Raw genomic sequence first — 57,671 nt, forward strand, 5'->3', positions numbered from 1 at the left:
TCAATGGGCTGCCATCCACAAACTATTCGGCCATTTTGAGTTCGGCCGACTTAAGCAACCTGAAATATATTGGTCCGGTCAATCCTCCAGTGTTTGGAAGCTTAAGGAACGATTTTGATTGTGGCAATTGGAATATATCGATCAATATTAGCTATAAGTTTGGAAACTATTTCAGAAATCCTGGGCTTGGCTATGGCAACATATTTACAGGCAATATTTCTTATATGGATAGCCAGTATCTTTCCAGATGGAAGAACCCGGGCGATGAGGCCATTACCGATGTTCCATCCATGATATATCCCGCAAATGCAAATCGGGATATGGCTTATAACTATTCTGACATATTGATTGAACGAGGTGACCACATCCGCCTGCAGGACATTAACCTGAGCTATGATTTTGCTCTGCCAAAAGGTGGCAGTAAACTTTTCAGGAGCCTCCGAATCTTCACTTATGTGAACAACCTTGGTATACTGTGGAGCGTTAACAAACTTGGCCTTGATCCCGATTACCTCACCTCCGCATTCGCGAATCCAAGAACCTATGCATTTGGCATCCGTGCCGGATTATAATTTTAGAAAAATGAAAAAAAAGATATTAGAATACTCGAAGATCCTTTTGCTATGTGTCCTTTTCATGGGATGCAAGAAAGAGTTCCTGGAAAAAAAGCCAGCCTCAAACATTAGTGTTCCCTCGACAATTGAGGAGCTGCGGTTATTGCTGATCAATACAGTTGATATACGCAGAAGTCCCGCTCTGGGGGAGCTATCTGGTGATGACTATTATATGGAAAAAGCCGAATGGTCTGGACAGTTCCTACCTTATTTCTCAAACAGCTACGTCTGGTCGAGTGACATCTATCAGGGGGCTGCAAGTGTTTTGGACTGGAATACACCCTATACCCAGGTGCTTTATGCAAATGTGGTTTTGGACCGATTGAAAAAAGTGGAGCGAAATGGAGGAAATGCTGAAGCTTATGATGAACTGAAAGGAACCGCTCTATTTATGAGGGCATGGTCATTTTTTGACCTTGCCCAGGTTTTTGCTGTACCTTATGATGCCCAAACCGCTGCTACTGACCTTGGAATTCCCTTAAGAGAGACCGCAGATATTGACGCGCCAACTGTCCGAGCCTCGATAAAGGATACTTACGATAGGATTTTAGCCGATATTGGAGAAGCCGGCAGGCTAATAAGGATCGAAAAGTCACCCATAAATGGCTATATGCCATCAAAGGCATCTGTTTATGGCTTCCTCTCCAGGGTTTATCTTACTATGCGGGAATATCCGCGGGCAAGTCTGTATGCGGACAGCGCCCTGGGGATCAAGGCCACGTTGATCAATTATAATACCCTTAGCACTTCCGCCACCGTACCCCTGACCACGGATCACGCGGAAAGTATCTATCAGAGTACGTTGGTAACGGCCAACCCGCTAGTTTACGTTGTTACTTCTCAGGGCTACTCCATTGTGATACGTTGCTTTATGCAAGCTATCAGGCGAATGATCTTCGTAAAACCATTTACTTCTCGATAAACGGAAAGTACATCAACAAGAAGCGGGGATACTCGGGGGGCATTAACCTATCAAACGGACTGGCGACGGATGAGCTTTACCTCATCAGGTCAGAGTGTTTGGCAAGAGCTGGGCAGGATATCAGGGCAATTACTGACCTTAATACCCTCCTTTTTAATAGGTGGAAAACAGGGACTTTTGTGCCTATTAGTGGGCTGCAGGGAGCATTACTCTTGGACCGGATACTCCTCGAGCGGAGGAAAGAACTGGTATTTAGGGGACTAAGATGGAACGATCTGCGTAGGTTAAATAAAGAGGGGCATAATATTGTGCTAAGAAGAAACCTTGGTAATAGTGTCTTTGAACTACAACCCAATAGTCCGAAATACACTTTGCCTATCCCGCCAAATGTCATCGCCCTAACCGGAATCCAACAGAATGTACGATAAACCACTAATTTATAATGTTATGAAACTTGAACTAACAAAAAGATTTATCTTTACTGCCTTAATCCTATTTGTCCTTTTAGCTCCTGAAAGGGCTCTATCGCAGCAACAGGTTGTTTTTAAAGATATATTTAAGCCCTTGGTGTCATCGCTAAATACACCAGAAATCATCGGTGCGCTCGCCGGCTATACGTTTACAGATACCCTAGGCAATCAGGTAAGACTGTCCGACTTTCTGGGAAAATGGGTAATGGTCGATTTATGGTATTCTGGATGTGGGGGATGCATAACAGCAAATGAGGGAATGCGAACCGTTCATGATTCGCTTTCAAAGCAAGGTGTAGTCTTCCTGAGTATCTCGGTAGATAGGGAGCGGGAAAAGTGGATGGCTAGTATAACGCATGGTGCCCAGAAATCCTCATTAAATCCATGGGCCGGAATGTACGTGCCGGCTAAGGGAACGATTACCCTTTATACCTCCGGTAGCGGCCATGATAATGAATTTAGGAGAGCGTACGTCCCAAAGAATATTTATCCAAAACTGCTCCTTTTTGATGATAAGGGACTTCTTATATCAGAGAATCCTCCAAGGCCAGATGAAACGCCCATGGATCTTATAAAGTTTATCCGCCGACATAAGGATTAGCTAAAAGGCATGAGTTGCCTGCTATTGCCGGCAACTCATGCTTGGTATTACTGGGCAAAATCGCCTTTGGTAGACTGAACATACTCTCCATCTACAAGATCATAGGTACAGATCTTGTCACTATCGGTACAAGATACCGAACTGGGCGACCCTATGGTAGAGTAATTACCTGGAGTCTGGTCCAAGGTGGCATTCCATGTCTGCGGTGCGGGATTGTACCGTAATGCACCTAGCCTTCTTGCATCTGGCTTAAATGAGAAAGCCATAACCCCTGCTACCAAAATGGCAGCGATTCCAAATCTGTTCGCGCCCTTTAGCGCATTTTTTACTTTTGAGAAGATTTTCATAATTATAGTGTTTTTGCCGGATATGGTTTAGATCCGACAGGTTAATTGGCCGATAGCCCTTGGGACGTCGCCTCGACCTAAAATATGGTTTGTTGATTGCACAGTATGTCCGCTCCGTGCATAAAAAGTTATAAAATCTGTGCGTGTTCCTCCCTTCCGTTTGTTTGATATGAACGGATTTTCCGTTTCGTTTTTTTAGCTGAGATCTTCATTCCCAATACGGCGATGGCCATAAAAAAGGTGTTGAAAAGCAGGTGTATTCCATAACTCATCTGTCCCAGGATCCCTCCACAGCTGCAGGGAATCCTGCCAAATATCCCTGACATGGAGATCGTAATGTAAAAACTGAATGTAGAAAGCAGCGTAAGTGCACTTAAGAACGACAACTTTCTTAGCTGTGGAAAAAGCAGCATGATAGTAATACAAAACTCGATCACAGGAATAAGCCAGGTTAGCACAATAGCCGTATCATGGAGGAACACTTGGTTAAGCATCTCTTTGCGTGAAATGTTATAACTCATCAATTTGGAAATTGCTGCATAAGAAAAAAGGAACACAAGTAGCGCCGCACATATATCTGATAAACGCTCTCTGGTCCAGAGGTATTTCTTGATCATGGAATAAAGGTCAGTTGTCCCATGTGAAAATCTGGTAGACAAAGGTCACTTAATCAATGAATTGTAGCTGTCTTGTAATGACATTTGTCGCCAGAGCTCCGCCTATTTGACTGCCCGAATCCTGCTAAGTGTCCGCTCATCAACGCCCAGATAGGAGGCAATATCCCTAACGGTCGCTTTTTTTGCGATTTCAGGCTGCAGACTCAGTATCGTCCGATACCCCTCCGCGGCATTCAGGACGTTGCGGATGAGCAGCTGATCAATCAGGCGTGCCTGCTGTTCCCATTGGTAGGCGTGCACCATTTGCCCAGATTCACGAAAGAGTTTCAGGATACTCAGCGAGTGTTTCTCGGGGATCGATAGTACCTGCGTTTCTTCGAGAAAATCGATTTGGAGATTTCCTGCAAATGGTGTCTGCTGATGAGCGAAACAGGGGATAAAGTCCTGCTCGAACCAAAATGCAAGCGTATGCTCAGAAAGGTTTTCCGCTCCACTGGCATAAAGCCTTATCGCCCCCCTCAAGATCAAAGGGTAGCAGCCATGCGTAATCTGGCCAATGTCAATGCGCTGGTGCTTGTGGTAATGGCTGATCTTGACGATGATGCGCAGATAGGCCCTGATCCCCTGGGAAATTGGTGCATAGCGTTCTAGATGATCAATGTAGTTTTCTGTTTCCATATCTTTTTGATCCCAAAGAAAATAGATATTGGAAACCTGTCAAGTTGCATAAAAAGCAATATTCAGCAACCCCTTCGGACAGCAGCCTTCAGTAGGACTCCTCTGCGATGACCAGCATTTGGGAGAGTTTGTCTATAACTTTTAGGATGTCTTCGGGAGAATGTGAGTAGTAGGCATTTTTGAAACTCTTCTCCGAAATGGATCCACCTTCGAGCGTACTGAACCTCGAGGCAAAGTATTGGTGGACCTGTTTGGCTGTTCTGGTAAGAAGAATGCCCGTTTCAACCTGTAGGAAGACAAAGAATGCAAGCTGCTTTACAGAAAGTGAGACTGTAAAGCTTCCAAGAAAGGGGTCTTTGCCCATTTCTTGGAAAACGGGATCCTTAAGGAGTTCAATCAACCTGATCTCCGCGCGGATGTACTCAAGGAGCGAGGAGCTTAATTTTGGGCGATTCTCAAAAAACCGTTTCTCTCTGTTTAGGGAGGCCTGTTTGAAAATCTTTTCAAGGTAGCGAAGCAACCCATGCAGTTGGGATGGGTCTGTTGAGAGTTGAAGCTGCAGCTCAAGATGACGGCATAATAGGTTATGTACCGCTGTTGAGTTGAATTCGTGGCTAATCAGCAGACAGGCGATCTCCTCATAGCTTATTGCCGCAGGCTGATGGATGTTCTCAATGTCATCAAGCAAATTGACCCATTTGCGCCCGGTTCTTGGAGAAATCTTAAGCTGTTCATTCGTCAATAAGCCCTCAGCTAGTCCGCAAAGGCCTTTAAGAACCTCGTTGGTCACTGATCTATCTTCTATTGCGGAAATCCGCTTGATCAGCGTCATTTTCCAATCCCTGTTGACCCTCTCCGGATAATTAGCACTGCTATCGATAAAGTTTGGAAAAGTTATTAAAAGAAATGCGAGCAGTGAGGCGCAGTGTTCATGTATATGTTCCAGAAGGGTTATCCTAAGCGGCTGTAGCGTTTTAACCTCTTTTTCCCCTGCAAGCTTGATTGACAGGTCGTCCATCATGCCTGTCAATATGGTCTGATGAATGCTTAGGTAGCGTCCTAGTCCTGCTTTAGACCTAGCAGCAAATACATGCGAAAGGAATCTCATCCTCACATCAAACTGATTTGCCCTCAGTTCCTCAATCCTTGTACGTACATATCCGGTGGAAATGGTCGTTTTTGAAAGACATTCCAAAATTAGGGGTTCCAGGTAGTAGGTTTCATATTGCATGATCATTTTTTTAAACAATTTAGAGCTCGAACATGGCAGCCTAAAGTATTGTACACCAAAATGTTCCCAGGGATGATGAATGTTGTTTTATAGATGACCAGAGGCCATACCGCAAGTACTTCCGTCAACCCACCATTGGCATAAAAGGTTATTCTGTATCAATTTGAGCAGGGGTTGCTAATGGACGCAACCGTTGCGCAACTTGATGGACAGCTGCCATCGGTGCTAACTTTGCGTAACCCGAATAACGACTCTAATGCATGTAGAATGAATATTAAACTAAGAAAGATGATTGAACAAATAAGTAGGAAGATGGTCAAAGTCCTAAGCGGGCTTTATTTAATAAAGGCCAAGATATTTGAAACCATGATGATCGGGGAAACCTCAGAAGTGGATCTCAGATTTTCCAGAAAGGACAATGTTTTTGCCAGATTCCCCATGCATATTGAGCTTTTGAAGGGATCTCAAGTCAGATTGGAGCTGACCTTAGCCTCCAGGTGCGAAACTGATGTATCGCTCCATACAGGTTGGCGAGCCAGAGACCACAATTTCCTTACAGAACCGGGATCCGGACCTCACCGTTGTGAGCAGTCAAAAGTGAGGGGTAGGGATGGATAGGCCCGGATGCTGGGGCGAGCTTGGCGAACTATCCCTTAATACACCTTATAATGACCCAACGGAAAGTATCTTGAGAACATTGCGCTGAGGCAAACATGATAGATCCACCAAGATATATGATTTCCGGACAAATCCCTATCATCAGATCATCTCAAGCCTGGTCCGGTCAGGCAAATAAAAACCAAAAAGAAAGTACCCTTTGATATGACCCGTGATACGCTTATTGGAGTGATAGGGATATATACGGGCCTCCGCGCTAAACAACTTCAATCGAAACAGTTGATCCAATCATTAAATGATATTTCCATGACAAAGATAGATGCCATTATTGATATACTCTATAAAACATATTTCCTTTTAGAACACCATGTGGGGCCCTTCGATGGCAGTCGCCCATACCTTGAAGACGAGCAGTTGACCAGGCAGCAGGCGAAGGACTACCTTGGCATCAGTGAAAGTACCTATAAGAGAAAGGTTAAGGATGGCTCTCTAAAGCCATTAAAATTGCCGGGTGGGGACCGTTTTTACAAGAGCCAGCTGTACCAGGAATATAAGGAGAGCATACGTCGGGGCCGAATCTGAGTGGGTATGCTGCTAAAAAATCTGGTGCCTTTAGAAGCTCCAAGTCAATTCTGAGGCGATCCTGTGGTCCGTTGTTTCTCCTGAATCGGTCAAGATGTGGCAATCAGTTATTCCTGCCTGATAGCTGCCCAGCTTGGTAGGACTCAAATAAAAGTGCGGGTAACTTTTCCCTGAGGTGTTACCAACTGTTCTGGCCTGCATCGCATACTGCTATATCGTTAGCGCCTGAATGGCCTTGGCAGCAAATGCTTCTTGGACTTGGTATGGCCTGTTTGGCAGAGCTATCAATTCAACCAATCTTGTTGAGGCTCAAATCGAAGAGTTTTTATCCCTTATGGCTCATAAAAGGCCCAATGTAGTCCATTTGTGCATAAAGCATATTTTCATCCCTAATTTAAGGATATGGAAAGCAATATAACTGCTTTCCTGGTTAGTCAAGGTGTTCATTATGGGTGAGCTATATCGCTATTATTGAGCACTGATGCCTAGGATTCTTTGACATTTGGGGATGAAACATTATCCCGCGAGAGCGGGAAATTTTGCGAAGTTGAGATCGTATCAATACTACGAAAGCGCATTGGCAGGCGAGGGCCCGGTTTGTATAAACCGACGTGAGTAATCCCGGCAATATATAAATTGGGGCAGACGCTTGGCGTTATGCCCTTTTTTTTTGCCCTAATATAGGTAGTCATGATACCCACGATTACCGATCAATCCCCACCCTTATGGATGAACATAAATTAGACCTCGCTCAGCTCCGGGCAGAGATTCCCCTAGCTGGCTTTCTGGAGAAACTCGGTCATGTGCCCATCAGGCGTTCGGGCGGAGAGCTTTTCTATCTGTCCATGCTTAGGGACAATGATACCGCGCCCTCTTTCTGCGTGAACGAGAAAATGGATTTATGGTATGACCATGGGCTTGCAAAGGGAGGGAGTATCATTGATCTTGCACTACTGCTCTGGCCAGAGCTTGGTTTCAGGCAATCCATGGAAAGAATACTAGAGGTCTCGGGAAACCCAGTGCTGGAGACTAAAAGTGCAGGGGGGAGGCAAACCGAGATGTCCCTTAAGTTTCCCAGCTATCAGATCCTGGAGGACAGGCCCATTGGAACAAACCATTCCATCTCAGCCTACCTGCGAAGTCGCGGTATCCTCTCCCAGGCTGATCCCTTTATTAGAGAGTTATATTATTCGGTCAAGACAGCCACCGGAGAACAAAGGAAAATGTTTGCCGCTGGTTGGCAGAATGAGGCAGGGGGCTGGGAGGTGAGAAATGAGCACTTTAAGGGATGTCTTGGAAAAAAATCAATGAGCGCCATCCCGGGGAGCCCCGACCAACTGACCGTTTTTGAGGGGATGATGGACTTTCTGAGCTGGCGGCTGGAGCATCCTGGGAATGAGAGCAGTATACTGATTCTGAACTCGGTCGCCTTTTTAGCTCCAGCGATCCAGCGAGCGGCCCGATACAGAAGCGTCTCGGTCTTCTTTGACCATGACCCCTCGGGTAGAAAGGCGACAGCGGCCTTTTTGGCCCAGGTTTCCTATGCTAATGACCGTTCGGGTATCTATGAGGGGCATAATGATTATAATGAAAAGATCCAGCATCAGCTAGGGGATGCCCGGCAGCAGCGTAGCTCGGATGCCCCTTGCGAAAAAATAAAAAAGAGATAAGTTCTGCAATTCAGTAATCAAATGCCATGGGAAGAAAAAAGCAGCAGACAACCAGGCCAAACTGCATCAGGAGCTACCTGAGTGATGATGAGCTGGAAAGGGTTAGTCAGGTAGCCCTTCAGCTCAACATCAATATATCTATGCTGATCAAAAAGCGGCTACTCAACCCCAGTATACTACTTGTCGATCCCTCTGCGTTACTGATCAGTCTATCGGCAATCGCCATTGATATCTCAGGGATCAATCAGGCGATCCAATCGCTCCAAAAATCGCTTCTTTCCGATCAATGCACGTTCACGGATCCTCACGTTATGGAGGGTCTACAGAGGCTTTTTGAACAGTATCTCCATCAGCAGCAGGTCCTGGAAAGAACCTTGCGAAAACTGCTCATCAGTTTGGATGACAAAAACCTATAGCCATGTCCAGAATTGTTTTACGCCTGTTTACCACTGCAAGGGGATTCCCTGCAATCGCCTATAATATGAACAAGGTGCTATCTGGCAAGGCCCAGTTGTTGCACGTTGCCAACCTTGGCGTCCTGTATGCCTTTTCAGGTCCAAGCGCCGCAGATCTTACCCATTATTTTGGCGCGGTATCTTCGCTGAACCTGCGCAGCCGTTATGATCAGTTCCATGCAGTGCTCTCGACAAGGGGAAAGCGAGTGCCGCCCGAAGAGCTCCTGGGCTATGCACAGGAATGGCTGAAAGGGATGGGTTATCAGGATCAGCCGCTTTTGATATTCTTTCATGAGGATACCCAAAATCATCATTTGCATATCGTTTCCACTGATGTCAGGATTGATCGGTCAAAGATCGCTGATTCCTTTGACCGCATCCGGGGTATCCGGCTGCTCAACCAGATATGTGGGGTTGATGAGCAAAGGGAATTCTCGGCAGAGATCGCGCCCTTGCTTAGCTACCGCGTCACAAGTATCCATCAGCTCTCGCTGGTACTAAGGGAAAGGGGTTATCACTTTTATCAGGTTCGCGGGCAATATGTTATCCGAAAATATGGGATAACCTTTTTCCGCCTGGAGGCTGAAAAATTGCTCAATGGGCTTAAGGGCGCTTCCCTGGATCATGCCCGTATTGAGGAACTGCATGCAATGCTCCAAAGCGGCACCCTCATCCATAACCCCAGCCCCATTGCTGTTTATCAAAAGGTTGCAGGGAATAACAGAAAGCGGCTCATTGGTTACCGCTCGGCGCTATCCGAGTTTTTAGAAAGGACCAGGAATATATCCATCTGCTATTCGTTAAGGAATGGAGCACTCATAGGCTTTACGCTCATTGACCATCCTCATAAGCAGCTTATCGATGGAGCAGCGGTGATGCCGCTCAATGAGCTGATCCGCTCTCATCATCCATCGCCTGAGCTCAGCTCAGGCCCGTACCGCAGATAGTCTTCATTCACTTAAATCCTTTTTTGCTATGGTCATCGCATTTGGAAACACCAAGGGTGGGGTAGGCTCGAGCACTCTGGCGTTGTTGCTAGCCCAATACCTTTCCTCGGTGCCGGGACTGCACACCAGCCTCATTGATTTGAGGGAAAACAGGGGCCTGGAGGGACTCTCCTCCCGCTCTGGCCTGGTCGAGCATCAGCCGATATTTGATTTTTTTGCCTGTGATCTGTCCCGGTTAGATCCATTGATGCAAAGACTCGGTCAAAGCGCTAAAGGGGTGATGGTGCTGGATCTTCCCGCATTGTTGTATGATGAGAAACTTACAGCGCTGATTGCCAAGCTCAATCAGTTGATCATTCCCTTTAGTTATGAACGGGCGACGCTGGATGCGAGCATTTATTTTGCAGCCTTTTGCAGGCGCATCAATCCATCCCTTTCCATACTGTTTATTCCCAATCGCATCCACCACTCCGCTATTTATGAGTTCAGGGAGGAAGTGGATACCGTTCTTCGAAAAATGGGCGGAGTATCTCCGGCGATCCTGGAGCATATCGGCTTTCAGCGTATCGGCTCGCTTGATCTGCCCATTGAACTTTGCCAAAGGGTACTTCCGGTCCTTGAGCTCATTTATCACCAATACCTCAAGAATAATATGTCAAATAATTTCTCTTTATATCCCTAAAACAACCGTTATGATTTCCTGGACCAATTTTTTGCTCTACATGAGCCTGATCTACCTGATCTATTATTCGATCAACCTACTCTTTGACCTTTTGCTATCTAGCCCCTCCAATGGAGCTGGATTGGATGAGGATCCGGTCTTCTTGGTGCAGGATCTGCAGGAACCTATTGATGCCAGCATCATTGATCCTGCGGATGCAGATCTGCTGAGCGGCGGCTCAACTGGCGATCTGCTCCATTCCGGAGAGACCAGCTCGAGCGGAGGGGTAAGCCTGGCTGCACTGTTTTCTCTGGCATCTGAGGATGCCATCGTATTTACCAAGCAGATCGCTGCCTAGCTTTTCGCCCTATGAGACACCACCGCCTAAAAATCACCCTGCCCCTTATCATTTTCTCCCATGTGATGGCCCTGGCGCAGGTGCCCCCTGGTATAAATGAGCTTCATTCTATTACAGGGGAGATGCACCAGTACTATTTCCATTTTTCTGACCTGGCGCTCCTGATCGGTGCCATTGCCGGCATCCTGGGTGGGCTCAGGGTATACGGAAACTGGCAGGCTGGCCATCACCACATCGATGCGCAGGTCATGGGCTGGTTTTTTTCCTGTCTATTCCTGCTACTCAGTGGCGTATTTCTCCGCGGCCTATTTGGACTCTAATTCTATAATCTTCAACTTAAAAAAACCAACATCATGAAAAAATCAACAAGAATCATCGCTGCCGCATTATTGATGGGCAGCGCGAAGCTCGCCAATGCCCAAGTGAGTGGCGGTACAACTGGAATCAACGCGGCCGCATCCAGCCTGACCAGCTACATCGATCCGGTATCAACCCTAACCCTGGCCATCGGGGCAGTTGTGGGGATCATCGGCGGGGTAATGGTGTATATCAAATGGAATTCCGGCGACAGGGACATCAATAAGGAAGTGATGAGCTGGGGAGGATCCTGCCTCTTTTTGGTATTGGTATCGGTAGTGATCAAGGCCTTTTTTGGGGTATAGCTTTCGCGAGATGAAAAGATACCCGATCTATAAGGGGCTCCAAAAGCCCCTAAGCTTCAAGGGACTAAAGGGAAAGTTCATCGCCTGGGGAGTGATCTCGCTGGTCAGCGGACTGCTGATTGGCGGACTCCTGAGTACGCTGATCAATATCTACCTGGGTGGGGTGGCCTGCATTATACTGACAGCTGGATTTCTCGCCTTTACCCTTTTTCGACAGAAGGCGGGACTTCACTCCAAGTCCCGCGAGCGTTCACTTGTGATCTACCCCAATAGACTAAAGATCCGTTATGAAAAAGAACAAGACCTTTGAGCTGCCCTATATCGGTATCGCTCCGCGCGAGGGAATGGATTTTCTCTACGGGGAAAGGGGAGATTACTCCATTGTGATCCGGATGGAGAATCCAGCGCTCCGCTATTGCGCGGATCCATCGGCCTATACCGGTTTTCATCACCTGCTGCTGAACATCATCAAGATACTGGGCGAGGGGCATATCATACAAAAGCAGGATATCCTTGCCAGAAAGCGCTATCAGGCACCATATCATAGTGAGTACCTGCAGCAAAGCTACAATGACCATTTTCAGGGCAGGGCCTTTCTGCAGGTGCAGACCTTTTTAATCCTGACCAGGGTGATCAAAAAAGGGGCTTTCTATGTATATGATGCCAAGGCGGAGCTCGATTTTTCCCAGCGGGTGATCAAGGTGGTGGAACTGCTCAAGCAGGCCTCACTCTCCCCGCAGGTATTAACTGCCTCCCAGATCGAGTCGCACACCAAGCGCATACTATCGATGGACTTTTCCAAAAAGGGGATTGCCATGGAAAATATCAGGCCCCATGATACCCACCTTTCCATCGGGGACCGAGCGATCAGGAGCATCTCCCTTGTTGATATCGATTCCATTGACCTGCCCTCCTCGCTTGCCACCTTTCAGAGTAGGCATGACGGAAAGGCCTTTAGGGGCTTTGCTATGGATAACCTGTCATTTCTTTATGATGTTCCCCATGTGGATTGCATGGTGTATAACCAGGTGCTCGAGATTCCCCATCAATCCATTACCTTAAGTAAGCTTTCCCTAAAAAGAAAGCGCCATGCAGGCATACCGGATCCGGCCAATCAAATGTGTATGGAGGATATTGATCTTTTGCTCAGCGAGGTCGCCCGTGAGAACCAGCTCCTGGTCAATGCCCACTACAATATACTGCTCTCAGCAGACCAGGCCTCCCTTTCCACTGCCAGTGGATTTATCGAATCATCCCTCTTTCAGATCGGGATCATTGCCTCCAGGAATGCCTATAACCAGCTTGAGCTCTTTCGCAGCGCGCTGCCTGGAAATGGGGTTTCCCTAAAGTCCTATGACTGGTTTCTGCTGAGCTGCGAGGCGGCGATATGCCTGATGTTCAAGGAGCGAAACCAGCTTGACGAGCAGTCCGATTTCCTGATTCGATTCACTGACCGCCAGGGCATCCCGATCGGTATCGATCCATCGGATCTGCCCATGCGCAGTGGCAGGATCTCCAACCGCTCCAAGTTTGTGCTCGGGGGTTCCGGCTCCGGGAAGTCCTTTTTTATGAATGCGCTCATCGAGCAGTATCTGTTATATAATATGGACGTAGTCATCGTCGATACCGGGCATTCCTATAGCGGGCTTTGCGCCTATCTAGGCGGCACCTATCTGACCTATTCCGAGCAGGCTCCAATTACGATGAATCCCTTTCTGATCTCTCAGGAGGAATACAATATCGAAAAGCGGGATTTTCTAAAGACCCTTATCTCCCTTTTGCTAAAGGGGGTGGATGGAGAGATTTCCCAGGTGGAGGATACGGTGATCTCGAATGTGATCTCGGCCTATTACGCGACCCATTTTCTCGAGCAGAGCGCCTGCGATCCGCTGGGCTTTGATGGGTTTTACCACTTTTCCATCGGCGCCATTGCCCAGATCAAGCGCAGTGAGCAGGTCAGCTTTGATCTGGATGAGTACCGCTATGTGCTGCGAAAGTTTTGCCGTGGCGAGGAATTTGGGACCCTGCTGAACCAAAGCGCAGCGGCCTCACTCTTTACCCAGCGACTGATCATCTTTGAGATCGATGCGATCCGCGAGCACAAGGTGCTCTTTCCGATCGTCACGCTGATCATCATGGATGTCTTCCTGCAAAAGATGCGACATCGGGCTACCCAGCGAAAGGCCCTGATCTTGGAGGAGGCCTGGAAGGCGATTGCCTCCCCGCTGATGGCTGGTTATCTGGTCTACATGTACAAAACGGTTAGAAAGTTCTGGGGCGAGGCGATCGTAGTGACCCAGGAACTGGGCGATATTATTGGTAACGCGGTAGTCAAGGACAGCATCATCAGTAACTCCGATACGATCTGTCTGCTCGATCAGGGAAAGTTCAAGGAAAACTATGGCCAGGTCGCATCCCTGCTCTCCCTGACTGAGGTGGAGCAGCATAAGATCTTTACCATAAACCAGCTCGACAAGGGCCAGCACCGCTCTAGGTTTAAAGAGGTCTACATTCGCCGGGGACTTATCGGAGAGGTCTATGGGGTAGAGGTAAGCTTGAGGCAATACCTCACCTTTTCAACCGAAAAACCAGAAAAGAGGGCCCTGGAGCATTACATTGCACGCTTCAAAGATTATCGTAAGGGACTCGACAGCTTTATTGAGGATCTTTTCAGCTCAGGCGATACCCTAGAAGATTTCATCACAAAGGTCAATAAGACCATTAACTAAGGACATCATGAAAATACTACTGTTTTACCTGTTATTTTTATTGGCGGGCCAGCGTGCTGTTGGCCAGATCTATGTGGATCCGGCCACCTCCGCAGCGGTTGCCGCCCATGCAGGCGTCATCAATTCACAGCTGAATGCAACCACTGATAAGCTCACGCTGATTCAGCGTGCCCAGTTGGCCATTACCGGGGAACTTGTGGTGGTCAACAGCCTGCAGCAGGACATCTACCGGGGCTTGAGCGAGGTTTCCTCGGTCATGCGCTCGCTGCTCTCGGTCCAGGATATCTACTCGATCTCGGAGGATATCGTAAGCGATCTCAACAAGAGCCTGGCCATATCCCGAGATAATCCCGCATTGCTATTATTTGCCGAATCGGGGGCTAGGGAGTTCAAGGCCCGCGCCACCAGGCTGGCGGCAGAGGTCAGCAGCTTTGTGCTGCTTGGTGGCAAGAACAATTTGATGGATTCAGGTGAAAGGGCCAAACTCCTCAACAGGATCGTCAACGAGCTCAGCATCATCCGCGGGGTATCATACGGGATTTACCGGGCGATGTTCTGGGCCAGGCAGCGCGGGATCTGGAATTTGCTGAACCCCTATGCCAGCTTTATCAATACCGACAGGCGCATTGCCGATCAGATCCTTTCACAAACAAAGACCCTCAGGCCATGAAAGCACTACCTATTCTACTACTGCTAAGTACCTGGTCTGCAGTCAGCTTCGCCCAGCTCAATGTTGCGCTTTTACACCAGCTTATTGCCGATAGCAAGTCCGAGCACCAGCGGCAGATCTCTGCGCGAGACCATCAGGCCCTGACAAGCGCAAATGAGTCCATGAACAGCTCCTCGCTCTCCCGGCTAAAGAGCGAATATGCAAGGATCCAGTCCAGGTTTACCACTTTGGGCAGCGCGATCGATCTGCTGCAGATCTCATCAGAGAGCGGCCCCATACTCTCACACATTGCGGAAAGTCAAGCAGCCATTATCTCCTATTGCAGCTCAGATCCACTGCTCATCCCGTTGGCCGCTTCGGGACAGATAGACCTGGTGGACCGCTCCCAGCTCCTGCTGAGGTACATTTATGGGCTCGCCCTGAGCGCCGGGGACCTGGGACAGATGCGGCAGAGCGATCGAAAATTGCTCTTTTCCTTCGTCATCAGTGAGCTAAAGGAGATTCGTGGCGCAGCGCGTGGCCTGCAGTCATGCCTGCAGTTCGCCTTAAGATCCAAAAAAGGATCCTCGGGCATTTTCCCTTCCTTTCTGGAAAGGGACCGCGTGCTTATCGAGAACATCCTGCGCAATTCCAGAACACTCAAAAACTAAGGTCCTATGAAAAACTTGATCCTATTGCTGTTGCTGCTATCTAGCTGCATCCAGCTCCATGCGCAGCGGGTTGTGATCGACCGAAAACACCTGGCCATTGTCAATGAGAACGGGGCGGTCCGCCTGTCCTCAGAGATGGCCCATACTGCTCAGCTTAAAGGGATTGGTGAGCGCCTTGCAGATATTAAGCTCAATCTTGGCGCGGTGGCACTGAGCGAGGAGATGATCTACCGCTCGCTGAGCGAGGTGAATCAGGGGCTTCGCGATGCACTCATCGTGCGTGATATTGGCCAGATTGCTGCAGGCATATTTTCTCAAAGTGAGCAGATCCTGGCATTGGCCAGGGATCATCCCCAGCTGCTGCTATTTGCGGAGGAGTCCTGCCGTCAACTGAAGTCCAGGGGGATGAGGCTGGTGAGTGAGGTGGGTGAGCTCGCGCTCAAGGAGCAATATGGGCTCCTGTTAGATCAGCAAAAACGCGATGCATTGCTCAAAAAGATATCCCTGGAGCTCAAGGTCATCCGGGCACTGCTCTACAGCATCAGCAAGACCATGTACTGGGCAAAGGTCAACGGACTGCTCAAGAGCGCAAATCCCTATGGTGGATTCATCAATACCGATAGGCGCCTGGCCGAACAGATTTTATCAAACTACAAAACCTTAAAGAGATGAAAAAGATCATTTTATTACTGACGTTTTTCTTAGCCGTCAAGGGGCTATCTGCCCAGCGTACCATTACCGACCGGAACATCATCAACCAGCAGGAACGCATGGTGTTCAAGTCCTGGGACCCAGCTAAGTTTACCCCGACCCCTGGTTTTCTGGGACTAAATCCGGAATACTGGCTGACCTGGGCATTGCACCCAAACTATCCCAAGACCGATCTGCGCCCGCTCTCACCATTTGGTCCACAGACCCAGCGGATCTCGCTCGTGCTGGCCATGGGGCAGACCGATAATGCCTATAAGCGGCACAGCGATACCCTTGCCCAGACAGCCGCAATACGGGCCGCCGGTCACTTGGGGGCACTCAGTCCAGCCGATCCGCTCTGGCAACTTTATTATAGCGCGCAGCTCAGCGAGCTCATAAATGGATCACCGAGAAGTGCCCTGGACGGACTGGATGCTCAGCTCGGTGGATTTCTGGTTTCCTCAGGCCTGTATTCCTGGTATACCCAGGAGCGGGAAAGTCTTCTCGAACGGCTAGAGATTATCAGGAATGCAGATATGGAAAGGGGATCCAGGATCATGGGGTATCACCGGCTTCTCTCTGAGTACCGAAAGCTTAAGGCTACCTGGCAGCAGCGAAAGTCAGCTGCCAGCAAACAGGTTAGCCTCTCTGGCCTTAGCGAGCGAATGCACGGAAAATCTTCTGGGATAAGGCTCAAGGGTAGGAGCGATATAGAGATTGCGGACGAGATTTTAGCACATTCAAAACTTTAGGGATATGGAATACGCAAATATAATCAGTGCCAGCTTACTGCAGGTACAGCATACGCCCGTTAACGTGCCAGGCTCGTTTAAGGATACCTTTAACTTTCTGCAGGGTAACGGGGTCTATGATGACGGTATGATGCATTTCTTGAGGAACATGAAGTCTCAGATCTGGACCCATTACGATGCCTTTATTGCTGATGCGCAGGCCCTTGCCGCCATCTTTATGCTCATCTTCTTTGCCATCAAGAGCTACGAGATGATTTCAGGGGACAGAAAGTTGGAGGTCATGCCGCTGCTTCGCCCCTTTGGACTCTCGATGATCATCCTTTGGTGGCCCATCTTTACCAGGGTGGTCGCCTTTCCTACCGAAGTGGTGGAAAACAGGACATCAGAGATGTTTGATGAGAGCCAGAGCAACATCAATGAACTCCGGATGGAGCGGGCAAAGCTCATGGTCGATGTGGCCGATCAGCTCCTAAAGGTACAGGCCGAGACCGAGACGGCCAAGACCGAGGCCGATACCTGGTATGAAAATGCCTGGGAATCTGTGCAGAGCTCGGTCAAGGAGGGCTTTTCCCAGGTCTGGAACCCCATTGTAGAGATGAGGAACCGCCTGCAGATCTCCCTGCAGCTCTATGGCGCTGCGCTGCTGGAAACCCTTGCGATATGGATCTTAAGGATCAGTGTATATGTCATCTTTATCGTGCAGATCATCTTTTCCACGATACTGATCATCCTGGGGCCCTTTTCGGTCTCTGCGAGCATCCTGCCCATGTTCCGCAATTCATTTCCAGAATGGATTGCCAGGTTCATCTCTGTCAACCTGTATTCCGGGATCGCCTATCTGGTGATGTATATTGCCTCCCTTTTTCAGCACTATGCGCTGGAGGCGGAGATTACCCGTTATCAGGAACTGCTTGCCAGTGATGGGGAGAGTATGGAAAAGCTCAGCTGGTTTGCCGCCAATGGCGTGCTCTCCTTTGGGATAGTCATCATCACCTTCATTATCGGGGCGCTCACCATGTTCACCGTACCGAGCATCTCCACCTGGATCGTGAGCACCACCGGGGTCAGCAATGCAGCAAGCGTAATGGGCAGCAAGGCCTCGAGCATGGGTACAATGGCCGCGCATGCGGTGGGAGGGTAGGGATATGTTGATCAAGAATATTGAAGGCAAGATCCGTCTGGCCACCTTTGTCTCGATAAGCAGCCTGCTCATGGCGATGATCATTACCGGGCTGGTCAGTTACTTTGCCTACCGGCAGGTGAGTGAGGCCAGAAAGCAGATTTATGTACTCGATCAGAATGGCACGCCCATCCGGGCAGGCCAGACGGATCTGGCGCTCAACCGCGGCGCAGAGTACAGGGCCCACATCTCCAGGTTTCATCAACTGTTCTTTTCGCTCATTCCCGATGAGAAATATATCGAGGGCCAGATGCGCCAGGCGATGTACCTGATTGATGAGAGCGGTGCGCAGCAGTACAATAACCTCAAGGAGCGAAGTTTTTTTTCCTCCGTGCTATCCTCCTCTGCGGTATTGACCCTGCAGACCGATTCGATCCTGCTGGATGAAAAGCGAATGTACTTCCGCTATTACGGTACCCAGCGGATCGATCGTCGCAGCTCGGTGCTGACCCGTTCGCTCATCACTGAGGGACACCTGAGCGATCTGGCCGCCCGATCAGAGCAAAATCCACACGCGGTACTCATTACCGGCTGGAAGACCCTGGAAAACAGGGACAAGACTACTATTGCCAAGAACCCATTTTAACCCATCAGCCATGAAGAACAACCTGATATCCCAGGGGCTGGCCAGCCTGGCCTCTGAGAAAATAGATGTTATCAAGACCCGCTCTAGAAAGCTCATGCTCCGCCACCCAGTGAGGATCCTTACATTAATGCTCATCTCTATAGTGATTTCAGCGCTTTGCTGCTTTACCATATTAAGGCAGCCAAAGCTTCCCGCTCAGGATACTTCGCTCCAGATCCCCGTTTCTAAGGGAGAAGCTCAGGGCGCCATGGATATATTGGGCAGGTTAGGGGTAGTTATGTCCCTGCAGGCCGAGCTCAAGACCCTGAGCGGAAAGGACTCCCTGAGCGCCTCAGATAGCATCCATCTAGAAAACCTGTTGTCGCGGCTCAGACAACTCCAAAATCAAAGACCTTATGAAAAAGATAAACCTTAACCGTCCAAGATATGTACTGCCGATATTGTCCCTGCCCTTTATCCTGATCCTTTTTTATGTCTATACCCAAAGCGCTGGCAAATCGCCTGCGCCAGAGATCTCTGGGGACCAGATCAATCCGGATATCGCCAAGGTATCCACCGACATCAGCGAAAAGGGCCTGGTGGATAAACTAGAGGCCTATCGTGAGCGATACCGTCAGGGCGACGGCTATACCGCAATAGGGACCGTGCAGGAAGCGGACCAGGCGATCCAGAAAGGCTCATCGGGCTATAACCAGGCGGAAAAGCGGATGCTTGATTCCATCGAGTATGCGCTCAAGTCCGCAGGCTCCCCGGCCCGTTCTTTTAGCCAGCCGGCTCGCCAGCTCCAAACTCCTCAGCTGAGGGCCAGTCCAAGCCAGAAGATACTCGCGCGGGACCGGGCCCTTGCCTCCGCGCTCAATGCCATTGATCAGCAGCAGCGGGGAATTGAGCGGGAAAGACCAAGGCCCCCGCAGGCAGACCCCATGAGCCTCTTTCGAGCGCAGATGGCGCTGGTGGACAGTATGGGAAAGGCAAACGATCCGGATTACCAGTCCCGGATCAGAAAGAGCGAAAGGGAAAAGCCTGGCTTAAAGGTGACTGAGACCTCAATCCTGCCCGTCTACCCCCTTTCCCTAACCCATCATCCGGACAATACCATTTTCGCTGAACGGCTAACCCAGGCGCATATCCCAGCCATCATAGATGAGCCGCTTACGGCATTTTCCGGTTCCCGGATCCGCATTCGCGTACTCAGCGATCTACTGGTCGGCAGGATCCAAGTCAAAAAGAATACAGAGCTCTATGGCATCATCAGCGGTTTTTCTGCCCAAAGGGTATTCATCTCAGTCAGCTCGCTTGGATATCAGGGCGAACTGCTGCCAGTGAGATTGGAGGTATACGATCTTGACGGGATCAAGGGGATATATGTTCCGGCCTCTGCCTTTCGCGAACTGACCCGCGAGCTTGGCAGCAATAGCACACAGGGACTTTCTTTGGAAAGCTCAGGCGAGGAGAATAAACAGCTGATGAGCATTATGGGACGTATGTTCCAATCCACCAGTGCTGCGCTTAACCGGATGATGCGGCAGAATAAGGCCAAGATCAGCTATGCCACTCACGTGCTGCTGATCGATCCCGAACAGCTCCAAAAAAGACAAGCTAAACCCTAAAGACCATGAAGAATATCATATTTGTTATTGCGCTGATCTTAACCGGCGCCACTTGCCCTGCGCAAGAGACCACCAGTAGATTGATCACTGATCTGCCAAAGATCTTTCTCTCCCCGGGACTCTCCTTTCACCTGCAGTCCCCGGAGCCCATTTCCTATGTGGATATCTCGCCCGGATTTTTGAAAGGGGATCTGCCACTGGCCAATCTGCTGCGCCTAAGGCTGGATAAGGATTCCTGCAGTCAATTATCCCCTGGGCTCATTGGGAGTATTACCGCAGTGGGAGAGACCTTTATTGCCCAGTACCAGATATTCCTGCTTGATGATGCTGATCTATCCCGCGCCTGCGTGGAGATGGAGATTGGTGAGCAACATATGCGCCCAATCGAGAGGTCGGATATCTCGCTATCCTCCGCGCAGATCAGCTCGCATGCACGCTCGCTGCTCTCCCGCCGGGAATCCAGGCCGCTCCGCTCGGTCAGTAAGAACGGGATATCCCTTTCGCTCAACGGGATCTATACAGCAGCTGACCTGGTATTCTTGGACCTTAACATTACAAATCAGGGCAGCATCCCCTATGAGATCGATCAGCTAAAATTTGAGATCGTAGACAAAAAGATCAACAAGGCGACCAGTTACCAGTCCATTCCGCTGCCCATCCTTTATTCGCTTTATCCCTTAGGTAGCTTTCAGTCCTCTTTCAGGAATATCTACGTGCTAAAAAAGGCCACCTTTCCCGCATTCAAGCAACTACTGATCTCACTGAGCGAAACGCAGCTCTCGGGCAGGACCGCGAGTTTGTCGATTGATTATAGGCAAGTGCTGCAGGCAGACACTTTCTGACCTTGATTGGACAGAAAAAAACAGATAAGCTATGGAAGAAACAAAGGAGCAACAGGGCCTGCACCGTGGCCTGCAGTTTTGCATCTACCTTTCGGTATTCTTGGATCTGGTCATCTTTATCCATCTACCGCAGGTGCATTTTCTGCCCGGAGGGATCACTGGGGCAGCAGAAAGCTTACTCATAACCTTATCCAGGCTCATGATCTATCAGCAGCCCCTGTATTCTAGGTGCTTTACGATCTTGCTGGTCTTACTGGTCTCGATCGGTACGCTTGCCAAAAAGGAAAGAGACCTCAATGCCAAGTACTCGATCCTATATCCCTTGGCCCTGGGCGGAGGAATGTTAGCTGCAGGACTCTTTATCTTTTCACATCAAACAGGTGAATTCATTAGCGGGTGGTGGGCGACCGGATACGGGATCACTGAGCTTTTTGGGGTCATCCTGCTGCACATCGCCCTGGATAACATATCCAAGATCATCAGCTCCAAACTTGGAAAGGACCGCTGGAACGTGGAGGAAGAGTCCTTTATGCAGGATACAAGGGAAAAGACCGGGCCTTTTCAGGTGAGTATTCCCTCGCTGTTTTATTACCGGGGCAAGGTGAGAAAGGGCTATATCAATATTGAGAATATCTTTCGCGGAACCCTGCTCATTGGCACCCCCGGATCTGGAAAGAGTTTTGGGGTCGTCATGCCCTTCATCCGCCAACTGATGGCAAAGGAGTTTTGCATATGCCTGTACGACTTCAAGTTTCCCGATCTCTCCCAGCTCGCCTATGCCCATTATCTGTCCAACAGGTCCAAGGGGAAGCTTAAGGGACATGATTTTCATGTCATTAACCTCAATGATGTAGAAAAGAGCAGGAGGCTTAACGTATTGCGACCGGATTATATCCAGACCCTGGCTGATGCCTCCGAGACTGCCGAGGCGCTGATCGAGGCCTTAAAGAAAGGGGATAAGTCAGGGGGAAGCGATCAGTTCTTTACCCAGAGTGCGGTGAACTTCCTTTCCGCCTGTATCTACTTTTTCTCCCGCTATCAGAGTGGCCGCTATTCCTCGCTGCCCCATGTGCTCTCCTTTTTGAACGCTTCCTACGACCAGATCTTTTCTGCGCTGCTGAGTAATCCCGAGCTGCACTCCCTATTGTCCCCATTTATGAGCGCTTACCGGGCCAAGGCATTTGATCAGCTGGAAGGGCAGGTGGGAACGCTCAAGATCTTTATCTCCAGACTGGCGACCAAGGAAACTTTCTGGGTCTTCTCAGGAGATGATTTCTCGCTAAAGATCAGCGATCCCTCCAGGCCCGCCATGCTGGTGCTGGCCAATGATCCCAATACCCAGAATATCAATTCGGCCTGTTATTCGGTGGTACTCAACAGGCTCACCCGGTTAATCAACTCCAAGGGCAATCTGCCCAGTGCACTGCTGCTGGATGAGCTGCCCACGATATTTGTACACCGCATCGAGAACCTGATTGCTACGGCAAGATCCAACAAGGTAGCCGTCCTGATGGGACTTCAGGAGCTGCCACAGTTTCACCAGCATTACGGGAAAGAGGTTTCTGCCACCATATGTTCAGTAGTTGGCAATGTGCTTTCTGGCTCGGTCAGGAACAAGGAGACGCTGGACTGGCTGGAAAAGCTTTTCGGTAAGATCAAGCAGACCTCAGAGAGCCTATCCATTGATCGCTCGAAAACCTCGATCTCACTCAGTGAGCGCCTGGAGCACCTCATTCCCGCGGGCAAGATCTCTGCGCTCAGGACCGGAGAGCTAGTAGGCATCCTGGCCAGAGAGGCGGCCAGTGACTTTGATGGGAACTATTTGACCTCGGCGGTAAACTGCCGGGTAAACCTGGATATGGTGGAGATCGAAAAAGAATCAGCAAACTACCCTGCAATGCCCATCTTTTATGATTTCAAGGGTAAAAAGTCAGCAGTACTGCTGGAAAACTTTAACCGGATCAACGCTGAGGTTACCGGGCTGCTAAAGCGATTTCCACAGGTATAGCTAAGATTTTCCCTTTCAACATTAAATAAGAAATTTTATGGAACAATATAACGGAACGCTGGTCCTCACTTTTTTAAGTGGGGAGCCAGAAAAACTCAGGCTCGGACTCATTAGCCTGCTGGCTGCTGACGGGGCTAGTGCAAGGGTAACCCATGGGGATCTCTCGATGCCCAGTTACCCGGCAGCCAATCTGCTGATGCTAAAGGAAAAGGGGAGCTTATATCAACAGCTGCTAACCGATACCGCAAAGATTAATATGGAGGACTTTAAGGTGCTCTTAAGGGTGAATATGCTGCAGGAGCGGGGTGGGGTGAGCGCGATAATGGAGGCAATGGAGCTGCTGCGGAAAAATCCCAGTGCGGCGATGATTGCCACCACAAGCCTTTCAGAAAAGATCGGAATCAGGGAAGACCTGGCCACCCAGGTCAAAAGAGAGGGGGTGACGAGATGAAGAGCAAATTGATATTAACATTCTGCTGCATGGCCTTTTTTTCGCAGTGGCTATCTGCGCAGGTCATCATTACCCTGCCCATTGCTCCCTTGCTGGTCTCCAGCGGATATGGATACCGGATCCATCCGATATCAAAAAAAATTGACCAGCATACAGGTGTCGATCTGCCCGTTCATTCGGGAATGATCAAGTCCATGATGTCTGGAAAGGTTATTGGATGCGGTTACCATGCCCTTCTGGGTAATTACGTCAGGATCTCACATGGGCAGATCGAGAGTATCTATGGGCACCTGTCCAGGATCTTGGTGAACATGGGCCAGGATGTGGAGACAGGTCAGTGCATTGGATTCAGCGGACAAAGCGGGAGCGCTACGGGTGAGCATTTGCATTTTGCCATCACCTATCGCGGAATGCCGATCCATCCCTTGAGGTTTATCACTGAGGTGATGCAAAAACAGTTATTACTAGCCCCGCACGATCATGAATGAATACAAGATAAAGGATCCCTCGCTAGCTACCCTGCTGCTGGTGATGAATTTTGAGGACCACCTCATTCTCAGCGAGGCCCAGGCCAGGGAGTACGGGATAGAAAATGCAGATCAATTACCATTAACAGAGGAGGAATACGATGGATATTAAACAGCTTCCACTACATATGCAGGTAGCCCAGCGCCTGATCGAGCAGCTTAAGGCTGGGACTGTCCCTTGGCAGAAACCATGGAGCGATGAGGGCGTTCCAATATTTTCACTGCCCTATAATGAGCAGACCGGAAAACGCTATCAGGGCATCAATATCCTGAACCTGATGCTCGCCGGTCGTGAGGATCCCAGGTGGATGACCTTTAAGCAGGCCGAGGCCAATGGGTTCAGGGTCAATCAGGGAGAGAAGGGGACAATGATACAGTTTGTTAAGACCCATGAGCAAAAGACCATGCGAGATGAGCATGGAAAGGTGGTACATGATGAACTGGGAAAGGCCGTTGTGCTGTCACGTCCCTTGGAGCGGGCAGTCATCCGCAATGCCTGGTTATTTAACGGGGAGCAGGTCTCGGGTCTTTCGCCACTCGGGGAAAGGCTTGCTAGGCCCATCAGCTGGGATCCCCTGGAGCGGGCGGAAAACCTCATCGCCTCTTCCGGGGCTGATATTGGCCATATGTACATTGACCAGGCATATTATGATATCCGCTACGACGCGATCACCATGCCCGAGCGTTCCCAGTTCGCTACCACGCAAGGCTATTATGCCACCCTGCTACATGAGCTGGGGCATTGGACAGGCCATCCCGACAGGTTGGATAGGGCTACGCTAATGAATAGTGGGGCAGAGGCTTACGCGAGGGAAGAGCTTCGCGCAGAGATCTCCTCAATCCTGATGGGCGATGAGCTCCGTATCCCATATGATGCGAGCCAACATACCTCTTACATTGAGAGCTGGGTGTCCATTCTGCAGGATACCCCCTTTGAGATCTTTTCGGCAGCGGCAGATGCGGAGCGGATCTTTGCCCACCTGATTGGCCTGGAACAAAAGCGCCTAGTACAGGTCCAGCCGGTTTCCTCATTGGATATGGCTGCCTCAACGCCGAGCCTTTCCAGGCAGAACTACCTTTCCACGGGAGATGAGATCTCCTATAACGATCAACTCTACCGCATACAGGGACACTTGAAGCAGGGCCGGTTGAAAGTGGAGCTCATGCCCTCGGGCACGCGGTTTACTCTTTCCAAGACAGATAAGCTATATAGCTCTCTTCTGGAGGTCAAGCTTTCCGTAGACAGGGGCGTTCAACCCGGCTTGATTAACCTCGGATCAGGCGAAACATTAGATCAATCCAAAATTAAAAGATAAAGTCATGCAAACATTATTTTCCACCAGCGAGCTACCCCTATCCCAGCTCGAGAAACTCGGGATTTATCACCAGGGCCAGCTGATGCTAGAGCCCGATGAGATCAGCGCCCTGCTCTCCGGACGGCGAACCGAGCTCATTCCACTCAGGGAGCTAAAGGGTGATGGCTTTGCGATCGAACGCCTGGATGCCAGATTATCCCTGGCAAGAAACACCACCGGGGAGATCGATGTCCTGATCCACCCCATCTATACCCAGGTTCTTCCCCATCCGCTACTCAGCGCGCAGGAAACGCAGGAGCTGATCTCTGGAAACGTAGATTTTGTGGGTAAACGCGTTGAGCGGGAAGAGGGGCGATCCATTATGATGAATTTTGAATATGATCCCAAGACGCGTGAGTTTGTCAGTTATGATGTATCCGAGGTGCAGGCGCCCGATCTGGTCAACGGAATGCTGCTCAGCGAGGAACAAAGATCGAGCTTCAGGCGTGGAGAGACCCTCAAGATGCCTGATGGTACGATGCTGCAGCACCGCGCGAGCGAGCCAAAGGGCCTGCGTTCAGACCGTAATGCACTTATCCTCTCGGTATTTCTGGATGGGGGAATCTCTTACATGCTGCTCCGCGGCATCCGTTCGATATCCGAAAAGGTCAATCAGCTCGATTACCAGACTCCAGCATTCTCTAGGGCACTGCAAGAGATGCAGGGCCAAGGCCCTGAGCAACAGGAGCAGATAAAACTCAAGGTCTCCCAAGAGGCCAATTTCATGCGTGGGATGTCAAGGTGAATGGATCTCAGCGCTTAAGCAACAGTTTAAATCAATAAGACATGGATCAAAACAATCTTGAATACCTAAAAAAATCATTAGATTACCTCGGCTTTGGTACTCGGCTCAACCAGGTGCTGGAGGATTCCATCTATAAAAAGCTACAGTCCTTTTCTATTGGCCTCCATCAGCGGTACATTCCCGCGGAATTCAGGTCCAGTCCGGAAAAAGGGGTGGACCAAATGCACTTTGAGCTCAGGTTCAATAAATCCAGGACCAGCGACGTCTATTACTTAAATGCCATTGAGGCAAGCCTGAGCAGATATAACGCCAGTGCACCCGTGCAAAAGCGGTTTGATTTGGAAAAGGATAACCGCATGACTGCGCTGCAATGTTATAAGCTACTTTGCGGATTATCGCTGCAAAAGGATATTTTTGTGCTAGATCTTGAGGATCCAGAGGGAAAACGGAACAAGCGGGTCAGTGTCTGGTATAAATTAAATCTTGATGTTACCGATCATCAGGGCAATCATCCCTTAAAATGGTTCTTTCCTGAATATGGTTATGATCTGGAGGCTACCTTTAAAAAATATCCCATTATCGGAATGGACGATCCGGAGAAAAATGAGGCTGCGATAAAGGCGCTTCGTTACGGGAACCTGATTTCGCTTGAAATGGAGCTTGAGGGTAAAAAGGTGCCGGTTTACCTTTGCGCAAATCCGGAGTTAAGGCGACTCGATATTTTTGACCAGGAGATGCGCCCGCTCACCGGACAACAGATATTTCCAGTTGAACAGTCGCAGGTTCCCACCCCATCCAGGGGTGGAAATGTGCCCAATCCGCTCTCCGTTCAAGAGCAGCAGGGGAGCGGCGCTAAAAGGTAAGCATTGAATGCTGCTATTTGATTCCCTGGTGAAAACGATCCCTGATTGTAAGATTATTTCTGTCCTTGGCGTGGATTATCTTGTTAGCGCGCTGGACTGTCCACTGCAGAGCATTGTCCGATAAGGACCAGGTGATAAAACTCCAGAGCGACCAATCATGCGCCTCATATCTGCTATGCGAGTTTGAGCACCCTGGCATGCACCTGTTTACTTCTCATCCTGCTCAGGGTCTCCAGTCTCATGCAAAGGTAACTCGCCAAATACTTTTGGGCTACCCGGCTCAAATCAAAATCGCTGTTCTGGAGTTGCAGGTACCTTCCCAATGCGGTTGGGGTCCTGGCCAGGATAGACCTTTGTGCTGCTGCACGGTGGTGGATGGACAGAAGTTTTCTCTCAATAATGTTCGCCTCCTGAAAACGTTCACACAAAAAGTCAGTTAAGCTATAGGGAATCCTGATCAATTGACACTCCTCCAACGCCTGAAGGATTTCGGTAGAACTTTCGTTGGGTTTATCCGGATGAGCCACCGCTTCAAGGAACTGGTTCTCAAAGGTAAAACAGGTAGTGATCTCCTCCCTACCCAGCCTGATGAATCCCCGTACCACTCCCTTTAGTAAAAAGTACATCGAGTTATTGAGGTCTATGGGGGAGCGTATAAACTTATTCTTCCTGACGGTAATGAGCTGGCAGTTTTGCTCATAATGCCGAATGAATGCCGCTGGCAAAGGATGAAGGCTTTCCAGATAACTGAACAGCGGCAGTATATACCTTGTGTTTTGGGAATTTAATCTCATGGGCGCTTAGGGATTTATCCAGCGGCCTGGTTCTACCTTCAAGGCCGGACCACAACCGCTTGGTACAAAGGTATACCCTGCCTGGGAACAAATCATTGAACTGGACCAGCGGTCCTCTCTAACCATTCAAGCGTTGGAGATAAATCCGCGGTATAAATACGATCAGACGTCCATTTCCCTGGAAAAGTATTGGGTAGGCATGAGGCCTGTTTCCTTTTTGAATGCATTGTAGAATGTCGCCGGGCTCTTAAATCCTGCTTCTTGGGCAATTGCCTCAATGGTCAACCGGTCAGCCAATAACGGGTATTGGATCAGAAAATGATTAATCCGGTAACCATTGATCCAATCCCTAAAGTTCTTGCCTATATGGTTGTTGATGACAAATGAACAGTGGTGTACCGGAATATTGATCTTTTTGGCCAGGTCTATGATCTGCAGGTCTATTGCCAGATATGGGCGTTCACGCTCCATCAGCTCCTTGAGCAGATTAGCATATACCTCAAGTTGCGTTTCTGATAGGCTTACCTTTCTGGCAGGCATACTGGGAAGCATAGGGGGGATTGACCGCTCAAGGTTTACCTCCTCTTGCGATATTACGATTACTTCCTGCCTCTCCCCTTTTTTCCAGTCGATGGCGATCAAGAGAAATCCGTAAAAGATGTGGGGCCTGTGCAGGGCATAAATCATTATTCCAAGTAATGCAAGACAGTTTAGGGTAATAAGGTAACTGTTCTGGACGGGCAAGTGAATACTTCTGAGCAGAATTGGCAGCAGTCCCATCAACTGAAAAAAGGACGCCACCAGAACCAAGAACAAGAGCCAGTTCCTGCTGGGATCCTCATTTTTGCCCTGAGGGATTATCCTTGACCTAATTACTGCTATCCAGCTCAATATCAGATAGCTCAGTGTCAATATAGGCCTGAAAAGGTAATGGAAGTAAGCAGGGAAGAGCCCACTGCGGCTACTCAGGGAATGATATCCGTTCTGTGCCATCTGCTCTGAAATCGCTGTCCAATCCAGTGGAGGCAAGCCTGGCCAGGGTATAACGTGTACAAAGGCGACCAGCGCGGGAATGAAATGGAGCAATTCCGTTCTTTTAATACTTTTATGTTGATGAAGAAAACCAACAATGTATAAATAAAAACCGGCTGGGGCCGCAAAATAAAGTGGTGTAAAGGATTGGAAAAGTACAGATAGCCCATTTTGCTGACTTGAACTGATCATCACCGAGGTAAGGATTTGCCCGCAACGGGTAAAGAATAAGACGGAGAGCAATATGTTCTGCCTTTTATCTCCATTTTTGGAAAAGGAGAGGTGAAGAGCGAACAGGAGCAGAAAAAAGCAGGTGGTGCTTACCAAAAAGTTTAGGAACTGCATATTTAGCAACCAAGATATAATTTTATGACCAAATTAATTCCGATTTGCTATAATTTTTATGGAATGCTTTGGTTATTTAGCTTCTTTTCATATTTAATCCCATAAGCCTCAATTATATTAACTATCAGTTTGCTTAAAAATCGGTAATTAGCCCATATTTCATTCATACACAAAAATTATTAATTTTGGGAACTATCCCCCATTTCACATGCAGATACGCTTATATAAGCTAAAGAATAAGTTAAGGCGAACGCTCTACAATGCAATGCTATCCAAATATGGTTTTGGAAATAGGGTATCAAAAAGTATATGGGATACACAGTTCCAATCCGGATTTTGGGATTATCTGTATTCGGCAGATGAAAAATTGCATTATCAGTTGATCGCAGAATTAGTTAAGCAGCAGTCAAAGGAAACTAAGCTATTGGATGTAGGTTGTGGACAGGGTGTGCTCTATAGCTATTTAAAGCACAACATCCTTTCTTCTGACTATCTGGGAATTGATATCTCCGATAGCGCGATTTCCCTTGCAAGCGCATCGTTTCCAGAAAGCAGGTTTCTTCAAGTTGATTTTGATCACCAGGATCTAGATGAGAAGTTCGACTTGATCATCTTTAATGAGTCGCTATACTACTTTAATCAGCCGTTAAGGACGATAGAAAAGTGTATCGCTAAAAACCTAAATGAAAAGGGAGCTTTGGTTATTTCGATGTGTGATTTTAAGGGGCATGATATAATCTGGCAAAAATTGCAGACTAAATATCAGTTCCGCTCCCTCACTGAGATTGAAAATGATAAAAATCAAAAATGGAGAGTGGGTGTATTTAAGCCTTAGATGACTTAAAGATAGATAGGAGGGGGTCTGCAAAGACACGTAAAAACTGATAACTTCTACTCAGTTTAAAAGCGATTGATTTTGCATCATCTGACTCATGAATGCCGATTCGGCGGAGTGAAAGATGATGAGTAAAAGATTGATAAATAGAGAGTCCATAGCGGTAACCAGCATCTTTCAATAATGCTTTAAAGTTTTTTGGAACTTCTCCATAGGGATAGGCAAGTGAGTAAATCTTTTTGTGGATTATTTTTTCTAGAATGCTTTTTGATGTTTCGATTTCAACTGCAAAATCAGCGGCGCAAATAAGGTTTCCATTTTTATGGTGGTGCCCGTGGCTCCCAATTTCCATTCCTAATGTTGATAGCTTGATTAGGTCTGCCTGATCCATTAATTCAACTTTTTCAAAACCTTGAGAATCGACATCCCACCGATTGTAACCTCCTATTTCCGCCGTAGGTATAAAGAAAACAGCTTTCATGTGTCGGTCTATTAATTCAGGGAGTGCAAAATCTAATAACGATTTTGGACAATCATCAAAGGTGATGATAACTTTATCTTTAAGTACTGAGCCTGACCATTGCTTAGTATCAATCTCTTCGAATGTAGTGGTTTGAAACCCCTTTTTATCAATGGCATTTAAGAGTAAGCTAAATTTATTTCTACTGATGCTCCATCCTGCTAAGCTTTCGTAAGGGTTATCGCATACATGATGAAGCATAATAATTGGCAAACCCATGCTTAATTTACTTGCGGATTGCTATTACCGGATTTTGCAGAACCAAAATTAAAGAGTAAGCTAAATCTAAGCGTATTGGCCAGGGGGCTTTGCTGGGTACTGGCAACCAGGTAGGAAAGATCAATATTGAATACATTATACCTCAGGCCGGCACCTAAAGTAAAGTAACGTGAATCGCCCTTTTGTGGACTTTCATAATTATATCCTGCCCTCAAGGCAAATTGCTTATTGTATCTATATTCTATTCCTGTAGAGATTCCGACTTCTTTCAGCTCCTCGCTAAATCCTCCTGGTGCATCGCTAAAAGATCCAAAGATGCCAGCCGGCACAGATCTATTGGGATCTTTTCCGCTCTGTATTGTACCATCTGCATTGTAGATTGGCTGGGTAGGAACCAATAGTTTGTTAAAATCCAGAGCAAAGGTAAATTCACTGAAACTATCGATCAAAAATGTTGAAGCCCCACCGAATTTGAAATTGGTGGGTAGAAAGTAACTTGTACCACCTGAGGAATAACTCATTTTCGTCCCGATATTGGAGATATTTGCGCCAATGGAAAGTATCGCATCAGTATTTAAGAACTGTGTATTGGTTTTATAGATCCCCGAGACATCTACGGCTACCGCTTGTCCTGCAGCACTCTGTTGAGTTGTACCGAAGAGTCCAGAGGAGAGGTTAGATCGAACGTACCTCAAGGTTGTGCCCAATGCAAATTCCTCGCCAAAGCTTCTTACAAAAGAGGCATCAAGGGCCAATTCACTAGGACTAAAACTTCCCAGATCCTGCTGATTTTCGTCTATTATATTTATGTTTCCCAAAGAGAAGTACCGCATAGCTGCAGCAATGGTATTTCGATCGTCGAGTTTATAGTAAGCTGTCAGGTAAGCCAGATTGATATCCGGGACCAGGTTCTTTAACCATGGGCTATAGGATACCCCAAAACCATAATCTTCTTTGATGTAGGCGAGCTTGGATACGTTGATGCTAGAGCTATTGGCATCTCCATCAACTGCAACACCTGCATTTCCCATGCTTCCCGCACGCGCATCAGGTGTGATCAATAAAAATGGTACAGCTGTAACGATGTTATTCGATTGTCTACCGTTGGTTTGCGTCTGGGCATCAACGCCCAAAAAAGAGAGGAACAGCGTAGATAGCGTAATTGTTGCTTTCGGGAACAAGCTTTTAAACATTTTCAAAATTAAGAATTAAATAATTAAAGTAAGATCTGAAATAGTTAATAATAGTTGTTAAATCGTCCAAAGTTGTTAATTGTCCATAATCGACCCATAACATATTCTTTAGTCAATTCTCGCAGGGGGTAATGTTTAGGAACTATCCATTTACAGGAACCACATGAGGCATCCACAGGTAGTCTAGCCTTTATTAGGTCGTATCAAGTGGCTAATTGTCATGTATATGTTTGTATAGCGTTAAAATCATTCAAATGTATTGATAAATGTCAAATTAATACTACGTATTTTTTCAGTTTTTATTTCTTTTCTCTTTCTTTGCACTGCCATCAAGCAAACGTCTTTCTTATATGGGTAACAAAATTACGCTAACTCTTATTATTTTATTTTTTTCTGTTAGATTTACCCTCGCCCAGAACATTACGATAACAAATTCACTAGGTGGAACCTATTGTGCTGGCTCAAACTTCACCGTTTCTTTTAGCATCACCGGTTCTGTCTGGTACTCCGATAATAAGTTCAGTATCCAGCTCTCGGATGCCAATGGCACTTTCCCTGCAGACAATTCCTCTAGGCTCATTGGCAATATCCAGCAAATGAGTGGTGGAACGATTGTAGGTACAATACCAAAAGCGGCCCTTTCAGGAAGCACTTATAGGGTGAGGGTCGTCTCGTCCAATTCGGTTCAGTATTCATTATCCTCAGGCGCTATTACCATAAACAGTATGGCTTCACCGCCGACAGTTTCTACGCCGGTAAACTATGCTCAATGTTCCAGTGCGTCTCCTTTATCTGCTACTCCCTCAGCCGGGGGGACATTAATTTGGTTGGATTCAACCAATGGTTCGGTCGGGGGAACATCAGATTTCCTTGCCGCCACATACGTTGAGGGATTTACCACGAATCCAAGTTCGAATAAGGCTATGACATTTAGGACCATAGCTGCTAATGTTACAATTACCTCAGTTGACTTTACCATCCCCGCCAATCAGGCTGTAAACAACCTGGTCCTTGGCATATTTAATGCTCAAGGCAGTCTTCTTGCCTCCTCTACCACCACAACCTCTCAGACTGCTGGATCGACGCCGATCAAGATTAATAATGTATTTAATTACGTAATCACAAGCCCTGGGAACTACATGATAGGGATTGTCTCTGGACTAGGGAATCTGGGTAAGGACCCATCAAATTCCTACCCCATCAATGAGGCCTCCAATTCCGTTAGCATCACCGGTACGACGATAAATGGAGAGCGTGTATTCAATAACGTCGTCTTTAATTTGGGCAGTGGTAGTAATGTTGCGCCAACACCTGCCACTACAACATTTGGGAGCAAGATATATTATGTAAAGCAGATACTCGGTGGCTGTAGCAGTGATGCCTCCGCAGTAATTGTTAATATAGCCGCGCTCGCAAAACCTACTGTCACAACACCGATCAGTTATACCCAATTCGCTTCCGCAATACCCCTTAGTGCCATGGCCTTATCGGGGGCTTCCCTGTACTGGTCCAGTTCACTTAACGGATCCTATACATCCACGCCCATCACTCCATCTACATCAGTAATTGGTACCTCGGTCTTTTATGTCAAACAGATGCTGGGGAGTTGTCTGAGTGATGCGGAATCGATCACGGTTAACATTACCAATATTGCTCATCCAACAGTGGTTAGCCCTGTCAACTATTGTCTGAATTCAGGCGCATCACCATTGACCGCAACGACCACGGTACCGGGAGCAGTACTTAATTGGTATACTGAGGCGACAGGTTCTACCTCGATTGGAGGGACAAACACCTATACCAATACGCAGTATGCCGACAATACCCACAATAATAAGGCGCTGAAGTTTACTACCCTAAAGGCAAATGTTACGGTTGTTTCCGTGGATTTCTTTATTCCACAGGACCAGACCGTGTCCAACGTGAGACTTGGTATATATACATCTACAGGAACACTTTTATCACAATCCCTGCAAACCATTAGCCAGTCTGCTCCAAATGGAAGTGGAGCGGTTAGGATTACTGCCCAATTTGATTATCAGATCAGTTCTGCCGGTGACTATCTGATAATGTTGTCCCAGGGAGGCGGTAACTTTGGTTCGGGAAGTGCTGGATCCTATCCGCTAACGGAGCCCAGCAATAGAGTCTCCATTACCGGCTTCAATAATGGCAATCTGTTCAATAATCTGACCTTTAAGTCTACACCGGTTCGTTTGTCAGCCGCCCCAATACCTTTAACATCAGTCGCTGGCACAACCAGTTATTATGTTACGCAAAGCTTGAGCGGTTCAGAAAGCGCTGTTTCAACTATCAATGTAATCATTAGCAACACGGCCAGTCCCACGGTAAGTGGAACAACTCCGGCCAGCAGGTGCGGGACTGGATCTGTAACATTATCTGCGAGCATTTCGGCAGGTAGTGCAAATTGGTATTCATCATTAAGCGGAGGCACCCTATTATATACAGGACTTAGTTATAATATCAATAATCTATCCGTTACTACGACCTATTTTGTTCAGGCCACAAATGGTAGCTGTAGCTCAGAACGGGTGCCTGTGACTGCGACAATTTCGACAAATACCTGGACGGGCGCGGTAAGTAAGGTATGGTCTAATGCCGGAAACTGGAACTCCTGTGGAATTCCCGGTGTAGGGGCCTCAGTAATAGTTCCGGTGGTTACAAACTACCCTGAGCTTGATGTGGATGTTACCCTCGCCAACCTGGAGTTGCAGGCTAGTGCCAGAATCTATATCAATGGAAAGACCCTTACTCTTGGAGTCGCTAACATTTCCTCCTCCCTAACCGGAGCGGGGACAATATCCGGAACTTCCGGGAGCTCATTGGTAATCAATGGACAATATAGCCCCACCTTAAGATTTGACCAGTCAACCCCGGGGGTAACCAACACCTTGAGAAACATCACTGTCAATACCTCCGGGCAAAGCCTCACCTTGGCCAATGCGCTAAACGTTACCGAGCTGGTCAATGTGAGTGCCGGTACGCTTGTCTCGGCCGGATTATTAACACTAAAGTCCACTAGTGTGCTAAGCGCGAATATTGGAACACTATCCGCCGGAGCTGATATTACGGGTATTGTCAACATTGAATCCTATTTCCATGGTGGGCTCAATGGAAGCACCCCACTGCAAAACTATTGGAGGGGTACCCGAATGGTTTCCTCACCGATTAATGATGCTACCCTTGCAAATAAGACTTTCAAACAGTTGCAAAACTTTATGATTATCACCGGTGCAGGCAGTAGTAGTAATGGGTTTGACCCAGGAAACTACCAAAGGCCAAATGCAACGACGGTAACCAGGTTTAATGAGGTTCCCAGTAAGCAGGCCTTCACCGAGCTAGCCAACATACACGAATCCTCTGCCCCTGGAGACGGCTTCTTTCTTTTCTTTAGGGGGGACAGGACAAACTATCAGGTAACCAATGGCTTTGGTATCTTATCAAGGATAGATGCACCAAATCTTGTCTATGCGGTAGCCGATCCGGTTACGGTGACCTACTCCGGCCCGATCAACAAGGGAACGATCACCAAGAGCGTCACCAATAGTGCCAATATTGGGGATGCCTACAATGGATACAATGTTATAGGCAACCCATATCCCTCGGCACTTGATTTTAGCAAGCTCCTGGCTACTAATAGTGGCAAGATTGATGATTTCGCGATAGTAATCAAGCCGGGTGGGGGACAGGTAACACACTCGGGCGGCTATTCGACTATTGGATGGACTGGCTTTGTGCAGGCGGGACAGGCATTTTATGTTAAGGCATTGACCAACACCACCCTCTCATTCTTAGAAACGCATAAGGCCGGATCGATAGCCACGCCTGCGCGGCTTCTCTCCACCCCTAATGGTAGTCTGGATCAGGTCAAACTGATGGGCGCTAACAATAGTGTTTTGGCTGATGCCTCGACCAGCCTGCGAATGGAGCTGGCAAACGCTATCGATAAGGAGGATGTGGTAGTTGTTTTTCAAAAAGGGAACTCAGGTAGTTATGGCGGATATGACGCTCTACATGGTGCAGCGAGTATAGTTGAGCTATCCACCCTTAGCGAGGATGGTGAGAGCCTGGCCATAAATTTTATGCCCGAGGTCAAAGATGTCAAACAGGTCAGGTTGTTTGTCAATAATAACGAGACGGGTTTGGTAAAGCTTAAGTTTACTGACCTTAATGCGGTCTATGACCATAGGCTCTACCTGATTGACAATTTTCTGAACAAGAAAATCAATGTTCTCGAGGATGCGGAATATAGTTTTACGATTGACAAGAGCCAGCCGACTAGTTTTGGCAGCAGTAGGCTTGTTTTGGTATTGGAGCCCGAAACCTTTCCCTTTAAGCTCACCAGCTTTCAGGCGGATAAGTCCGGGACGTCGGCCAGCTTGCAATGGCAGGTTCAGAATGAAAAGCTAGGGATAGCCTATGAGCTGGAGAGATCGGCGGATGGAAAAGAATTTTCAAGGTTGCGATCAGTTAATGGTTCCTTCAACGGCTCGGGTTACGGTACCTATACCCAGGTGGATTCGCAGCCTTTTACCGGAGTAAACTACTACAGGATCAAGCTTGTAGAAAAAACTGGACGGATTACTTACAGTTCGGGAGAAACGCTGGATTTTACCAGACGAAACTTTAATGGAAGCTTATTCCAGGTCTATCCTACTATCACTGACAATCTTTTAACCATAGAGTTGGACCCCGCAATCAAGGATTACAAAATAGCTGTCTCTATTCTTAACATGTCAGGGGCATCCGTTATGAGCAATTCCAGCCTCGAGCAGCGTGTTGGCGAGCTTTCTTCCGGAGTTTATATCGTTGTGGTTCGCGATGCGCAAAACGGCGCCAAGATTGGAGCCTCAAAATTTATCAGGAAATAACTCGGTTCATCAAAGGGCCGGATCAATCATGATAGCATCATAGTGTAAACAATCAGTTCGAGGGCTCTGCTACTTAATGTAAGTGCCAGGTCTTGATGGTTAAACTTGAATAGGTCGATTTTTTAGTGACCAATCCTACAACTGTTAGATTAGCAATTATATAGCCGAATAAACTTTGTCTTAAAGTTCTTTATATCAGCTTAAAATAGTATTTTTGCATAAATCTCCATCCCGTTGAGTTATTTCCCGTTCATGAATAAAACTGCAGTTAGTTATCGCATAAGATTATTCTTATCGATAGTATTTTTGTTCTCAGCGATAGCTGCATCAGCGCAGAGTATAAACAATTATAGCTTTTCGCAGAGTTCTTCTACTTATATCGCCCTGACTGGTGCTACCAACGCTACTGGCTTGGTAGGAAGTTTAGATGATGGTCTCTATCAAAACATCCCCATTGGGTTTGATTTCTGGTATATGGGGAATAGGTTCACGAGCATCTCTGCAGGCACCAATGGCTTTTTGAGCTTTGACCTTATAAATACTGGAGATAACTATCATGTTACAAATAATCTTGCTACCAGCCTCCAGCGGAATGTACTCGCTCCGCTATGGGATGACCTTGCATTGAATACCACTACTGCTGTTAGCTATTTTTTGACAGGTGCAGTTGGGAGTCGAACATTCACGATTCAATATACCAACGTTAAATGGCGGTTTGATGCAGCCGTAAACATGGCCTTTCAGGTGAGATTATATGAGGCAAATGGTGAAATTGAGTATAATTATAGCCCACCCAATGCCACCGCTGCATCGGCTGCTTCTGCATCGATTGGAATAAGTGCTGCAAATGGCATCTTTCAATCCCTGAACGCAACTACAAATACTGCTGCGGCCAGTTCGGCTGCTGAAACAACTACCTTAAGTGTAAAGCCTGCTGTGAATCAGCGCTACAGCTTTATTCCGGTGTCTCCCAATCTGCCGACTTCTGCAGTCTATAGTGCGATCTCCACCACCAGTATGACATTGAACTGGACAGATGTGGCCAATGATAATGGTTACGTAATATACCGCTCCACTGACGGCACTAACTATAACATCGAGCTTACCACCGCCGCCAACGCTAATTCATATACGGCCACAAATCTGAATCCCAATACAACATATTATTGGCGAATCTATACATTGAGGGAATCATTAAGTAATGGTTTTCTTCAATTCCCGGCCCAGTCTACAAGTTTTTTGTTTGCTTATCCCTTTACCGGAAATGCGAATGATGTAGGAGGGTCTAACAATAATGGCACCGTTCAAGGTACGAACGGAGGAGCAGCTTCATTAACCAATGACAGGTATGGGAGCGTCAATAGTGCCTATCAGTTTGACGGGATAGATGATAACATCACCACCACAACTGCAATGGCCGGCCCTCAGGTTTTCTCCATTAGTATATGGTTCCGGACTAGTGTTGCAGGTGGTAAGTTAATTGGTTTTGGTGGTAATCAATCGGGATCAAGTGGTTCATACGATCGGCATATCTATATGGACAATGCCGGGAAAGTCTATTTCGGGGTCTATCCTGGACAAACGAAAACACTCAATTCTTCTGCTTCACTTAACGACAATGTGTGGCACAATGCAATTGCCACCTTATCATCATCGGGCATGAAGCTTTATATAGATGGGGTACTCCAGGGAACTGATGCCACCGTGACAAGCGCCCAGGTGTATACGGGATATTGGAGGATAGGTTATGACAATACAAACGGTTGGCCGAGTACGCCTACAAACTGGTATTTTACCGGTGCGCTGGATGATATCCAGGTAACCAATTATGAGCTGAGTAATGCCGAAATTGCATCGCTGAGTTCGACTGCTTATCGGAATTATGGTTATACGCTTCCAGTAACCCTTAATACCACCTCCATCGTTTCGGGCACCCAGACAAATTTTCCGTATCTGATCTCCATTACCGATGATAACCTAAAGCAGGTTGGCTCCTGCGATTTGACGGTTTCCAATCCTGTCTTTGGAAAAGTGACCTCTCCTGTAGGAAACGATATCGCATTTACCGATGAGTTTGGAGCGGCATTAAGCTTTGATGTGGAACAGTATGTTCCGGCCACTGGATCGCTTCTGGCTTGGGTAAAGCTTCCCTATGTTTCAAGTACCATAAATAAAAAGATCAATATACTCATCGGAAATCCTTCCGCGACTGCAAATAATAGTTCAACCACTTGGAGCACCGATTATAAGGCCGTTTTTCATTTTAAGGAATCAGCTTATTCGGGAACCACGACTGATGCTACCTCCACAGCCCTTGTTGGAACAACAGTCGGGATGACCTCCGCAAATCTGGTGACAACTGGCAAGGTTGGAAACGCTTATACCTATAACGGGTCCACTCAACAGATAAATGTTGCTGCGAACGCAGTTTATGCAATTACTGGACCGGCGTATACCATCTCTGCCTGGATTAATGTGGGAAGCACCGCACCTGATCAAAAAGTGGTAACAAATCAGGAGATTGAATCAGCGGCTGATGTGGTACCAAACGATCCAAGGAAGGGAGGCTACAAGATAGGCCTTTATAACTTGATTCCAGAGTCAGAGAATCGAGTAGCTGGAGGTATTACCTATAGCAACAGACAAACTTATCCAAATGTTGCTGGTAATGCGACAACGCTTGCAATCGGAAGCTGGTATTATGTACAAAGTGTTTTTTATGGAAATATTGTGGTGACCTATGTAAATGGGGTAGAGAGACAGCGTCGTGTGAATTCCATTGCAGCCTCAACAGGCAGGAATCTATTCATTGGAGTAGGAGAGGGTGGTAATAAATACTGGTTCAATGGGCTTATCGATGAGGTTAGGGTCTCTGATGTCGCAAAGTCTACAAGCTGGTTGTTGACAGAATATCAGAACCAAAATAGCCCCGGATCACTAACAAAGGGTACCGTTGCCGCTAACCTCAGCGTGGCCTCAACCTATCCAGGATTAATCTATTCCTTCACTGGTGTTACCTCAAGTTTTCCTGGAACTAGCTGGACCAATACCATTACCAATGTCACCGGAGCGCCTACTGGTAACTTTGCAACAGTGATTATTCCTGCTGGTAAATCCCCAATACTAAGTGCTGCACAAAGTGTTTATGCCATATCCATCGCCTCTGGATCTACTCTGGCCCTATCGGGTAATACCTTGAATGTGGCCTGTAATGTTTACAATAATGGCCAGATACTTAATGCTGCGAACTCTACACTGAATTTTAATGGCAGCCTTAATCCAACCCAGGAATATTTCGGTACCTCTACAGTTAGTACCGTTGATAACCTGACCATCAACAATACCCATCCGAGCGCAGTCGGTATCATCAATATCAATGCTGGTAGTAAGCTGGATATACTTAAATTGGTCTCAATCTCAAAGGGTATCCTCAATACTTCTCTTATAGGATCAGGGGCGTTGACGTTGAAGTCTACCGCTACAACTAACGCCAATATTGGGCCATTGGTTTCGGGAACCTCTAACGTAACGGGAACTATAAATATCGAGTCCTATTTTACTGGAGGCGTGAACGGAACAGCAATACAGAATTTTAACCGCGGTACTCGGCTGGTATCCTCGCCAATAAACGATGCATCACTTACCAATAAAACCTACAAGCAACTTCAGGGCACTATGATTATAACCGGGGCTTCGGGTGGAGGCTTTGATATTGGGAATTCTCAGCGTCCTTACGCGACCACGATTACCAAGTTCAACGAGGTCCCAGTAACACAAAGTTTTCCTGCATTAACGAATATAAATAATTCTGCCCCTCCGGGAGATGGGTTTTTCCTGTTTTACCGTGGAGATAGGACTACCAATTATGCCCTTTCTGGCGGCTTTGGTACCGGCTCCAAGATCGATGCCGGATCACCAACTGGACAGATCTATGCAACTCCAGAGAACGTAACTGCAACCTATGTGGGGCCAATCAATGCATTTGATATTTCCAGAACGCTAAGCTATACCGCTAATGGAGCCGATGCATATAACGGATATAACGTGGTGGGAAATCCTTATCCATCAACAATTTCCTTTCAACAACTTTATGCGGACAATACCGCTAGGATCGATGACTTTGCGATCATTATCAAGCCTGGTGGGATACAGGCTACCACTTCGGCTGGCGTTTACACCAATTGGGGAACAATCGCAGATCAGGGGCGAATCCAGACCGGCCAGGGTTTTTACGTAAGGGCAAAGTCCACTGCAAATGGTACGGGCCTGGTCTTTAAGGAGACCCAGAAACTCTCGACGATCAGCTCACCTCCCAAGTTCCTGGCACTACCACAATCTGGACTTTCACAGACAAGACTGATGGGGGCACCTACAGATGTTGATCTGACCAGTAAGGAGGTAAGGCCGGTAATGAGGTTGGAACTTTCAAATGAGCTGGACAAGGATGAGATCGCCCTGGTATTCGAAAATGGGAATAGTACAAAATATGCTGGCCCTGATGCACTTCATGGCACCAATCCCATCATAGAACTGGCTAGCGTGAGTGAGGATAATCAAAATCTGGCGATAAACTTTTTGCCCGAGGTAAAGGATATTAAGACTGTCAGGCTTTTTTTGAACAATAGTGAAACTGGAAAGGTAACCTTGAGGTTTACGGATTTGAGTCCGGTTTATGCCTATAAGGTATTCCTGCAAGACAATTTCCTTGGTACCAAGACCGACGTAATGGCCAACAAGGAGATCACGCTTGATATAGATAAGCTTAAGCCCCAAACATATGGTGCAGACCGCCTTGTGCTCATTTTTGAGCCTGAGACGCAGCCCTATAAGTTAATCGCTATATCAGCAACGAAGCTAACAGGTGCTGCAACAGTAAAGTGGACAGTTCAAAATGAGAAATCGAGTACTTCCTATGTGCTTGAAAAATCCACTGATAACCTGAGCTTTACCGAACTTGGAACGATTGCTGGAAGCTTTGCCGGATCAAGCCTTGGATCATACAGTAAAAGCGATGGAAAATTGAATGACTTGAATTATTATCGGGTGAAGCAGATTGAGTCCAGCGGCAGGATCACTTATAGTGATGTTGTCTCCGTGGCCCTTAGTGACAATGAGTTGTCTGGAGATTCCTTTAAGGTATATCCAACGGTAGTAGAGAACGAAATTAATATCTTGTTAAATAAGGGAGCCTCACAAGAAAAGATAAATGTTGCTATTTATGACCTCCTTGGAAAAAGGGTATATACTGGTAGCGGGATAAAACATGTTGTAGGTCAACTTCCTACCGGAATATATATAATTACAGTTAGTGATGCCTCAAATGGGCTACAGATCGGGAAATCAAAATTTATTAAAAGATAGATGCAGTAAGATGATGAAGAGACTACAGATTTTAATAGTGATGTTCTGCTTGATGCTACTCGTGATGGTATCAAACAATGTAATGGCACAGGCATGTGATCCCGATCTAGATCCATTCTGTACGATAGATCCGGATGACTATCCACTGGATGATAATATTTACTACCTAATGGGGATATTGGGATTGGCCGCTTTTTTTAAGATCAGATCCTCGCATAACAAATCAAGCCAAGCTGGTTGATCCAGATTGGCTTGATAAGATGATCTGGATTTTACGCCAGCTCTCTATCCGATATCCTTATGGCTGGACTTCCCTTATAAATTGAGTAAGACTCCATGCTGTGGGAAATGGTGCTCCCTAGGGTAAGTATCGCATGTGACCCTGCGATAACTCCAGGTCCAACTGTCGCTCTTGCACCAATCCACACCCCATCCTCAAGGACTATTGGACGGGTAATCAGATCAAAGGTTGATTTTTTGTAATTGTGGTTTCCCGTAATCAGCATTGCTTGCTGGGATACACAGCAATTGGCCCCCATCCTCACCCAATCCAGGTTATCAATGATACATTCTGCTAGCCAGCAATGATCCCCAACCTCAAGTTTCCAGGGATACTTTATAGCTATGCCAGGCTTGATCCTCACCTCCCTGCCAACCTTTGCCCCAAAAATCCTTAGTACGGCTACCAGTACACTGCCAAAGGGTATTAACCTGCTCCTAAAAAGGAAGATGTCGGTATAGTACCAGAGGAACTGCTTTAGGCCAGATGCACCTATCTGAAAGTTTCCAGTCTCAAAGTTCTTACGTAATTGTGTCTTATTCAACTCCTGCTTACTTTAAGTTATACGTTGTTAGGTCTTTTTTAATATCTCTTTTGATCCAAAAATACAGTAAGGCGAAAACACATATATAAACAATTATGTTAAATGCCTCATGATGGTACTTGAAGTTGTTTCGCTGGGACTTAAACTCGCTCAATATAATTCCGATGATGGTTATTCTAGATACGTTAAGCAGGTAGATGACTGCGATGCCCAAAAAAATCATCTTTAGTTTCGACGTCATCCTTTGTGGAAATGCAATGACAAAGGCGATCAGAAAACTCATCACTCCGAGTCCCAGACAAGAGTAGTTGATACGCATGTGAGGTCCATTTATTACCAATATATCCATTTCATTATGTATCGCGTAGAATCCTGAAAGTTTTATCAGCCAGACGGAAGGGATTATTATAGCAGACCTTAACCATTGTACATAGTTGAGGTTCTCACTTAGGTATGAGCTATAATAATGTCCAGATGGGGAGAGAACGCTGTTCATGAAGAGATTCCCCTGGCTAAATATTACATATAGGGCAAAAAGAATGATAACAAATCTTAATGCACGTTTGTCCGCTGTTTTTTTTTGGTTGACCACTTCTGTCATGTCTGATTTTTGTTGCTTCCTTAGGCTGCCTATCTTTTTATCTACGAGCAACCTGAACCATAATCCCTGAAGGTAATGAAAGTGTCTTCCTTTCTTTCCATCAAATATACCAAGTTTGAAAGTCATTCGGTAGCCAAAGTAAAGATAGGGACGCAGTCCCAGTGGAAGTCGCCGCCAAAGGCTTTTCAACCATGCCTTTTTTTCGTCGGGACTGCCCCATAGGTTTGGCCTGATAGATTGCATCCTTAGTTTTTGTTCGCGCTCTATTTCCTCCTGGGCAATGAGATCACTGTATCTTCTGTGCTTGGAATACCAGAATTCGATATCATTCTCCTTTAGGTTTTCCTCAAGTATATGTCCGTTTTTCCAGATCGTGGTCTTGCCTGATACGATAAACCGATGATCCATATTCTCATTCAGATCGGAATAGCCTATTCCTGTCCTAAACATTTTTAATAGGTAGATGGGGTAGTACCCTCCGTATCGTATCCAATGACCCTGAAAATAGTTCTTCCTGTTGAAATAAATACCATTTACATCCGAATATGCTAGATCATCAAATTCTTCAAGCATCCTATAGAGCGATGGAGTGACGATTTGGTCCGCATCCAGGCCAATAGTCCAAGGCGTTTGGATAGCAAAGTTCTTTATTGCAAAGTCCCATTGTTTGGGATGATTGACGAAAGGGTTGGTCCTTACCTGTGCACCAAAATCGGCCGCCACCTTAAGGGTATCATCGCTACTTCCACTATCCAGGATAAAAATTTGTGCATCAAGTCCCTTTATCGATTCCAGAAGCCTGGGCAAGTGTATCTCCTCATTGTAGGTAAGAATGATAAAGCTAAAAGTCTTATTCATTGCTGGCTTTATCTTTCAGTGAGTGATATAACCGAATATATCGGTCTGCAAGGGCCTCATCACTAAAATCGTTGCTGATGATCTCAGGGGCATCGGATCTAATTCTTTTTCTCTTGATCTTATCCTTCCATGCATCCATTAGCTTAAGACTGATATCGCCCGCACTTAGCGAGCTTACCCAGCCCAAATCTTTTTCCTCGACATAATCTGCCAATCCAACCTGATCAGATATCAGGACTGCTGTTCCTACGCTCAGGCTTTCAATGATAACATTTGCGAAGTTCTCATTTTGGGAGGTCAGGACCAGTAGATCATGAGTGGCCATCAAATCAAACTTATCCCTATCAGTAACCTGTCCAACCCATTGAATGTGCTCGCTAATATCCATTTTCACAGCGCTGAGCTTTAGGCTATTTACATAACTTTTTTTACCTGAGCCGGCAATAGTTAGTTGCCAGGGGATACCTGTTATTTTCAGGGAACTAAATAGGGATTCTAGACCCTTTTTTTTCTCAATTCGGGACAAGAATATCATTTTGAAAGTTGGATCTCTTTCCGAATGTTTTAGCTCCTGATTATTCAAGGGATAATTAACGAGATTGGGAATTACGGTGATGCTTTTTGGTTGAACAATATTTAATATATTCCTTTTCTCCTGTTCGCTGGTTGCATGGACATGGCAATATCTTAACAGGGATTTACCGATAATGGTATGTAGAATTCGTTTCGCAAGTGAATTCCGGTTATGCTGGGTATAACTTGTCAGCATCCCCCTGGGGGATAAAATTATTTTCACCCCATGCCATCTAGCAATGAGGCATGATAGGATGGAAACTAAATTCCACCAGGCATGAATATGGACTATAACATCATCGGCATTTGCATCATGAATAACTTTTGTTAATTTCCACAGCAGGCCAGGAGAGAAGTGGCTATGATCCTTGGTCCATCTTTTTAAATAGCTTACCGGTACTCCTTCAATCAATATTTGCTTTCCAGGTTCTACATCCAGTTCGGTCTGACCATTAGCGGTGGTAGTCAAGACCTCCAGCTTTAAGACATCAGAGCTGACCAACGCCTCGCACAACTTTCCCACAGATTGAATCGGCCCACCATAAATATAGGCAGGTTTGTAGGATGCTGTAATATGGATAATCTTCATCATCAGGCTGTCTTTACCGCGAATCTCGGCATCAATATCTTGAGCATGACCAAAAGCTTGCAAAGGGCCAACATGATGATATAACTGTAAAAGAAATTATTGATCATGAACTCGAAATTATTCCCTCTCCATAACTGCTGAAATAGACTATTGAATACAATTACGCATCCCAGTTCATAGCTTCCAAATAATTTTTCGGCAAGGTTACACATGCTTTGCATAATAAGCCCATAAACAAGCATAGTGATAAAAACACCTGGAATGCCCCAGCTCAGATAAGCATCAACGACTGGTCTGGTCTTGGCCGAAACGGAAGAAAAGCGACTCACAACGCCTGCATCGTAAACCCTCTCCATGGAAACCTCTTCCATATTGGGCTTGTTCTTCCAAAAAATCCTAGGTATTAGTGCCTCAATGGAATTTTCGATAATCTCAAGGCCATAATATTCATGGTGAGCAGGAACATAGGCTACGAATGTCGTGAACATTTCCATTTCACTTAATCGATTGGTTAAGAATGTCCAGTTCGTTTCCTCAATCTCCTCCTGATTTCCATTTCCCAATAAGGTCTCAAAAGCCTCAGTCCTCGCTTCGGCAGCTGAAATATTGTTATTGTCCCAGGATTCTCGAACAACCGAGTTATACGTGGGAAGAAAGTAAAGTAATATATAGGCTATAGGAATTGATATCCAAATAATTGTTTTCTTGTAATAGGGCAGAAATAGGCAGGCTAGAATAATCACATTGATAATAATAGGCTCTTTATAGCCGCTGAGACTAGCATTTAGAAAATTGCCGATAAATATGAAAGATCCAACGGCAAGGTAATTAAGGTTTTTTTCTACCACACCCTTGACGAAAAGTAGTGCTCCGCAACTTACGGACACAGCAAGAATGGGTAGCGCAACCTGTACAAGACCTGGTAGGTATTGGCAGATAAATCCAATGACATAACTAATCAGGCTTAGGCCTATTAAATAGTTGTGCCCTAGGTAAAATGTGTAGTTCCTAGGCTGAATGGTTTCTTTTTTGATCTTGAGGATCATTCCTGTTACAATGGCTGCATGTGCTAAAAGGCACATCCTCTGACACTGTGCAATTATATAGGTCTTTTCAGAGCCCTGGAATTTAAGGCCCTTATCAACTTCAGTCAGATATCGATAGCCTAAATGATCCAGGAAATAAAAGATGGAGGTCACGCACATGAAACCCGCAAAAATGAACTGTGTTAAAAATATGGGGCGCATTACCTGCTTGTATATAGGAAGGTCTAGCTTAAAGTAGACCGATGGAGAAAACCAGCTCCAATAAAAAATAAATAATGAACCAATCCACGCAATAAAATAGGAAACAATTGGTAAACCACTAAATAGGTAAGCGAGTATAACTGGAATGTATAGTGGAACTATTGTCTTTGATCGCTCGTTTGCCTGTCTCATATCTTTTCAAGCTCGGAGATTATGCTTTTCACTTGATTTTCAAAGCTCCAAGGTCGTATTTTTTCATAAGAATTGCGGCCCATTTCAGTCAAAAGATATTTATCAGCATATAAAAGCTCTATTTTATTGATTAAATCCAATTCGTTTTCAGATTCAAATGTGTAGCCATTTCTGCCGTCTTCCACCAGATCAATCCCACAGCCAACCCTATGAGACACCAAGATTGCTCTTCCAGCAGCCATAGCCTCATTTACCGCCAAGCCCCACGTTTCTGCCGGGCCTTTTGATGGTAGACAGAATAAATCACAGGCTTGATATACAACTGGCATTTGTGTTTGATTTTGGAAATCCAGAAAATGAACTTTTTTAGACTCGTTATTTTTGGCTAAAGATTTGAGACTTTCTTCTAGCACTCCATTGCCTACAAATAGTAAATGCAGATTGGACTGGTCGATCTTCAAGAACGCAGATAATAATAACAACGGATTTTTTTTGGATTCCAGTTTTCCTGCAAATAAGATCAAAATATCTTGGTCGCCTAAACCTAATGATACCCTAAGGTGTTCAGTTTCTTTTGATCGGTCTTCACTAAAGCGATTATTATCCACGGCATGTGGTGCATGTACCAATTGTGTGCTTTTTAAGCCATATGAACTGAAATAATCTTTATTTTGTTGCCCTACATAAAATGCCTTATTGATCTTTCTGTAAACAATTGACAGGATAATTTTCCTAGCCATTTTTTTTAGGTAGGACTGCTCATCAATTAAGGTACTGTCTCCCCTAAACCAAATCGGAACTGTACCATTAAAATATTTCATAGTCTTCCAGTGACTTTCGTACGACCAACCATAAACCATAATAATATTTGGGTCAAAGGCCTCGATCCTATCGATTATTTGTGGATTCACAACCCCTTTATAGTGGTGGCTTCCAGCTACTTTGGATGAATTTATTAGGAACTCATGATCATATCCATTTAATAAAGGAATGTCCCATTCAATTTTTTGATTGAAACCTAGATCGATGACATTTGACTGGCCGAGGGTGTAAAAAACTTTCAGCGTAACATACTCATGGTCAGCGAGTAATTTGAATACCGGCGAATAGTACTGAATGGGATGCGTAACTATAACAGCAATTCTCTTCAAATCCCTATACATATATTAAAGAACGAACATTGTTGGGTCGTTCGAGGTTTAGCCCTAAATTCTTCAAATTGTTCCCAATCAGTTTCTGCCGGTTGAATATTTTCACTTACCAGGCTCGTTAAGAATGATTGTATTTTAAGAATTTCCTCTCCTGCACTATTGATATCAATTACCACTCCAGCATTACAGGCCATGATGGTCTTGGCTGCGCTACTTTCTACATTAAAAATCGCCAATATTGGTTTTTCACATAAGATGTAAGGATATATTTTAGATGCGGTATAGGCAGCCTGTTCATGTCCAGGTATAAAGAGTGCATCGGCACATTGAAGATTGTAAATACTTTCATAGAAAGATATCCGATCAGTTTGCTCATGAACGTATCCTCCTACTGCAAGTTTTTCTGCTACACTGAAAAGCGTTTTATCGCCTTGTCCCAAAGGCGCATAACTTGTTCCGATAAAATGGAATCTGATTTGACTAAATATCTCAAAATTTTCCTCGAGACCTTGTTTAAAAGCAGAAAGTAATATACCAACTGATTTTTGCATATCATAACCACCGCGACCAACATAAACCAGATGTTTATATTTTGGATCATTGTCAAAAGCTATTCTTAGTTTTTCAAAATGTTCAGAAGCAATCTTTAAATCTTCATTAAAACCACCAAAAGTGATCACGGCAGCAGGGATCTTGTTCAAATGTGGGTAACGGTATCGAAGGTCATCTATATAATTTTGTGATACAGCCATTAACCCAGCAACATTCTTTACGGCAATGGGTTCTAGGTATTTATCCAACCGATAAGAGAACCAGTATTTTTTTGGTCTCTTAAACTTTGGTTTGTCTTCATAATAATCTGAAAACCAAGGATCTTGGAAATCGATTATGTATGGAATGTTAAACTTTTTTTTCCAATATGCACCTAATATGCAAACAGGGAACTGGGTTGTAGAAAAGAAGATAAGGTCATATTTCTGTTTTTTGAGTAGTTTGTTAACAAAAGTCTTATAGAAAAATAGAGAACGCAGGGCAATGCTTCCCAAACCAAATTTACTCGTCCATTTTTTGGAGAAAGCATTAACATAATGGATCTTGATATCTTTTGGGATTGATTCGGATAGCAGATGATCAAAAACAGCATCAGTATATTTTTCTTTGACACAGACTACCTCTGCTTCCCAACCGCAATCTTTGTAGAATGGCAAGCTCATTCTAACGCGCTGCATATCGGCGGCATTAGCAGGAGGGAAGTATGGTGATATAATTAAAACCTTGTTCAAAATATTAGCTAATGCAAAAGGGAAATCAAAAATTGAAACGCTTTGATAAGTATCGAAACTTTGGTTGATACCTTAGTATCTTCAGAAATATATTTTTAAGAGAGAGATGGTCGAATGTTTGAGCAATGTTGGTCCAATTGCTAGTATGGGCAACATATACAATGGCATAAAATGGCAATGGCCTAAGGGAGATTCCCCTTTCCCTTAAATTGTAGAATAAATAATTGTGAGCCGAAAAAAAGCCAAAACTCTCAATCCCATTGCTATCAAAATTTGGAATTGGGATATATTCCCTGGGTATAATATATGTTGAACCATTAATAGCATACATTTTAGACGGCTTGCGAAGCAGCAGGCTCTGGTTAGTCAAAAAGATGTATCCCTTAGATACAAACCATACATCAGACTTGCTTTTTTGATTTTCTACGAATGAGACTATTCTATTGCTAATAAGGTCATCCGCATCTACCGACATAATGTGGCTGCATCCATCATTTATGGCCTCATTAGCTCCAAATAGTATCTTCTTACCCTGATCATAACCATTAACATACATTTTCTCATCATTCAAATGCTTCTCATACACATCGGCCAAGTTTTCTATCTTACAAAATGGATATGGAAATTTAATGAACTTCAAATTTGGGTGATGATATAATTCTGGAGGCAAGTCATGGTAGATTAGATAGACCGCAAAATTATTTGAAGTTTGGTTGCAAATGGATCTTAAGGTTCTATTTAAAAGAACACAATCATTGGTCCAATCTTTTGAATTTTGCCTTGGTTTAAATGCAACAATGAACCCTATCATTTAATCTGAATATTTTTTTTTATAAGTTCCAGGAATAAATGCTGTTGATTTTCCCAATTATAAAATTTTGCTGCACTTATTGCATTCTCTCTCATTTTCTTCAATGCGGGCAAGTCATTGAGAAACTTGTTCAATAAAATATGATTTTCCTGTTCAAAATCTATGAGAAGACCTACTTGATACTGCTTTAAAATCTCGAGATTTCCCAAAGTATTGGTGGCTATGATAGGTAATCCATTTTGTATATATTGAAAGAATTTATTTGTTATTGTGCAGTTTCGATTTAATGGTGTCTTCAATTCAGTAGCTAACCCTATGTCAAATGATGATAGTTTTTCATCAAGCATATCTGCTTTAACCATTTCGTGAAAAAATATTTTATGTAAAGATGGGACGCGGCCAGTAATTTCCTGTTTATAATCATCTGTTACCGCACCAATTAAATGTAATTCTACAGTCGTTGTGATATGTGCCAAGATGTTTATAAATTCTTCCAAACCTCTTCCATGTCCAATATTTAGAGAGAACCAAACTAATCTTATTGGTTCATTGAATTCTTTCTTTAGCCCTAATGTCTTTAAGTTAAGATTAAAAGTGTTGTAAATTACCTGTGGAACTTTGCTCGAATATACCTCAGCTAGTTGCTTAGCCATTGCTATACTCGTTACAGTACAAAAGGCTCCATGATTTAAAGCAATGTTCTCTGCCGATCTTAGTAATCTGACAGCTCTGTTGTACCTGTTTCTTACAGGTAAGTCTTCTGAATGCCAATCCTCAAGATCGAAAGCAACATTATATCCTAACCTAAGTAATTTTCCTCCCAAGAATACGGGAAGTTCTTGATGGCAAATATAGAGATTGGCATTAATTTTTTTACAAACGTCAATATACCTCAAGGGAGCATAGCCTAGTGCAAACTGGGTTTCAAAACCAAAGTATTTTATTAATAAATTGCCAACTTTTTTACACAGTCGATCAAAGAAGCTCCATAAGTCTTTTTTTGTAAGATCAGAAATGTGTTCAATTCCTATATTGTAATTTCCCAGCAAAGCCAAGTCCTCTATCAAAAGAACTTTTGAATATACCGAGTTTAGGATGTGAACCTCATAACCTGCCTTACTCAAGGTAATTGCCTCTTTCAGAACACGAGGGTTTCTGGATAAATGAGTATGTGTAACGATACAGATCTTACTCGACACCTTTGTAACTTATTTTTTTTGCCATGTTAAGAAAAGGTCTTTCAATAAAAAGGTAATATGCAAATGCAAATCCTATACTGATTGCAAGGCCCGTTGTGAATGCAACGCCTTTATAATAAATGTTTTTTGGCATTAGCGTACCTATTAGAACTACGATCCGACTACCCACAATATCGTGTATCAGGTATAATGAGAAAGATATCTTTGCAAAAAAAGCGATCAGTTTATTACGCGGGAGTTCTATAATCAATATCGTAATGGTAATTAAGGCTGACAGTGTTTGCAGGTAACCTGTGTTAATCCAGGTCATCAATAAATAAACAAGAGCAAAGCCAAAGAAATAAAATCCGTTAACTAATTTTTTCCTGTAAGAAAAATAGGAAATACCCAGTGCAAATAGCGGGAGAAAGTTGATTACTGTTGATAGGGAATCGGCAGTAATGAACCTGCTACAGTGATCATCAAAAGCATCCATTTCCAAAAGGTTTTACGATAATAGGGAACATAAATGCAATAAATAGGTAGAATTGAAATTCAATCCCTAAAGTCCAATAGACTGGATTCAAATAATCTTTTGACAAGAAGTTATTCAAGTAGCCAAGGTGCGCAACGATGTCTAACCAATCGATCTGATAATTTTTTTCAATAATAAAGTTTAACATGATCATCAAAACAATGGAGATTATATATGGCGGTTCTATTCGGATAACTCTTTTCCAAATGAACCTAGCTAAATTATTATAGCTGTAATGCATTGGCAAAGACCAACAAATTATAAAGCCAGAAAGAACAAAAAATGCCTGAACACCAAGCCAGCCTAGATTTAATATGGGCTGAGTTTTACCACCTAGGTGGAAAACAGTAACCATTAAAGCAGCAATTGCCCTTATCCAATCAGCAGAATTTATATGCGCCTTTTCTTGATCGATTTTTTGTCCGCTAAATATCAATATAGTTTTTTACCACGTTTTGTGAAGTTAGGAATGAAAAATGTTTTTCTTTATTCTTCAATGCATTAACTGTCTTATAACAGCTTACGGGGTTTTTGATCCACGTCATAACGTATCTTAACAGTTCAGACACCTTTGCATTCCTGAACAATTCCCTTGAATGCCCCGATGCGACGGCAGTGTGCAAAAGTGTAGTCTTAAAGGGATTATTGCCATTCCTAGCGCTTGTCCATAAAGCATGGGCTAGCGCTACTCTTTGAGCTTTATTTATAAGGCTAAATATAGAGGCAATTAGTAATACTTGGTAAGAGCCCCATAAGCAAGAACTATTGCTACGAACCGTTTCTAAGGTTTGTGAAAAGTTAACCAATGGCTCATTGATCAAGAGTATTGGATGTGGCATTAAGCGTTCTCTAAAGTGTTCTGATACATCAACAGGTAAGTCGTCTGGAACAATCCATTTTTTAGATGACTTTGTTCTCCAAAGCATAGCACTGTTACATATCTTGGCTGAGCCACATTTCTCTGCAAAATGATAGTAATATAACTTTGTAGAAGTCGTCTCCGTCCAAATGGTGCGATTTGTATCAGTCCAATCGCCATTACACTCTTCTAACCATACTTTTTCATTTGAAACTGCAACTTGTACTGTTGGATGTTTTCCCAATTCATCAATCATAACAGACAGAAAATCTGGTTCCCACCAATTGTCATCTTCAAGAATGCTGGCAAAATCTTCATTTACTTTATGGCCAAATGCATAGTTAAAGTTGCCATTGGCCCCACGCTTAACGGATGGTTTGGATAGAGAAATTCTACTATCTCCGAAACTATTGATTATATCGGCAACTTCTCTATCGAATGGGTCGTCATTTAGCACCTCAGCAAACCAATTTTTGTGCACCTGCTCAATTAGCGAATCTAAGGCTCGTATTAACAATTTGTGCCTACGATAGGTGACAACAAAAATGCGTACAGTCAATTCTGTTCTAGATGTAAACACTCAAATTGGTTTTAATTGATAATATCACTTAAGATTTGACACGCGTTAGACGTTTTGCAAATTTCCATCCAAAGATAATCGCCAGATACTTTGTGAAACCACTTGATTGAAATTTGATATTGGGTCTGCCTAAGCTGTTAATCTTTTTTTCAATATCAACTGAAAGTCTTCTTTCATCTGGATATATTTCATACAGAACACTCTTAAGCATATTTAAACAACTTTGTCTCACCTCTTGATCGCCATCGTATTTAATTAGTGCGATTTTGGTAGAAAGTATGACCGATTCATAAAGTGATTGATAAGCCCTTGGACCTTTTTGAGTCGAAAGGCCATTTATGTAAGATCTGTAATAAAGTTTTGAATCTGGATTAAACACAATTTTTTTAGCCTCAATAAAAATTCTGGTAAAAAACTCCAGGTCATCATTTAATGACAGATCCTCATTCCACATTCCCGCATGTTCAATGATTTTCTTTGGAATCAATATTCTACCAGGGGTTGTCATTGGGTTGGCGTTGTGCCAATAAACCTTAATCCAATCAGCAAACGATATTTCTCCTCCAGGTGTGCTATCTGCTTTAAATGTGTTTAGTCTATTTGCATAAAACCTTCCCCAGCCAGAAACAACCACTGCATCATCTCGTCTATTTATTCTTTTAACCTGAGCCTCAATAAAGTCAGCCCCAATGTAATCGTCGGCATCAAAAAAAATAATGTACTTACCCGTTGCATTTTTGTAAGCGATATTTCTAGCTTTTGCGGCTCCGCCGTTTTCCACACTTATAAGTCTTATCCGAGGATCATTCTTTGCGATTATCCTATTCTCCGTGTCATCTACAGATCCATCGTTGACTATAATGATCTCGATGTTCGAATGGCTTTGTGCGCACAAACAGTCTAAGGTTTCATTAATGTATAGAGCACAGTTATATGCTGGAACACAAATTGAGACTGGATAGCTATATCGATCTAACCCACTAGACTCCATGCTTTTTTTTTAGTTTTTCAAATACGGAATGTCTGGGATAGGTAGCGTTTTTGTCATATGGGTGGTTTCTCCAGACCTCATTCCAAAAATGGACAGCAAATGATTGGGGCAATATCTTTCTGCCTACCATCGTACTCGGTTTGAATATTGGCCTGATGAGCTCCTTTACCTCAGCAAGAAATGACCTGTCCGATAGTATGAGCTCCCCTACATTTTTCCAATTAATAGGGTTGAAAGTGTAATAGGGAACGATTTTTTCTTTCATGTCTAATTCCTTTACAAGCCGCTGGAACAAGAATGGCCCAGCTGCTCCAAACCCTAAGTTGTCCGGCTCAAACTTCGATAGTTCATTTGCGCAATGATTGATAAACTTATTTCCCGCAGCAGCCTTGATTACACAATTATTGGCGATGGCACCATACTCGCCCTCGTAACTTGAACAAATGATTAGATCTTCTGCAAAATCAAACTCCTTGAGGCAGATAATGTCCATATCTACCCACCAACCACCTTTTGCCTGTAATAAAAGGATTCTGAAAAAATCTGCAAAACCGGAGAAAGATCCACCTCCCCATCCTTTCTTATTTTGGAATATAGCCTCCCTAGAAAGAATTTTACTGGCATCAAACAGCTTCGTGCCCTTTGGAACATTAGCTATCTGATCATAGCAGTATAAGTGAAAATCATGCCCATAATCTAAAAAAGACTTAATACAGAGTTTTTCTACATTGGAAAGTGTATCACCTATCCAAAGGGATTGAATGACATAGTTACTTACAGGTTTTTCCATGCGTATTTAAAATAGCTTTCTTTCGAGAGATCGACATAATGATGAAGTATGCCCTGTCTATCCTCAACCATTTTTTTACTTGGATTAACGATATACTCTAGAGCGTTTAACATTGTAAATTTTTCTGACTCGGAGATTATCATTGCGGTCAGGGCTTGTTCAAGATAATAGGAGGTACCTTCCTCACCTTCCAGAACCTTGATCCATTCTTCGATAGAAGACCAGTTTATCGCTTGACTATTTAGACCGATCACCCCCACATTAATCAGGGATGGAATACTTCGGAGGGTTAAGCTTTGCATTAGATCTGTGCTATATCCATAAGATTCTTCGCAATCTTTCATATATAAAGGCACTTTTGGGTCTTTAAGCCATTCCACAATAGCAGTTGGCTCTTTCCAAAATAGCATATCTGAATCCAATACCAATTTCCAGTCAGTAATCCCAAGTAAATGGATGTCGACAAGTTTTTTGATGTGGGGATACACCTTTCTTTTGTGATGGATTGATGCGAAATCTTTTTTCGGTAGCTGTTCCTCTAAGTTTTTCTCGATAATTTCTTTGGTGATTATCTCCGCATCGGGTATCTGTCTGCCAATTCTTCTCAGAATCGTTTTATTAAAACTTCCATCATCAACCAAAATGAATCTAAACCTTTGATCGCTAATCCTTGTTAAGGATTGAATGCAAAAGAGCGTCTGATAAAGGTGTTTTTTTCCAGTAAGAAAATAAACAGGCAGCCCATCATCAAAGGATTTTAACGGCTCAATATTTATTGAGCAATATTCCATTTTTTTTCTGGAAATCTTAATGATCCAAAAATTGACATAGCCACCGAAACGGCTATAATTCTTAATTGCTGCCTTTGGGTATCTGTAAAAAAAATCTATAAATCTCTGGATCAACTTAATATTGGTATTGTATAAGCAAAAGATCTTATCTTAAATCAGAAATATTGCATCTCGCCAAAACAGGTGTCTCACATTACTCGTATAATGTCTTCCGATTAACTCTTTTATAGCTTGAGGCCTCAGCTGTTGTATATCGTGAGGTGAATTCTCTATAATCTTTCTATCCCATATAATCCCAAGTGAGCGGTTGGCAATATGGGCAAATATGGTTTGTTCGGAAAGAAAATTATAATTGGGATGCACTGCCGTTAGTAAGTCCTCTATTTCAAATACCTCATATATCCCTATTCCAGATGCGTAGAGCAAACCCGCATTGAAATGCAGCTTCTCAGGTAGCTTTGCATCAAGGGCTGTCAACATTTCCTCATGGTATGCTCCCCTCCAATCTTCAGAACCACCTAAGTTAATGCCTTTTGCCAGAGTGGGTATTTGGACAGTAAAGTCCTTGAAGAAAAGGATATCACTATCCACCCAAAGGGTGGGGAAGAGGCTTGCATACCTCAAGATGATCGCCATTTTCTTACCAAATGGATCTGCCTTGGCATATTTAATCAAACCATTTCTTTGTGCCTGTTTATGGTAAATTTCGGTTTCTTCCCAATCCTCAACTATTAGCTCACCTTTATAAAACCTTAACGCTTTCCTGATCCTTACTATCGAGGTGCTACCATCATTTGTTATGATGATCTTGGGTAAGCGATTCCAGTTTTTCGAAATTGACAAGATACACATTCGCAGTAAGGGCAGATGATATCTGCCAGTCATCATGATGAGGACACAGCCATCGTATCGGGGTTTAGAGGAAGTTCTAGCTGACTTACACATGGTCAAAAATTTGTATAAGGCCGGTAGTCTATATGCTAGCGAGTTTTTTATTTTTTTAATCATCTGCTAGGCCGTCGAAGTGTCCACATGCCCCATTCCATTTAATGGACCTGGTACTGTTCATCCAAGCGCCATAAGTAAACCACGCTTTTAACTTTCTAAGCGGGACGGTCCAACGAGGTATTGTCTTCCAGGGGCTAATTCTATGTATCTTAAGTAACTGAACCCATGATCTATTTGTATTGTTCAGTAACTTTGAAATATATTCTTTCGTTGTCCTTTTCTTTGAGATCATATGGTGTAGATTCAATGCAGGATAATATCCAACTTGCCATCCCTCCTTGAGGATTTCTATAACAATATCATTATCACCTCCGGAGCTCAGGTCATTGCCAATACGATCTAAAATAATATGTTGCTTATTTAAGTAGGGTTTAAGCGCAGCTTTTCTGATTGCCATGCCAGCGCCAATTGGTGCGGCAATTGGATATTCATTATTCCATTCAGCTGTCAAAATCTCATCTCCAAAATCACGCAAGGCGAGACAACTGTAAAATTCCCTTAACCAGCCTGGGGGAACAGTTTCGAACAACG

59 protein-coding genes (2 of these 59 running past the window's edge) are annotated in these 57,671 nt (G+C 45.1%); 35 read left to right on the forward strand and 24 right to left on the reverse strand.

What is annotated here, in order from left to right; all coding sequences use genetic code 11:
• The 4 genes in view from EZ449_RS14135 to EZ449_RS14150 are tightly spaced (at most 19 nt apart) and all read left to right on the forward strand, a layout consistent with a single transcriptional unit that may run on beyond the window.
• Nucleotides 1-572 carry the 3' end of a SusC/RagA family TonB-linked outer membrane protein gene (locus EZ449_RS14135; RefSeq protein WP_165499764.1) on the forward strand. Its footprint begins 2,629 nt before the window's first position, so only the last 572 of its 3,201 coding nucleotides appear in the window; its start codon lies beyond the left edge, outside the window; the stop codon is at nt 570-572.
• Nucleotides 573-582: 10 nt separating this feature from the next.
• The gene (locus EZ449_RS14140; RefSeq protein WP_165499765.1) at nt 583-1,536 is read left to right on the forward strand and encodes a RagB/SusD family nutrient uptake outer membrane protein; all 954 of its coding nucleotides are present in this window, start codon (nt 583-585) and stop codon (nt 1,534-1,536) included.
• Complete coding sequence (locus EZ449_RS14145; RefSeq protein ID WP_131559894.1) at nt 1,479-1,964, forward strand: RagB/SusD family nutrient uptake outer membrane protein; 486 nt, start codon at nt 1,479-1,481, stop codon at nt 1,962-1,964. The genes EZ449_RS14140 and EZ449_RS14145 overlap by 58 nt, the downstream gene beginning before the upstream one ends.
• Before the next feature lie 19 nt (nt 1,965-1,983).
• On the forward strand, nt 1,984-2,607 hold the full coding sequence (locus tag EZ449_RS14150) for a redoxin domain-containing protein (protein WP_165499766.1): 624 nt from the start codon (nt 1,984-1,986) through the stop codon (nt 2,605-2,607).
• Nucleotides 2,608-2,654: 47 nt separating this feature from the next.
• Here the strand turns inward: EZ449_RS14150 and EZ449_RS14155 are convergent, their stop codons facing one another.
• From EZ449_RS14155 to EZ449_RS14170, 4 genes are all read right to left on the reverse strand, one after another.
• The gene (locus EZ449_RS14155; protein WP_131559898.1) at nt 2,655-2,954 is read right to left on the reverse strand and encodes a hypothetical protein; all 300 of its coding nucleotides are present in this window, start codon (nt 2,952-2,954) and stop codon (nt 2,655-2,657) included.
• Between the two features lie 128 nt (nt 2,955-3,082).
• Entirely contained in the window at nt 3,083-3,571 is a 489-nt protein-coding gene (locus EZ449_RS14160; protein ID WP_131559900.1) for a MauE/DoxX family redox-associated membrane protein, read from the reverse strand.
• A 102-nt stretch (nt 3,572-3,673) separates the two neighbouring features.
• Entirely contained in the window at nt 3,674-4,249 is a 576-nt protein-coding gene (locus EZ449_RS14165; protein ID WP_131559902.1) for a cyclic nucleotide-binding domain-containing protein, read from the reverse strand.
• 88 nt (nt 4,250-4,337) lie between these two features.
• Nucleotides 4,338-5,480 carry a hypothetical protein gene (locus tag EZ449_RS14170; RefSeq protein WP_131559904.1) on the reverse strand — a complete coding sequence of 381 codons (1,143 nt, stop codon included), beginning with the start codon at nt 5,478-5,480 and terminating at the stop codon, nt 4,338-4,340.
• A gap of 267 nt (nt 5,481-5,747) precedes the next feature.
• On the opposite strand from EZ449_RS14170, the gene EZ449_RS14175 reads away from it, so the two are divergent.
• The 27 genes from EZ449_RS14175 (at nt 5,748) to EZ449_RS14300 (ending at nt 27,091) form a co-directional block, all read left to right on the forward strand.
• Nucleotides 5,748-6,098: a hypothetical protein gene (locus EZ449_RS14175; RefSeq protein ID WP_131559906.1), complete on the forward strand. Its 351-nt coding sequence runs from the start codon at nt 5,748-5,750 to the stop codon at nt 6,096-6,098.
• A gap of 306 nt (nt 6,099-6,404) precedes the next feature.
• Nucleotides 6,405-6,680: a MerR family transcriptional regulator gene (locus EZ449_RS14180; RefSeq protein WP_131559908.1), complete on the forward strand. Its 276-nt coding sequence runs from the start codon at nt 6,405-6,407 to the stop codon at nt 6,678-6,680.
• Nucleotides 6,681-7,405: 725 nt separating this feature from the next.
• Nucleotides 7,406-8,350, forward strand: coding sequence for a toprim domain-containing protein (locus EZ449_RS14185; protein WP_131559910.1), 945 nt, complete (start codon nt 7,406-7,408; stop codon nt 8,348-8,350).
• A gap of 26 nt (nt 8,351-8,376) precedes the next feature.
• A complete protein-coding gene (locus tag EZ449_RS14190) occupies nt 8,377-8,766 on the forward strand; it encodes a hypothetical protein (protein WP_131559913.1) in 390 nt (129 codons plus the stop codon).
• Between the two features lie 2 nt (nt 8,767-8,768).
• Nucleotides 8,769-9,752, forward strand: a complete 984-nt coding sequence (locus EZ449_RS14195; protein WP_131559915.1) for a relaxase/mobilization nuclease domain-containing protein — start codon at nt 8,769-8,771, stop codon at nt 9,750-9,752.
• Between the two features lie 28 nt (nt 9,753-9,780).
• Complete coding sequence (locus EZ449_RS14200) at nt 9,781-10,434, forward strand: P-loop NTPase family protein (RefSeq protein ID WP_131559917.1); 654 nt, start codon at nt 9,781-9,783, stop codon at nt 10,432-10,434.
• Nucleotides 10,435-10,444: 10 nt separating this feature from the next.
• Complete coding sequence (locus EZ449_RS14205) at nt 10,445-10,771, forward strand: hypothetical protein (RefSeq protein WP_131559919.1); 327 nt, start codon at nt 10,445-10,447, stop codon at nt 10,769-10,771.
• Nucleotides 10,772-10,782: 11 nt separating this feature from the next.
• The gene (locus EZ449_RS14210) at nt 10,783-11,091 is read left to right on the forward strand and encodes a DUF4134 family protein (RefSeq protein ID WP_131559921.1); all 309 of its coding nucleotides are present in this window, start codon (nt 10,783-10,785) and stop codon (nt 11,089-11,091) included.
• A gap of 33 nt (nt 11,092-11,124) precedes the next feature.
• Nucleotides 11,125-11,433 carry a DUF4134 domain-containing protein gene (locus EZ449_RS14215; protein ID WP_205943004.1) on the forward strand — a complete coding sequence of 103 codons (309 nt, stop codon included), beginning with the start codon at nt 11,125-11,127 and terminating at the stop codon, nt 11,431-11,433.
• A gap of 10 nt (nt 11,434-11,443) precedes the next feature.
• A complete protein-coding gene (locus EZ449_RS14220) occupies nt 11,444-11,743 on the forward strand; it encodes a DUF4133 domain-containing protein (RefSeq protein ID WP_131559925.1) in 300 nt (99 codons plus the stop codon).
• Complete coding sequence (locus EZ449_RS14225) at nt 11,721-14,162, forward strand: TraG family conjugative transposon ATPase (RefSeq protein WP_131559927.1); 2,442 nt, start codon at nt 11,721-11,723, stop codon at nt 14,160-14,162. The genes EZ449_RS14220 and EZ449_RS14225 overlap by 23 nt, the downstream gene beginning before the upstream one ends.
• Nucleotides 14,163-14,169: 7 nt before the next feature.
• On the forward strand, nt 14,170-14,832 hold the full coding sequence (locus tag EZ449_RS14230; RefSeq protein WP_131559930.1) for a hypothetical protein: 663 nt from the start codon (nt 14,170-14,172) through the stop codon (nt 14,830-14,832).
• Nucleotides 14,829-15,482: a hypothetical protein gene (locus EZ449_RS14235; protein ID WP_131559932.1), complete on the forward strand. Its 654-nt coding sequence runs from the start codon at nt 14,829-14,831 to the stop codon at nt 15,480-15,482. Before EZ449_RS14230 ends, EZ449_RS14235 begins: the two co-directional genes overlap by 4 nt.
• A 6-nt stretch (nt 15,483-15,488) precedes the next feature.
• The gene (locus EZ449_RS14240) at nt 15,489-16,154 is read left to right on the forward strand and encodes a hypothetical protein (protein ID WP_131559934.1); all 666 of its coding nucleotides are present in this window, start codon (nt 15,489-15,491) and stop codon (nt 16,152-16,154) included.
• Nucleotides 16,151-16,924, forward strand: a complete 774-nt coding sequence (locus tag EZ449_RS14245; protein WP_131559936.1) for a hypothetical protein — start codon at nt 16,151-16,153, stop codon at nt 16,922-16,924. The genes EZ449_RS14240 and EZ449_RS14245 overlap by 4 nt, the downstream gene beginning before the upstream one ends.
• A 4-nt stretch (nt 16,925-16,928) precedes the next feature.
• Nucleotides 16,929-18,065 carry a plasmid transfer protein gene (locus tag EZ449_RS14250; RefSeq protein WP_225872325.1) on the forward strand — a complete coding sequence of 379 codons (1,137 nt, stop codon included), beginning with the start codon at nt 16,929-16,931 and terminating at the stop codon, nt 18,063-18,065.
• A 4-nt stretch (nt 18,066-18,069) separates the two neighbouring features.
• Nucleotides 18,070-18,690, forward strand: a complete 621-nt coding sequence (gene traK, locus EZ449_RS14255) for a conjugative transposon protein TraK (protein WP_205943005.1) — start codon at nt 18,070-18,072, stop codon at nt 18,688-18,690.
• Between the two features lie 10 nt (nt 18,691-18,700).
• Nucleotides 18,701-19,105: a hypothetical protein gene (locus EZ449_RS14260; protein WP_131559938.1), complete on the forward strand. Its 405-nt coding sequence runs from the start codon at nt 18,701-18,703 to the stop codon at nt 19,103-19,105.
• Nucleotides 19,086-20,300 (forward strand): conjugative transposon protein TraM, encoded by a 1,215-nt coding sequence (gene traM / locus EZ449_RS14265; protein ID WP_131559940.1) that lies wholly within the window; start codon nt 19,086-19,088, stop codon nt 20,298-20,300. Before EZ449_RS14260 ends, traM begins: the two co-directional genes overlap by 20 nt.
• Before the next feature lie 5 nt (nt 20,301-20,305).
• Nucleotides 20,306-21,142, forward strand: coding sequence for a DUF4138 domain-containing protein (locus EZ449_RS14270; protein WP_131559942.1), 837 nt, complete (start codon nt 20,306-20,308; stop codon nt 21,140-21,142).
• Nucleotides 21,143-21,173: 31 nt separating this feature from the next.
• Entirely contained in the window at nt 21,174-23,150 is a 1,977-nt protein-coding gene (locus tag EZ449_RS14275; RefSeq protein ID WP_131559944.1) for a type IV secretory system conjugative DNA transfer family protein, read from the forward strand.
• A gap of 37 nt (nt 23,151-23,187) precedes the next feature.
• The gene (locus EZ449_RS14280; protein ID WP_131559946.1) at nt 23,188-23,601 is read left to right on the forward strand and encodes a hypothetical protein; all 414 of its coding nucleotides are present in this window, start codon (nt 23,188-23,190) and stop codon (nt 23,599-23,601) included.
• Nucleotides 23,602-23,630: 29 nt separating this feature from the next.
• Complete coding sequence (locus EZ449_RS14285) at nt 23,631-24,089, forward strand: M23 family metallopeptidase (RefSeq protein ID WP_165499767.1); 459 nt, start codon at nt 23,631-23,633, stop codon at nt 24,087-24,089.
• Nucleotides 24,082-24,240 (forward strand): hypothetical protein, encoded by a 159-nt coding sequence (locus tag EZ449_RS22695; protein WP_165499768.1) that lies wholly within the window; start codon nt 24,082-24,084, stop codon nt 24,238-24,240. Before EZ449_RS14285 ends, EZ449_RS22695 begins: the two co-directional genes overlap by 8 nt.
• Nucleotides 24,230-25,444: an ArdC family protein gene (locus EZ449_RS14290; protein WP_131559950.1), complete on the forward strand. Its 1,215-nt coding sequence runs from the start codon at nt 24,230-24,232 to the stop codon at nt 25,442-25,444. The genes EZ449_RS22695 and EZ449_RS14290 overlap by 11 nt, the downstream gene beginning before the upstream one ends.
• 4 nt (nt 25,445-25,448) lie before the next feature.
• Entirely contained in the window at nt 25,449-26,228 is a 780-nt protein-coding gene (locus EZ449_RS14295; RefSeq protein WP_131559952.1) for a DUF4099 domain-containing protein, read from the forward strand.
• Between the two features lie 41 nt (nt 26,229-26,269).
• Entirely contained in the window at nt 26,270-27,091 is an 822-nt protein-coding gene (locus EZ449_RS14300) for a hypothetical protein (RefSeq protein ID WP_131559955.1), read from the forward strand.
• Nucleotides 27,092-27,264: 173 nt separating this feature from the next.
• Here the strand turns inward: EZ449_RS14300 and EZ449_RS14305 are convergent, their stop codons facing one another.
• Nucleotides 27,265-27,885: a Crp/Fnr family transcriptional regulator gene (locus EZ449_RS14305; protein ID WP_131559957.1), complete on the reverse strand. Its 621-nt coding sequence runs from the start codon at nt 27,883-27,885 to the stop codon at nt 27,265-27,267.
• Nucleotides 27,886-28,047: 162 nt separating this feature from the next.
• Nucleotides 28,048-29,262, reverse strand: a complete 1,215-nt coding sequence (locus EZ449_RS14310; RefSeq protein WP_131559959.1) for a helix-turn-helix domain-containing protein — start codon at nt 29,260-29,262, stop codon at nt 28,048-28,050.
• Between the two features lie 208 nt (nt 29,263-29,470).
• On the opposite strand from EZ449_RS14310, the gene EZ449_RS14315 reads away from it, so the two are divergent.
• Nucleotides 29,471-30,097 carry a class I SAM-dependent methyltransferase gene (locus tag EZ449_RS14315; RefSeq protein ID WP_131559961.1) on the forward strand — a complete coding sequence of 209 codons (627 nt, stop codon included), beginning with the start codon at nt 29,471-29,473 and terminating at the stop codon, nt 30,095-30,097.
• Here the strand turns inward: EZ449_RS14315 and EZ449_RS14320 are convergent.
• Complete coding sequence (locus tag EZ449_RS14320) at nt 30,087-30,836, reverse strand: polysaccharide deacetylase family protein (RefSeq protein WP_131559963.1); 750 nt, start codon at nt 30,834-30,836, stop codon at nt 30,087-30,089. The genes EZ449_RS14315 and EZ449_RS14320 overlap by 11 nt on opposite strands.
• Before the next feature lie 2 nt (nt 30,837-30,838).
• Entirely contained in the window at nt 30,839-32,029 is a 1,191-nt protein-coding gene (gene porV / locus EZ449_RS14325; protein ID WP_131559965.1) for a type IX secretion system outer membrane channel protein PorV, read from the reverse strand.
• 350 nt (nt 32,030-32,379) lie between these two features.
• Between porV and EZ449_RS14330 the strand changes: the two genes are divergently transcribed.
• From EZ449_RS14330 to EZ449_RS14340, 3 genes are all read left to right on the forward strand, one after another.
• On the forward strand, nt 32,380-36,918 hold the full coding sequence (locus EZ449_RS14330) for an Ig-like domain-containing protein (RefSeq protein WP_131559967.1): 4,539 nt from the start codon (nt 32,380-32,382) through the stop codon (nt 36,916-36,918).
• Between the two features lie 252 nt (nt 36,919-37,170).
• Nucleotides 37,171-42,279, forward strand: coding sequence for a DUF2341 domain-containing protein (locus tag EZ449_RS14335; RefSeq protein WP_131559969.1), 5,109 nt, complete (start codon nt 37,171-37,173; stop codon nt 42,277-42,279).
• 10 nt (nt 42,280-42,289) lie between these two features.
• Nucleotides 42,290-42,520: a hypothetical protein gene (locus tag EZ449_RS14340; protein WP_131559971.1), complete on the forward strand. Its 231-nt coding sequence runs from the start codon at nt 42,290-42,292 to the stop codon at nt 42,518-42,520.
• A gap of 31 nt (nt 42,521-42,551) precedes the next feature.
• Here EZ449_RS14340 and EZ449_RS14345 read toward each other — a convergent pair whose 3' ends face one another.
• The 16 genes from EZ449_RS14345 to EZ449_RS14420 form a co-directional block, all read right to left on the reverse strand.
• Nucleotides 42,552-43,103: a WcaF family extracellular polysaccharide biosynthesis acetyltransferase gene (locus EZ449_RS14345; protein ID WP_131559974.1), complete on the reverse strand. Its 552-nt coding sequence runs from the start codon at nt 43,101-43,103 to the stop codon at nt 42,552-42,554.
• Nucleotides 43,104-43,110: 7 nt separating this feature from the next.
• Nucleotides 43,111-44,562, reverse strand: coding sequence for an exosortase Y (gene xrtY / locus EZ449_RS14350; RefSeq protein WP_131559976.1), 1,452 nt, complete (start codon nt 44,560-44,562; stop codon nt 43,111-43,113).
• On the reverse strand, nt 44,555-45,787 hold the full coding sequence (locus tag EZ449_RS14355) for an XrtY-associated glycosyltransferase XYAG1 (RefSeq protein WP_131559979.1): 1,233 nt from the start codon (nt 45,785-45,787) through the stop codon (nt 44,555-44,557). Before EZ449_RS14355 ends, xrtY begins: the two co-directional genes overlap by 8 nt.
• Complete coding sequence (locus EZ449_RS14360; protein ID WP_131559981.1) at nt 45,727-47,163, reverse strand: exosortase Y-associated Wzy-like protein; 1,437 nt, start codon at nt 47,161-47,163, stop codon at nt 45,727-45,729. The genes EZ449_RS14355 and EZ449_RS14360 overlap by 61 nt, the downstream gene beginning before the upstream one ends.
• Nucleotides 47,160-48,314: a glycosyltransferase family 4 protein gene (locus EZ449_RS14365; protein ID WP_131559983.1), complete on the reverse strand. Its 1,155-nt coding sequence runs from the start codon at nt 48,312-48,314 to the stop codon at nt 47,160-47,162. The genes EZ449_RS14360 and EZ449_RS14365 overlap by 4 nt, the downstream gene beginning before the upstream one ends.
• The gene (locus EZ449_RS14370) at nt 48,311-49,597 is read right to left on the reverse strand and encodes a glycosyltransferase family protein (RefSeq protein WP_131559987.1); all 1,287 of its coding nucleotides are present in this window, start codon (nt 49,595-49,597) and stop codon (nt 48,311-48,313) included. The genes EZ449_RS14365 and EZ449_RS14370 overlap by 4 nt, the downstream gene beginning before the upstream one ends.
• Nucleotides 49,598-49,622: 25 nt before the next feature.
• A complete protein-coding gene (locus tag EZ449_RS14375) occupies nt 49,623-50,408 on the reverse strand; it encodes a hypothetical protein (protein WP_131559989.1) in 786 nt (261 codons plus the stop codon).
• On the reverse strand, nt 50,405-51,532 hold the full coding sequence (locus EZ449_RS14380; protein WP_131559991.1) for a glycosyltransferase: 1,128 nt from the start codon (nt 51,530-51,532) through the stop codon (nt 50,405-50,407). The genes EZ449_RS14375 and EZ449_RS14380 overlap by 4 nt, the downstream gene beginning before the upstream one ends.
• A gap of 64 nt (nt 51,533-51,596) precedes the next feature.
• Complete coding sequence (locus tag EZ449_RS14385; protein ID WP_131559993.1) at nt 51,597-52,082, reverse strand: acyltransferase family protein; 486 nt, start codon at nt 52,080-52,082, stop codon at nt 51,597-51,599.
• Nucleotides 52,069-52,557: an acyltransferase family protein gene (locus EZ449_RS14390; protein ID WP_131559995.1), complete on the reverse strand. Its 489-nt coding sequence runs from the start codon at nt 52,555-52,557 to the stop codon at nt 52,069-52,071. The genes EZ449_RS14385 and EZ449_RS14390 overlap by 14 nt, the downstream gene beginning before the upstream one ends.
• A complete protein-coding gene (locus EZ449_RS14395; RefSeq protein ID WP_131559997.1) occupies nt 52,547-53,560 on the reverse strand; it encodes a glycosyltransferase in 1,014 nt (337 codons plus the stop codon). The genes EZ449_RS14390 and EZ449_RS14395 overlap by 11 nt, the downstream gene beginning before the upstream one ends.
• Nucleotides 53,561-53,588: 28 nt before the next feature.
• Entirely contained in the window at nt 53,589-54,551 is a 963-nt protein-coding gene (locus tag EZ449_RS14400; protein WP_131559999.1) for a glycosyltransferase family 2 protein, read from the reverse strand.
• A complete protein-coding gene (locus tag EZ449_RS14405) occupies nt 54,541-55,341 on the reverse strand; it encodes a glycosyltransferase (RefSeq protein ID WP_131560001.1) in 801 nt (266 codons plus the stop codon). Before EZ449_RS14405 ends, EZ449_RS14400 begins: the two co-directional genes overlap by 11 nt.
• On the reverse strand, nt 55,326-56,132 hold the full coding sequence (locus EZ449_RS14410; protein ID WP_131560003.1) for a glycosyl transferase: 807 nt from the start codon (nt 56,130-56,132) through the stop codon (nt 55,326-55,328). Before EZ449_RS14410 ends, EZ449_RS14405 begins: the two co-directional genes overlap by 16 nt.
• Nucleotides 56,133-56,282: 150 nt before the next feature.
• Nucleotides 56,283-57,020: a hypothetical protein gene (locus tag EZ449_RS14415; protein ID WP_165499769.1), complete on the reverse strand. Its 738-nt coding sequence runs from the start codon at nt 57,018-57,020 to the stop codon at nt 56,283-56,285.
• Nucleotides 57,021-57,132: 112 nt separating this feature from the next.
• Nucleotides 57,133-57,671, reverse strand: partial view of a glycosyltransferase gene (locus tag EZ449_RS14420; protein ID WP_131560007.1) — the 3' portion only. The gene runs 361 nt beyond the window's last position; 539 of the gene's 900 nt are visible here — the last part of the coding sequence; the start codon falls outside the window, past its right edge; it ends in the stop codon at nt 57,133-57,135.

The organism is Pedobacter frigidisoli, from assembly GCF_004331675.1.
Lineage (GTDB): Bacteria > Bacteroidota > Bacteroidia > Sphingobacteriales > Sphingobacteriaceae > Pedobacter > Pedobacter frigidisoli.

What these genes read in the sequence shown, in the direction of transcription:
- EZ449_RS14140 (WP_165499765.1), top strand. Translation starts at nt 583, where the DNA reads ATGAAAAAAAAGATATTAGAATACTCGAAGATCCTTTTGCTATGTGTC.
- EZ449_RS14150 (WP_165499766.1), top strand. Translation starts at nt 1,984, where the DNA reads ATGAAACTTGAACTAACAAAAAGATTTATCTTTACTGCCTTAATCCTA.
- EZ449_RS14155 (WP_131559898.1), bottom strand. Translation starts at nt 2,954, where the DNA reads ATGAAAATCTTCTCAAAAGTAAAAAATGCGCTAAAGGGCGCGAACAGA.
- EZ449_RS14160 (WP_131559900.1), bottom strand. Translation starts at nt 3,571, where the DNA reads ATGATCAAGAAATACCTCTGGACCAGAGAGCGTTTATCAGATATATGT.
- EZ449_RS14165 (WP_131559902.1), bottom strand. Translation starts at nt 4,249, where the DNA reads ATGGAAACAGAAAACTACATTGATCATCTAGAACGCTATGCACCAATT.
- EZ449_RS14170 (WP_131559904.1), bottom strand. Translation starts at nt 5,480, where the DNA reads ATGCAATATGAAACCTACTACCTGGAACCCCTAATTTTGGAATGTCTT.
- EZ449_RS14175 (WP_131559906.1), top strand. Translation starts at nt 5,748, where the DNA reads ATGAATATTAAACTAAGAAAGATGATTGAACAAATAAGTAGGAAGATG.
- EZ449_RS14180 (WP_131559908.1), top strand. Translation starts at nt 6,405, where the DNA reads ATGACAAAGATAGATGCCATTATTGATATACTCTATAAAACATATTTC.
- EZ449_RS14185 (WP_131559910.1), top strand. Translation starts at nt 7,406, where the DNA reads ATGGATGAACATAAATTAGACCTCGCTCAGCTCCGGGCAGAGATTCCC.
- EZ449_RS14190 (WP_131559913.1), top strand. Translation starts at nt 8,377, where the DNA reads ATGGGAAGAAAAAAGCAGCAGACAACCAGGCCAAACTGCATCAGGAGC.
- EZ449_RS14195 (WP_131559915.1), top strand. Translation starts at nt 8,769, where the DNA reads ATGTCCAGAATTGTTTTACGCCTGTTTACCACTGCAAGGGGATTCCCT.
- EZ449_RS14200 (WP_131559917.1), top strand. Translation starts at nt 9,781, where the DNA reads ATGGTCATCGCATTTGGAAACACCAAGGGTGGGGTAGGCTCGAGCACT.
- EZ449_RS14205 (WP_131559919.1), top strand. Translation starts at nt 10,445, where the DNA reads ATGATTTCCTGGACCAATTTTTTGCTCTACATGAGCCTGATCTACCTG.
- EZ449_RS14210 (WP_131559921.1), top strand. Translation starts at nt 10,783, where the DNA reads ATGAGACACCACCGCCTAAAAATCACCCTGCCCCTTATCATTTTCTCC.
- EZ449_RS14215 (WP_205943004.1), top strand. Translation starts at nt 11,125, where the DNA reads ATGAAAAAATCAACAAGAATCATCGCTGCCGCATTATTGATGGGCAGC.
- EZ449_RS14220 (WP_131559925.1), top strand. Translation starts at nt 11,444, where the DNA reads ATGAAAAGATACCCGATCTATAAGGGGCTCCAAAAGCCCCTAAGCTTC.
- EZ449_RS14225 (WP_131559927.1), top strand. Translation starts at nt 11,721, where the DNA reads ATGAAAAAGAACAAGACCTTTGAGCTGCCCTATATCGGTATCGCTCCG.
- EZ449_RS14230 (WP_131559930.1), top strand. Translation starts at nt 14,170, where the DNA reads ATGAAAATACTACTGTTTTACCTGTTATTTTTATTGGCGGGCCAGCGT.
- EZ449_RS14235 (WP_131559932.1), top strand. Translation starts at nt 14,829, where the DNA reads ATGAAAGCACTACCTATTCTACTACTGCTAAGTACCTGGTCTGCAGTC.
- EZ449_RS14240 (WP_131559934.1), top strand. Translation starts at nt 15,489, where the DNA reads ATGAAAAACTTGATCCTATTGCTGTTGCTGCTATCTAGCTGCATCCAG.
- EZ449_RS14245 (WP_131559936.1), top strand. Translation starts at nt 16,151, where the DNA reads ATGAAAAAGATCATTTTATTACTGACGTTTTTCTTAGCCGTCAAGGGG.
- EZ449_RS14250 (WP_225872325.1), top strand. Translation starts at nt 16,929, where the DNA reads ATGGAATACGCAAATATAATCAGTGCCAGCTTACTGCAGGTACAGCAT.
- traK (WP_205943005.1), top strand. Translation starts at nt 18,070, where the DNA reads ATGTTGATCAAGAATATTGAAGGCAAGATCCGTCTGGCCACCTTTGTC.
- EZ449_RS14260 (WP_131559938.1), top strand. Translation starts at nt 18,701, where the DNA reads ATGAAGAACAACCTGATATCCCAGGGGCTGGCCAGCCTGGCCTCTGAG.
- traM (WP_131559940.1), top strand. Translation starts at nt 19,086, where the DNA reads ATGAAAAAGATAAACCTTAACCGTCCAAGATATGTACTGCCGATATTG.
- EZ449_RS14270 (WP_131559942.1), top strand. Translation starts at nt 20,306, where the DNA reads ATGAAGAATATCATATTTGTTATTGCGCTGATCTTAACCGGCGCCACT.
- EZ449_RS14275 (WP_131559944.1), top strand. Translation starts at nt 21,174, where the DNA reads ATGGAAGAAACAAAGGAGCAACAGGGCCTGCACCGTGGCCTGCAGTTT.
- EZ449_RS14280 (WP_131559946.1), top strand. Translation starts at nt 23,188, where the DNA reads ATGGAACAATATAACGGAACGCTGGTCCTCACTTTTTTAAGTGGGGAG.
- EZ449_RS14285 (WP_165499767.1), top strand. Translation starts at nt 23,631, where the DNA reads ATGGCCTTTTTTTCGCAGTGGCTATCTGCGCAGGTCATCATTACCCTG.
- EZ449_RS22695 (WP_165499768.1), top strand. Translation starts at nt 24,082, where the DNA reads ATGAATGAATACAAGATAAAGGATCCCTCGCTAGCTACCCTGCTGCTG.
- EZ449_RS14290 (WP_131559950.1), top strand. Translation starts at nt 24,230, where the DNA reads ATGGATATTAAACAGCTTCCACTACATATGCAGGTAGCCCAGCGCCTG.
- EZ449_RS14295 (WP_131559952.1), top strand. Translation starts at nt 25,449, where the DNA reads ATGCAAACATTATTTTCCACCAGCGAGCTACCCCTATCCCAGCTCGAG.
- EZ449_RS14300 (WP_131559955.1), top strand. Translation starts at nt 26,270, where the DNA reads ATGGATCAAAACAATCTTGAATACCTAAAAAAATCATTAGATTACCTC.
- EZ449_RS14305 (WP_131559957.1), bottom strand. Translation starts at nt 27,885, where the DNA reads ATGAGATTAAATTCCCAAAACACAAGGTATATACTGCCGCTGTTCAGT.
- EZ449_RS14310 (WP_131559959.1), bottom strand. Translation starts at nt 29,262, where the DNA reads ATGCAGTTCCTAAACTTTTTGGTAAGCACCACCTGCTTTTTTCTGCTC.
- EZ449_RS14315 (WP_131559961.1), top strand. Translation starts at nt 29,471, where the DNA reads ATGCAGATACGCTTATATAAGCTAAAGAATAAGTTAAGGCGAACGCTC.
- EZ449_RS14320 (WP_131559963.1), bottom strand. Translation starts at nt 30,836, where the DNA reads ATGGGTTTGCCAATTATTATGCTTCATCATGTATGCGATAACCCTTAC.
- porV (WP_131559965.1), bottom strand. Translation starts at nt 32,029, where the DNA reads ATGTTTAAAAGCTTGTTCCCGAAAGCAACAATTACGCTATCTACGCTG.
- EZ449_RS14330 (WP_131559967.1), top strand. Translation starts at nt 32,380, where the DNA reads ATGGGTAACAAAATTACGCTAACTCTTATTATTTTATTTTTTTCTGTT.
- EZ449_RS14335 (WP_131559969.1), top strand. Translation starts at nt 37,171, where the DNA reads ATGAATAAAACTGCAGTTAGTTATCGCATAAGATTATTCTTATCGATA.
- EZ449_RS14340 (WP_131559971.1), top strand. Translation starts at nt 42,290, where the DNA reads ATGATGAAGAGACTACAGATTTTAATAGTGATGTTCTGCTTGATGCTA.
- xrtY (WP_131559976.1), bottom strand. Translation starts at nt 44,562, where the DNA reads ATGAATAAGACTTTTAGCTTTATCATTCTTACCTACAATGAGGAGATA.
- EZ449_RS14360 (WP_131559981.1), bottom strand. Translation starts at nt 47,163, where the DNA reads ATGAGACAGGCAAACGAGCGATCAAAGACAATAGTTCCACTATACATT.
- EZ449_RS14375 (WP_131559989.1), bottom strand. Translation starts at nt 50,408, where the DNA reads ATGATAGGGTTCATTGTTGCATTTAAACCAAGGCAAAATTCAAAAGAT.
- EZ449_RS14385 (WP_131559993.1), bottom strand. Translation starts at nt 52,082, where the DNA reads ATGGATGCTTTTGATGATCACTGTAGCAGGTTCATTACTGCCGATTCC.
- EZ449_RS14400 (WP_131559999.1), bottom strand. Translation starts at nt 54,551, where the DNA reads ATGGAGTCTAGTGGGTTAGATCGATATAGCTATCCAGTCTCAATTTGT.
- EZ449_RS14405 (WP_131560001.1), bottom strand. Translation starts at nt 55,341, where the DNA reads ATGGAAAAACCTGTAAGTAACTATGTCATTCAATCCCTTTGGATAGGT.
- EZ449_RS14410 (WP_131560003.1), bottom strand. Translation starts at nt 56,132, where the DNA reads ATGGAATATTGCTCAATAAATATTGAGCCGTTAAAATCCTTTGATGAT.
- EZ449_RS14415 (WP_165499769.1), bottom strand. Translation starts at nt 57,020, where the DNA reads ATGATGACTGGCAGATATCATCTGCCCTTACTGCGAATGTGTATCTTG.